Origin of the sequence: Celeribacter sp. (assembly GCF_048266405.1) — a bacterium.
GTDB lineage: Bacteria > Pseudomonadota > Alphaproteobacteria > Rhodobacterales > Rhodobacteraceae > Celeribacter.
The window spans coordinates 1-42443 of sequence record NZ_JBLWZO010000019.1 but is presented as its reverse complement, the minus strand read 5'-3'; the positions used below and the strand labels follow the sequence as shown (position 1 = coordinate 42443).

30 protein-coding genes and 4 pseudogenes are annotated in these 42443 nt (G+C 53.8%); 14 read left to right on the top strand and 20 right to left on the bottom strand.

Annotated features, from left to right (window positions below; translation table 11 throughout):
- A pseudogene (locus ACN0TS_RS17755) lies at positions 1-152 on the top strand (IS3 family transposase); the annotation flags it as partial.
- A 74-nt stretch (positions 153-226) separates the two neighbouring features.
- Here ACN0TS_RS17755 and ACN0TS_RS17750 read toward each other — a convergent pair.
- The 5 genes and pseudogenes from ACN0TS_RS17750 to ACN0TS_RS17730 form a co-directional block, all read right to left on the bottom strand.
- Positions 227-1006: a hypothetical protein gene (locus ACN0TS_RS17750; RefSeq protein WP_417260663.1), complete on the bottom strand. Its 780-nt coding sequence runs from the start codon at positions 1004-1006 to the stop codon at positions 227-229.
- An 8-nt stretch (positions 1007-1014) separates the two neighbouring features.
- The gene (gene dgt / locus ACN0TS_RS17745; protein WP_417260662.1) at positions 1015-2457 is read right to left on the bottom strand and encodes a dGTP triphosphohydrolase; all 1443 of its coding nucleotides are present in this window, start codon (positions 2455-2457) and stop codon (positions 1015-1017) included.
- Between the two features lie 38 nt (positions 2458-2495).
- Positions 2496-3707 carry a three-Cys-motif partner protein TcmP gene (locus tag ACN0TS_RS17740; protein ID WP_417260661.1) on the bottom strand — a complete coding sequence of 404 codons (1212 nt, stop codon included), beginning with the start codon at positions 3705-3707 and terminating at the stop codon, positions 2496-2498.
- Between the two features lie 21 nt (positions 3708-3728).
- Entirely contained in the window at positions 3729-4502 is a 774-nt protein-coding gene (locus ACN0TS_RS17735; RefSeq protein WP_417260660.1) for a DUF5131 family protein, read from the bottom strand.
- A 717-nt stretch (positions 4503-5219) separates the two neighbouring features.
- Positions 5220-6386, bottom strand: a pseudogene (locus tag ACN0TS_RS17730) (IS3 family transposase).
- 65 nt (positions 6387-6451) lie between these two features.
- Here ACN0TS_RS17730 and ACN0TS_RS17725 point away from each other — a divergent pair.
- Positions 6452-6740: pseudogene (locus ACN0TS_RS17725) on the top strand (ATP-binding protein); the annotation flags it as partial.
- 56 nt (positions 6741-6796) lie between these two features.
- Here ACN0TS_RS17725 and ACN0TS_RS17720 read toward each other — a convergent pair.
- Complete coding sequence (locus tag ACN0TS_RS17720; protein ID WP_417260659.1) at positions 6797-8923, bottom strand: ankyrin repeat domain-containing protein; 2127 nt, start codon at positions 8921-8923, stop codon at positions 6797-6799.
- 256 nt (positions 8924-9179) lie between these two features.
- Positions 9180-9335 (bottom strand): hypothetical protein, encoded by a 156-nt coding sequence (locus ACN0TS_RS17715; RefSeq protein ID WP_417260658.1) that lies wholly within the window; start codon positions 9333-9335, stop codon positions 9180-9182.
- Between the two features lie 206 nt (positions 9336-9541).
- Here ACN0TS_RS17715 and ACN0TS_RS17710 point away from each other — a divergent pair, with 206 nt between their 5' ends.
- From ACN0TS_RS17710 to ACN0TS_RS17660, 11 genes are all read left to right on the top strand, one after another.
- A complete protein-coding gene (locus ACN0TS_RS17710) occupies positions 9542-10417 on the top strand; it encodes a WYL domain-containing protein (protein WP_417260657.1) in 876 nt (291 codons plus the stop codon).
- Positions 10414-11034 (top strand): DUF1819 family protein, encoded by a 621-nt coding sequence (locus ACN0TS_RS17705; protein ID WP_417260656.1) that lies wholly within the window; start codon positions 10414-10416, stop codon positions 11032-11034. Before ACN0TS_RS17710 ends, ACN0TS_RS17705 begins: the two co-directional genes overlap by 4 nt.
- Before the next feature lie 8 nt (positions 11035-11042).
- A complete protein-coding gene (locus tag ACN0TS_RS17700; RefSeq protein WP_417260664.1) occupies positions 11043-11633 on the top strand; it encodes a DUF1788 domain-containing protein in 591 nt (196 codons plus the stop codon).
- A gap of 3 nt (positions 11634-11636) precedes the next feature.
- A complete protein-coding gene (gene brxC / locus ACN0TS_RS17695; protein ID WP_417260655.1) occupies positions 11637-15164 on the top strand; it encodes a BREX system P-loop protein BrxC in 3528 nt (1175 codons plus the stop codon).
- Positions 15164-18655 carry a BREX-1 system adenine-specific DNA-methyltransferase PglX gene (gene pglX / locus ACN0TS_RS17690; RefSeq protein ID WP_417260654.1) on the top strand — a complete coding sequence of 1164 codons (3492 nt, stop codon included), beginning with the start codon at positions 15164-15166 and terminating at the stop codon, positions 18653-18655. The genes brxC and pglX overlap by 1 nt, the downstream gene beginning before the upstream one ends.
- Positions 18655-21156 (top strand): BREX-1 system phosphatase PglZ type A, encoded by a 2502-nt coding sequence (pglZ, locus tag ACN0TS_RS17685; RefSeq protein ID WP_417260653.1) that lies wholly within the window; start codon positions 18655-18657, stop codon positions 21154-21156. The genes pglX and pglZ overlap by 1 nt, the downstream gene beginning before the upstream one ends.
- Before the next feature lie 9 nt (positions 21157-21165).
- Positions 21166-23241 (top strand): BREX system Lon protease-like protein BrxL, encoded by a 2076-nt coding sequence (gene brxL, locus ACN0TS_RS17680; protein ID WP_417260652.1) that lies wholly within the window; start codon positions 21166-21168, stop codon positions 23239-23241.
- Positions 23242-23476: 235 nt separating this feature from the next.
- Positions 23477-23965, top strand: coding sequence for a hypothetical protein (locus ACN0TS_RS17675; RefSeq protein WP_417260651.1), 489 nt, complete (start codon positions 23477-23479; stop codon positions 23963-23965).
- Between the two features lie 22 nt (positions 23966-23987).
- Positions 23988-24566, top strand: a complete 579-nt coding sequence (locus tag ACN0TS_RS17670) for an exonuclease domain-containing protein (protein WP_417260650.1) — start codon at positions 23988-23990, stop codon at positions 24564-24566.
- A gap of 340 nt (positions 24567-24906) precedes the next feature.
- Positions 24907-25854: a hypothetical protein gene (locus tag ACN0TS_RS17665; protein WP_417260649.1), complete on the top strand. Its 948-nt coding sequence runs from the start codon at positions 24907-24909 to the stop codon at positions 25852-25854.
- Positions 25847-29515: a DEAD/DEAH box helicase gene (locus ACN0TS_RS17660; protein WP_417260648.1), complete on the top strand. Its 3669-nt coding sequence runs from the start codon at positions 25847-25849 to the stop codon at positions 29513-29515. Before ACN0TS_RS17665 ends, ACN0TS_RS17660 begins: the two co-directional genes overlap by 8 nt.
- Before the next feature lie 970 nt (positions 29516-30485).
- Here the strand turns inward: ACN0TS_RS17660 and ACN0TS_RS17655 are convergent.
- The 12 genes from ACN0TS_RS17655 to ACN0TS_RS17600 all read right to left on the bottom strand — a co-directional run bounded on the left by ACN0TS_RS17655 (position 30486) and on the right by ACN0TS_RS17600 (position 40706).
- Positions 30486-31754 (bottom strand): TRAP transporter large permease, encoded by a 1269-nt coding sequence (locus ACN0TS_RS17655; RefSeq protein WP_417260647.1) that lies wholly within the window; start codon positions 31752-31754, stop codon positions 30486-30488.
- Between the two features lie 14 nt (positions 31755-31768).
- Positions 31769-32305 (bottom strand): TRAP transporter small permease, encoded by a 537-nt coding sequence (locus ACN0TS_RS17650; RefSeq protein ID WP_417260646.1) that lies wholly within the window; start codon positions 32303-32305, stop codon positions 31769-31771.
- A 78-nt stretch (positions 32306-32383) separates the two neighbouring features.
- Complete coding sequence (locus ACN0TS_RS17645; RefSeq protein ID WP_417260645.1) at positions 32384-33358, bottom strand: TRAP transporter substrate-binding protein; 975 nt, start codon at positions 33356-33358, stop codon at positions 32384-32386.
- A 66-nt stretch (positions 33359-33424) separates the two neighbouring features.
- On the bottom strand, positions 33425-33955 hold the full coding sequence (locus tag ACN0TS_RS17640; RefSeq protein ID WP_417260644.1) for a type II 3-dehydroquinate dehydratase: 531 nt from the start codon (positions 33953-33955) through the stop codon (positions 33425-33427).
- 17 nt (positions 33956-33972) lie between these two features.
- On the bottom strand, positions 33973-34719 hold the full coding sequence (locus ACN0TS_RS17635; RefSeq protein ID WP_417260643.1) for an SDR family NAD(P)-dependent oxidoreductase: 747 nt from the start codon (positions 34717-34719) through the stop codon (positions 33973-33975).
- 18 nt (positions 34720-34737) lie between these two features.
- Positions 34738-35487: an SDR family NAD(P)-dependent oxidoreductase gene (locus ACN0TS_RS17630; protein WP_417260642.1), complete on the bottom strand. Its 750-nt coding sequence runs from the start codon at positions 35485-35487 to the stop codon at positions 34738-34740.
- Positions 35484-36275 (bottom strand): alpha/beta fold hydrolase, encoded by a 792-nt coding sequence (locus tag ACN0TS_RS17625; protein WP_417260641.1) that lies wholly within the window; start codon positions 36273-36275, stop codon positions 35484-35486. Before ACN0TS_RS17625 ends, ACN0TS_RS17630 begins: the two co-directional genes overlap by 4 nt.
- Positions 36272-37456 (bottom strand): CaiB/BaiF CoA transferase family protein, encoded by a 1185-nt coding sequence (locus ACN0TS_RS17620; protein ID WP_417260640.1) that lies wholly within the window; start codon positions 37454-37456, stop codon positions 36272-36274. Before ACN0TS_RS17620 ends, ACN0TS_RS17625 begins: the two co-directional genes overlap by 4 nt.
- Entirely contained in the window at positions 37453-38247 is a 795-nt protein-coding gene (locus ACN0TS_RS17615) for an IclR family transcriptional regulator (RefSeq protein ID WP_417260639.1), read from the bottom strand. Before ACN0TS_RS17615 ends, ACN0TS_RS17620 begins: the two co-directional genes overlap by 4 nt.
- Entirely contained in the window at positions 38244-39389 is a 1146-nt protein-coding gene (locus ACN0TS_RS17610) for a thiolase family protein (protein ID WP_417260638.1), read from the bottom strand. Before ACN0TS_RS17610 ends, ACN0TS_RS17615 begins: the two co-directional genes overlap by 4 nt.
- The gene (locus ACN0TS_RS17605; RefSeq protein WP_417260637.1) at positions 39386-39829 is read right to left on the bottom strand and encodes a Zn-ribbon domain-containing OB-fold protein; all 444 of its coding nucleotides are present in this window, start codon (positions 39827-39829) and stop codon (positions 39386-39388) included. Before ACN0TS_RS17605 ends, ACN0TS_RS17610 begins: the two co-directional genes overlap by 4 nt.
- Entirely contained in the window at positions 39819-40706 is an 888-nt protein-coding gene (locus ACN0TS_RS17600; protein ID WP_417260636.1) for an alpha/beta fold hydrolase, read from the bottom strand. The genes ACN0TS_RS17605 and ACN0TS_RS17600 overlap by 11 nt, the downstream gene beginning before the upstream one ends.
- Positions 40707-41535: 829 nt before the next feature.
- Here ACN0TS_RS17600 and ACN0TS_RS17595 point away from each other — a divergent pair.
- On the top strand, positions 41536-41874 hold the full coding sequence (locus ACN0TS_RS17595; RefSeq protein ID WP_417260635.1) for a hypothetical protein: 339 nt from the start codon (positions 41536-41538) through the stop codon (positions 41872-41874).
- 395 nt (positions 41875-42269) lie between these two features.
- Here ACN0TS_RS17595 and ACN0TS_RS17590 read toward each other — a convergent pair.
- Positions 42270-42443: pseudogene (locus ACN0TS_RS17590) on the bottom strand (Ktr system potassium transporter B); the annotation flags it as partial.

Here is a 42443-nt window from a genome sequence, read left to right as displayed (position 1 = left end):
GGCGCAACATGCAAGATCTGGAAATGGCCACCCTCGGATGGGTCGACTGGTTCAATAATCGCCGCCTGCTTGGCCCTATTGGGAATATCCCACCAGCCGAGGCCGAAGAGAACTTCTATGCACAGCGAGACGTCTTCGATATGGTCGCGTGAAATGAAGCTATAGGTCTCCGGCAAACTTGGGGCAATTCATATCAGCATTCAGCAACACGCTTGCTGAATGTCAGCTAGCTGGCGAAGCTATCAAATAGAGATAATTGCCGCTTAGGCAGCCACTGAAATGCAATACTTTGGTCCCACTCCAAAGCTCTGGCTCTCATGTCTGACAGCAACGCTTCAGACAGCCGCTTGCGCGAGAAACTACTTGCTTCGTAAAACAAAATCTCCTCATTGGAGATATCTTCAAGCCCACTCACAACAAATGCAGAAAGCCTTGGCCCAGTCTGAATCTCATCAGACAAGCAAAGTGTTCGCAGCGTGCGGACTAGTGCGCCAACGGCGTTCGGGTTATCTTCCAGTACGAGTTCCAAATACTTCTGAGACAGATCAGAAAAATAATTCTGGCCGTGGTGAAGCGAACCAGATCGCCAGTCATATAGAATAGCGTCCCAATTGAAGAAGGTGGTTTCGAGAAGGGATAGCGGACTGAGCGCTTCGACAACACCCTCCGCAAAGGCCCAAGTTCGCGAGACCTCCCATACATCAAAGTTCCATCTTCCAAAACGAACACGGTGCCCGCCAAACTTGTTCTGCACTGCTTCGTACCGACCCAAGATGTCCATGAAGGCTTCAACATCATGCACCTGAACAACTGTATCTACATCGCTGGCGAAGCTCGGAGCGCCAAGAAGGGAGATGTCCCTGAGCGCTCCACCAAAGACAAAAATATCTGCGCAAACAGACACTTCGTCAATAAAGCAGCCAACAGCCCGCCGCTCAGCCATCGGCTCATCGAAGAAGCGGCGGATGCGCTTCTTGGCGGCTTTCTGGTCAAGTGCAGGTTTCATTTCTCTCCTCAACAGCGAAGTTCTCTAAGTTCCCGCTCAAAGCTTAGTGCGAAGCCGTCAGTCATACCAGAGATCATGTCTGCGAGCAATTGACAGCGGCGATAACCCAACGGCAAGTCCTCGTTTGGGCTTTCAAAAACTCGCCGATAATTCTCCGAGATTCGTCCGTAGGCGTACTTCTCAAAAGGAGTTCCAGGATGTCCTTTGGTCTCCTTCTGCGGGTCGCCACGGCTAACGATGGCAGGCCAAAGCATGTCCATGATTGAATGGATAACCTTGTGTCCTTCCAATTCCAACTCAAGAACACTTCGGTGCTTGTAGGCGTGCTCGAACGCAAAATCTTTGAGCTTTTTGCAAAGCAATGCTGCGCTCGACACGGCAATGAGATCATCTTTCAATGCGCCTTGCTCAATATCGGATTGCCTCTCTAGGAAAGCCTCTATGACCGCAGAAACCATGTTTCCGATGGCAAACACCCGGAACATCTGGGTTGAAAGATCATTCACTTCGTTCGGCGACAGTTTCGCATCTTTGTGCTTTTTGTGCTGTTCGTCCGCTCGCTCGCAGACATCTTTGATCACAGCGTCGGTTTCAGGTTCTCCGGCCGCCCCAGCTTCGAGATAGCTGATCAAGTCTCTGTAGGAAACCAGCCCTTTCTTTACCGCATCCTCCACATCCAAAACCGAATAGGCAATGTCATCGCTTGCTTCCATCAAAAATGTTAACGGATGCCGCAACCCCTCTTTCAGCCCAGTTTCTTTCCAGACGTCCAACACCACATCAAGTTCGGAATGAAAGCATCCGAACTTTTTAGTCGCAATGTTTGACTTGTCCTGTTTCTCCGATGTTCCAGGATACTTCATTAGAGCAGCCAGTGCGCCGCACGTAAGATTGAGCCCAAAGTTGTCGTTCATAATTTGGAGCTTGGTGAGTACGCGAAGCGCTTGGGCATTACCTTCGAACTTTTCAAAGTCCAGACGCATACGCTTCCTCACATCGGAAGAAATATCCAAATTCTCGCAATCAAGAAACTTAAATACCCTAGCCTCATTCTGCTTGAACCAATCTCCTATGGCATACTCACCTTGATGGCCGAATGGTGGGTTGCCGATATCATGCGCGAGCCCTACTGTTGCGAGCATTGAGGGCAGATCGCGTTGATACTCGACTGAGTTAAACTTCGTCCCCTCGCGATGAGCGAGTGCAACACCAATACTCCGTGCAATATTAGACACCTCGTGGGAATGAGTAAGGCGCGTTCTAACGCTGTCGTTTTTTTCCAAAGGGAATACTTGGGTTTTGTCGGCCAACCGCCGAACGGGAGCGCTAAAAAGAACCCGGTCGTAATCGCGCTCAATTTCCGTTCTATCACCGCCGGCATTCAGCGGCTGCCCGTTTTCCTTGTGCATGTCCTTGCGCCGGGTTGCGGACATTAGTTTTATCCAATCCATTACATTCTCCAAAATGTTCGGTTGCCACCCGCTTCGGATCAAAGAAAGTGGAATGACCTTTGTGGCGTCAGTCGTATTGTGTCTGTTCGTTTGATCATCTGAGGCTTCCGTCGTTTTCCACCCGTTGCGGTCAAAATCTCTATTTCCGGTGACTTGATTAGTGCGCTGTTGAGATCATCGGAGTGGGCGGGTGTTTGGTTGTATGTTTGATCGAAAAAATCCGCGACAGATAGAGAAGCCTCGGGAGTACAATCCTTAAGGAACTTAGGTATATCAGCCAAAAGTTCATCCCTTGCTCCTCGCCGCGAGTTCGCATCAAACAGGTACAGCGAAGCATCCTCGATAGAGTTGTACCTCAACATTTGAAGACCAGACCGACCCACATGCGCTTGCGAGTTTTTTTTTCGGTGCAAGATATCGTTATAAACTTGCCTGGCCCGGAAGGAATTTGCGAAATGTACCAGCCAGTACTCCCATCCACTTTGGTTGTTAATCGAGAATGGGCTGACGAAGTTTGCCAGCGTTTGGAACTCCTCAAATACGACTTTTTCGACTGCCGCAAGCCACTCCTTCTTGGTCTTGTGCAGGGAGATTTCTGAGATTTGCCCACCAAACAATCTCTTGTCTTGTCTTCTCGTAGGGCTAATGAATGCCAAGAAGGACTTGATAGAGAATGTTAGGAATACTTCGGAAGACCGCGTCAGCGAGAGAGCCGTTCGCAGATGCGCTTCCGATACATCAGCGTGACCATACTGATCGAAGTTGAAGATGGTGTTTCGAACCCTGGAAGCCACAACCATTTGAGCGATACTTGGAAGGTTGCCCCCGAAATCGCCTTCGAAATATTTCACGTAGAACGTTGCACCGCTGTGCTGGTCTTGGTGTTCCTGCAAGAACGCGTCAACACTACCTCGCAGGGCCTGTATGGCAACAGGGGAGAGATCATTGAAGTACATGAAAAACTCGAAGGAAATCGGCTTGAACCCGTCTATTTTCCTTCTGAGATTTACCTCGGCGCTCACTGATTTAAGCGTTTGCAGCACCATCAGAGGCGAACCAAGCGTACCACATTCGTATGCTCCGGCTCCGCAGAACCCATCCACAAAGGACAGTCGAAATCTCTCTTGCTGAGGCAAGCTACATCTAACACGAACATACTCGTGAATGTACTCTTTGATAATCGCGAGCTTGATCTTGGAGTGCGGACCGATTTTGGCACCGTTCTCCCAGTCGTACTGTCTCTTAACCATGCTGAATGCGCTCCGAATACCTTATGGAGACACCGAAACTGTTGGCATTTCTTCCCAAACTTTCCCCCGAAACAGCCTCCCGTTTGCTTTCTTAGAACGCCTCTTGTTGTCCTTTCCCCACGCTCCCCACTGCTTGAAGAAAAATGCAGTTCCATAACGCTCGCACAAAGAGTGAATTTCATCAATCCACTCTTCTTTGATGGGGCGCGCTTGCGATCCACTCTCGCCTCCAACAATAGCCCAATGGATGTTGCTTAGATCAACTTCTCCAATCGGCGCAATTAACGGCTCGAAGGAAATAAACCGGATTATTGCAGGAGTGACCGAAAGGGCGTCAATTCTCGCCGCCGTGTCAGCGTTTTCGACGCTAGTTCCGAGCCAAACATTTGGAAGCACCGTATTAAGATGGTTCTTCACAAACTCAAGCATGCGCTCAGGTCTTTTAGTCAGAATTTGATACTGATGATGTGGCGTTTCTTCCATTGTCCGCCAAACTCTTTCAACGAAATCGAACGGCACTCTCTCATGGAAAAGGTCGCTCATGGAGTTAACGAAGATTTTTCTAGGCTTACGCCATTTCAGCGGGGCCTCCAAAGACTTCTCATCCAGATTGATGGCACCTGTCCAAACAGTTCTCTTACCCGAACGCCGCGCAAGCCCTTGATACTTCTCCATCCCCATCGCTTCCAATCGAAGAGCCATATGCATCGCATAACAGTTCGTGCATCCGCTAGACGCCGCTGTACACCCTGCAACCGGGTTCCAAGTTGTGTCAGTCCATTCTATTTCCGACAAAACATTCTCCTTGGGTCCAAAACCATCTGCATCTCAAATAGATAGCTACTAGATCAGAAATCCTGCATCCTAGCTAAGAGGTGGTTTCTGATCGCGGAAGCATACATCCTGGAGACGACGACGGCGTTATGATCGCAAAAAGCAACCAAGCGGCACGTGCGCACAATCGTCGAATGCTGCCGAAGTTGCAAGTTTGTTCACATGTCGCCGAGCAAATGAAAAATCTACTCATTTTCCGACATAACGTGTTGGTCTAATGTTGGGAATTGAACCGTTGACGTGTCCGTCGTCAAATAAAATGTAACATCAGAGCGGTTTGAGTGTCTAACGTCAGCACCGATGGACACGTCGCGATAGCTTCAAGCCCTATCCAGGGCGAACCAGCCCCGCGTGCCGCAATACCCTTTTCTTGCAGGGACAGGGATCTTGGATGTCGCCCGAGAGGGTCAACCAAGATCCCCAGAAAGGAATTTGGAGCGAGTTTCATGAACACCTAATTACCTGTTTTTCAAGGTGTAGCAGATAACGGGCAGTGGAGAACCTAACCGGGCGCATTTCAAGCATGAATGAGCGCCTGCCGTTCTCATTCTTGCACAACAAAGCACCCGAACTGGACGGATCATGGGGCGGTGAGCGGACCTTTGCTGCGCCTGACGCTAATGACAGCTCCCGCAAGAACTGGTCTTGTCCCGCTTACGTTCCGGTCTCTGAACTCATTTATGCGGCCTTTCGTTCAAATGCCAAGGGGCTTTTACCACCCAGCGATGAGTGACGGCGTCGCGGATTGTAGAACCCATTGATATACTGGAAGACCGCACCTTCTGCCTGACGGCGTGAGTCCCATTTGTTGCGCCAGATCAGCTCAGCCTTGATGGATTTGAAGAACGTTTCAACCATGGAATTGTCGTAGCAGTTACCTTTGCCGCTCATTGAGACCTTGAAGCCGTGCAGCTTCAGGCGCCGCTGATACTCGTTTGAACAATATTGCGACCCGCGATCCGTATGGTGAATGCAGTCTTTCGGCGGTTGTCGCAAAGCAACGGCCATATCTAACGCCCGGATCGCTAGATCCTTCTTCATGCGGTTGCTGACAGCCCAACCGATGACACGGCGAGAATACAGATCAAGGATGACGGCGAGATACAGCCATCCTTCACTGGTCCATATGTAACTGATGTCACCTGCCCATTTTTGGTTGGGGCCAGTCGCTGAGAAATCTTGATCCAACAGATTGGGTGCGATGTTGAACGTGTGGTTACTGTCCGTCGTCGCCTTGTATTTCTGGGTTCTTATGATCTTGATGCCATTCTCACGCATCAAACGCCCTACGCGCCGGTGTCCGATCTTCAGCCCTAGCTCCTGCAATTCTTCAGTCATGCGGGGTCGCCCATAGCTTTCTAGGCTTAACCGATGTTGTTCGCGGATATGGGCCAGAAATACCATATCATCCCGCTGGCTCTGGCTCATCGGACGCACCCGCCAAGCACGGAACCCACGCGATGTGACCTGCATGATACGGCAGAGAAATTCCACGGACCAAACTTCTTTCCAGGCGTCCCCTCTCATCGCTGCAAGCAGCGATTGCCGGGCAATGGATGAACGCAAATCTCACCGGCTTTGGCCTGCAAAGAAGATTGCCGCCTTTTTTAGCACTTCCCTCTCCTCACGCAGTAGACGGACTTCTTTGCGAAGCCGCGTGTTCTCCTTTTCGACGTCTTCATGCGGTCCTGACATCAGATCGTCATGCTGATGTTGCTGAACCCATTTGTTCAGCGTCGAAAGCCCAACCCCTAAATCCGATGAAAGTTGAGGCCGCGTTAGGCCACTGGTCATCGCCATGCGCACCGCATCACGCCGAAACTCGTCTGTGTATCTCTTTGCCATTCTCTATCTCCTTCATAGCAAACATTGCTCGAAAGAGACCGGAACTAAACCGCGACAAGACCACATCAGGAGGCGCATTACTCTTCCATCTCCTGAGTAAGCTCTACGAGCGCACCAGTGTGATCATCACTACCAATCTCAGCTTCAGTGAATGGGCACAGGTCTTTGGCGATGCAAAAATGACAACTGCATTGCTCGACCGGCTCACCCACCGTTGCACTCGCCATTGGGCTTGAACCAATGGCGCTCAATGGCTCGTTCCTCGAAACTGGAAACGACAGCTACCGCTTCAAAGTCAGTTCCGAAACCGCCAAAAAAACGCGAAAGGAGACCACACAATTGACTGCCAAATAAACGCTGATACATAGACAAGGGTGGGTCAATTCTCGGAGGAAATACCGGGTCACGTCTCAGCGGAAATCAACAGTCTCCCGTAGCCATAAACGATCTGACGGCTCCACCCAACCGATAAATTCTGCGGATAAATGCGAATGGCCGAATTGGTGAAGACGCGACAAAGCGGTCCCACCTCGCGCATCCTGCGACCTAATATCAGCACCATGATCAACCAGTGTCTTTAGTAGCCATGAATTTCCGACTTCGGCCGCATACAGAAATGGAGTCAGCTTTTCACTGCCATTTACAGCGTTAATATCTGCTCCAGCGTCCAGCAGAAGCTGAACAATTTGACGGGTCGTCGGGTTATCCCCTTTCAAGAGATGTTCTGCGACCTTGGGCAGAATGGCCAACTCATCTGCTGTGTACTGCGAACGCAACTGTTCGTGGCTTTCTTCCTCCACAAAAGGCGAAGTTGTCTTGCGCAGGATTGCAGGGAAATTAACGCCCGATGTTCCAGTTTGCATTGCAGTTTGGACAAAGGCACCTGGGCTTGCAAAATGTCCTACCGCCTCGAAGAGAGCTGTTTGTTGTCGCTCTCCTCTAATTTCAACATCTGCACCTTGGGAAAGAAGCCCCTGCACAATACCAGCGAGCCCCTTTGATATCGCTTCAAATAGTACGGATTTCCCACTCTTCGTCCTGCGGTTGATCACCTCTTTGCTCGTCACTGGAAGCAGAGCCCAGAAGCATTTGTCATCGCCACCTTGCAGTGCCATCAAAAGCGGTGATCCACCGTTCTTATCCAAAATGTTCGGATCGGCACCAGCTTCCAACAGCTGAGTGACCTTGTCGACCTCTCCGAGATGCGCAAAAAGCGCAATTTGCGGGGTCGGCGTCGGGCCATACCCTTTGATGATCCGATTGGGGTTACTAGTGTCGACCTTCCGGGCTTTCCATTTTGCGATATCAATTAAGTAGTCATCCAAGGGACGGGATTTAGTAATTGAATCAGATTCAGGAAACGGATTTGGGAAGTCTTTTTCAACAGCAAGTGCCGCGTCCGATATACTGAGAGCCAGACCAAGCCCCTCACAAAACCCTTCCCACTTTACATAGATCCGTCGCTTCCCAAGCAACTGCGAAATGTTCAAAATGTAATGAAGACAACTTTTCAGCTGAACGGCGCTGCGAAACTGGAACCAGTTTGCTGCCTCATCAAAGGCATTCAAGGCGTCTTCGAGCTTACCCAGTTGAGCGAAATATCGCCCTCTGAAAAAGCCGAGACCTGCCAGACGAGGTTGCCCGCACAAAGAGCCTTCGAGGCTTTCAAAGAGCTTTTCGGCCGCTGCAGCTTCACCTTTCACTTTGGCACGACATGGATCCGTAAGTCGCGTGACTTCACTTACTGCGCTCCGTTGCGCTTCATTCAGATCGCAACTCTTTCTCAGGGCTAAATCATCCAACTGCGCTTCAATTTCCGACTGAATCGCATCGAAATCAAAAGGGATTTCATACCCGGGAATATGTTTCCGACAATCGACCAAACTGAGATTACAATACCGTTGATATAGCCTGCATACCATCAGCGCATGTGCGAACCTACGATCCCAGTACTTCATCAGCGCCAGGATTGTATTGATCTGAACATCGTGGTCGCCTTTGGACCACCGGCCAATCGACGCTTCCCAATTTTCAAGTCCTCTATGCAAACCGGGTTTGCTCTCGATTTCGACTGCGATCCGTCGAAGCCCAAAGTCTTTCACTCGGGAGTGCCACAAGAGATGAGTAGCTTGCTCAGGCTTGCCAAAAATCTCTCGTGGCGAAATACCCGTAGAGGGCAAAATGTTTTGAAAGAGGTCTTGGAAGCAACCGAATGCTACCCTGTCAAAAACTCCGCGCACGACCTCGGCAGGCAAAGCTCCGCAATCAAGGTGAAGACATAATTGGGTATATCCTTGTAACATCGGCAGGAAGTCGGTGGCTCCCCAAACTTGATTGCCATTCGCATCATGAAAATCGCGGAGATGTTTTTTCAGAAGCTCATTCGCAGCCTCGGCGGACAAAGGTTTGCCTTTGCGAAGGCGTTGGAGTTCTTTCTTGAGACCCGCTTCACATGCATCATCAACGTGCGACATTGTACGGATCAAAAATGCGACGATTTCTGAAGGTTGTGGGATAGGGGTAATATCGCAAACCATTATGCCTGAACCTGTTGCCTATGCAGCCGCGCCAATTCTGCTTTTATGTTCCGACTTGCCCGGTGATCGCTAGGTGTTCGCGAAAACACCAAGAGGCCACCGCCAGCAAGAAAGAGCTTGGCATGTTTCTTCCCATGCACATAACGCGCTCCTGAATTCACCTCGTTCGCAATAACAGCGTTTAGAGTTTTATCTTTTGAATAATGCATATTTTCCCCGATAGCGGGATGGTGGCACAGCCACCATCCCAAACCATTTATTTCTTGGTGGTGGAACTGTTAGCGCCCTTTGCCGCGGCCCTTTGCGCACGTGCGGTGAAGCTTCCCTTGGCCGTTTGGCCGCCTGACTTGACAGCACCTGCAGCCTGAATCCGGGCGGCTGCGGATTGGGTCATGTTTGTTGTTTTCGACATCCTGATTTCCTTTCGTTTAGAGGATGCCCTGAAGATGGGAGAAATGCCGGGCACTTTCAAAAGACAAGCTGGGGACATTATTTCGGAATTTTGAAATACCAGCAAAAACCTTTCTCATATTTGGACCCCACAAACGCCTTAACGCCGCCACCTTTTTGGGGTTCTTTTTTGTGGACCGTTCTGTTTTTTCGGACTACGATCTCCACATGAAATCCAATAGCCCAAATCAAATGACCCGATGGCAGCGCGACCGCCGCGCCTTCATCGAGCATCGCATCTATTGGCATGGCTCAATTGGCCTGGCGGATCTGATGGACGTCATGGAAATCAGTCGCGCACAGGCTTCTAAGGATCTGAATGGATATATTTCCGACCACCCGGACCATCTCCATTATGACAAGAGCGCTCGGACCTACGTCATGGGGTCGGCTTTTGAGGCACATTATCTGTCGATCGACCCAGCGGAATATCTTGCCGATCTCGCTGCAATCGCGAGGGGAGCCGCGGTGCCGAAATCGGATTGGGTCGTTGATCTTCCCGACATTCTCACCCCATCCATCCCAGCACGCGGCTTGAACCCGTCGACCGTACGAAATGTCCTGCAGGCCTGTACGCAGCACCGTCGGCTCGCAGTCAGCTATCAATCGATGTCATCGCCAAAACCCACCAAACGCGAAATTGCGCCACATGGCTTTGCGCATGATGGGTTTCGCTGGCATGCGAGGGCTTGGTGTGCGCGCGACGGTATTTTCAAAGACTTCGTATTGAGCCGCATCCTTTCCAGCACTGTTGGCGACATATCGAATGTCGACCCAAAGACAGATAAGGATTGGCTTGAAACCGTGACACTTAAAATTGTGGCACATCCCAGTTTATCAGAGAACCAGAAGCGCGTGATTGAATTGGATTATGGTATGACTGATGGCACGGCTGAAATAGCTGTTCGTAAGTCTATGTTATTTTACACGCTCAAACGTTTGGGCCTCGATACCGACCCAGATCTACGCCGCCCGCAAGATCAGCATATCATCCTGAAAAATGCACCCGAGATACAGCGTGCTCTTGAACGGAGAGCGCAATGAGAAACAAATCTATGCCCGATTACCGGATGTCCTTCACCACGGGTGGTCTCTTTCTGACCGAAAGCGTCGAAGTCGCCCGTCTTCATCGCGACGGTGAGGCATGGGAAGACACAGCGAAGCGTGCTTTGGACCAAGGCGCCACAACCTTGCCCAAAGCTGCATCGAACCGGCGATCATTGCGCGAAATTACCAACCGCTTGCGCATGCTGACCGAGGAGGAACGCCATTTTCTTTTGGAGTTCGCCGATCGCAACGATCAACAGGCCCTTCTATGGCTGGCAACCTGTCGTGCCTATCGGTTCGTCCGGGAATTCGCAGTAGAAGTCATTCGTGAACGTTATCTCTCGTACCAGATGGACTTGCCGCTGTCGTCATTCGATATCGCCTTGGACGCAAAGGCGGAATGGGATGAAGGCCTTGCTCGCCTCAGCACCTCCACTCGCAATAAACTTCGCCAGGTTCTCTTTCGCATAATGCGCGAGGCTGAAATCCTGTCTCAGGAAAATCGTATCCAAGCCACAATTTTATCCACTCGATTGCAAACACTCATCCAAAACAACAATACTGCCGAATTGGCGTATTTTCCCGGTATTTCGTTGATGGAGGGTAACACGTGAAAACCAAAATGGATCGTAAGGAGCGCGCCGAGCACCTCCATCGTGTGATTACGAGCGAGCGTTTTCTGACCAAGCAAGGGCTCGGGAATGAAGTGCCGTTCTTTATCTGCCCTTTCCCTGCCTCTGAAGGCCTAACGATGATCGACGACCGCAAGGACCTCGTGTCCCGCGTCAGCCATTCTGGCGTGCGGGTGCTCGACCTCAGTCTCTATGACATCTCTTTGGAAATCCTCGAGGAACGCGGCATCTTGGATCAAATCCTCGAAATCGAGGCAGATAGCGACAAGTCAGAAATCAAAGAACTCCTTCAAGGGGTGCTCGACCCCGCAACCCACATCGTGCCTCGGATTGGGGCAGCCATTGAGTCAGAGCCGCACGATGTGCTGTTCTTATCCGGCGTTGGCGAAGTTTATCCATTCATCCGATCCCACAACGTCCTGAATAACCTGCAAAGTACCGCGAAGGATGCGCCGACGGTCCTGTTCTTTCCAGGCAGCTACACCCACGCATTGGCGACGGGTGCGTCACTGGATCTTTTTGGCCAGTTGCACGACGACAAGTATTACCGCGCCTTCGATATTACCAATTACGAGGTCTGACCCATGTCACAGTTAATGAAAGAAATTTTTGAAAAACCGGTGGACCGCGCCATTGACGGCGTCATTAAGGCCGATGATGAGGCAAGTCTCCGCGTTGAATTGGACGAATACGTCATTACGGGCGAAATCGGCCAAAAGCTTGAGCACTTTTTGGAGGCCTATAATAACTATGACACCTCGAATGGGGTATGGATTTCTGGCTTCTTTGGGTCTGGTAAATCGCACCTTTTGAAAATGCTCGCCCTTTTGCTGGAGAACCGAGAGGTTGGCGGTGCGCCGGCTCGCGACATTTTCGCCGAGAAGCTGAAAGACGACCCAATGCTGAAGGGGGCATTGGACAAGGCTGTCTCCATTCCGTCTAAATCCATTCTGTTTAACATCGACCAGAAGGCCGACGTCATCTCGAAGACGGATGTGGATGCCCTCTTGTCCGTGTTCCAGAAGGTGTTTGACGAATCCTGCGGGTTTTACGGAAAACAGCCTCACATCGCGCAGTTCGAGCGTGATTTGCATGCGCGCGGGCAACTCGAGGCATTCAAATCCGCATTCCAAGACGCATCAGGCAAGCCCTGGGAGCATGGGCGCGAGCAAGCTCTTCTCGAAGCGCGCAACATTGCGACGGCATTCGCGTCAGCGACAGGAGGCGATCCGACAGATGCCAAGGATATCCTTACCCAATACCGCAAGGATACGCGCGTCTCGATTGAAGATTTTGCAAGCACGGTCAAGGCTTGGATCGATGAGCAACCCAAGGGGTTCCGACTGAATTTCTTTGTGGACGAAGTCGGCCAGTACATCGCCGACAACGTCAAGCTGATGACCAACCTTCAGACCATCGCTGAAAGCCTGAACACTCGCTGCAAGGGGCAGGCTTGGATCATCGTAACCTCCCAGCAGGACATGGAGGCTATCGTCGGAGACACCAAGGCCTTCCAGAGCCAGGACTTTTCGAAAATTATGGCTCGGTTCTCGATCCGGATGCCGCTCGACTCGCAGAACGTGGCAGAGGTGATCCAGAAACGGCTGCTCTCGAAGACTCCGGAAGCTCAGGTGACCCTCGGCAACTTGCACGACCGCGAAGAAAATAATCTCAAGACCCTGTTTGACTTCGCAGACGGGTCGATCAAGCTCAAGAATTATACCGACAGAGATCACTTCATCGACAGCTACCCGTTCCCACCCTATCAGTTCACCCTGTTCCAAATGGCCATTCGGTCGCTGTCCCAACACAATGCTTTCGAAGGCAAGCACAGCTCTGTCGGGGAACGCTCCATGCTTGGTGTGTTCCAGGAAGTATCCAAGAAGCTGATGGACGAACCTGTTGGCGGGCTTGCCACGTTCGATCTGATGTTCGAAGGCATCCGAACCGCTCTGAAATCAAACGTACAGCAGTCCATCCACCTCGCCGAACGCCAGATACAGGATCTGGACGACTTCGCCGTTCGCGTACTCAAGGCCCTATTCCTGGTGAAATACGTGAAGGGCTTCAAACCTTCGGTGCGCAACATCTCGATCCTGTTGCTGTCCGAGCTGGACGCAGACCAGGCCACGCAACGCCGCAAGATCGAAGAGGCACTTAGCCTGCTGGAGCGAAACACACTCATCCAGCGCAACGGTGAAGTCTACGAATTCCTCACCGACGAGGAAAAGGACGTAGAGGCCGAGATCAAGGCGCTGGACATTGACCCGTCCGAACTCTCCAAGGAACTCGAGACACTCGCCTTCGATACGATCCTTCGGCACCGGCGGCTAAAGCACGCTACCACGAACAACGAGTATGCCTTCACCCGAAAACTCGACGATCACGCGCTCGGGCGCGAACACGAGCTGGCCATCAACATCATCACGCCATTCGGTGAAGATGCCGACAGCCCGGATGCCGTGCGCATGAAGACGATGTCCCGCGAGGAGCTTGCTGTCGCTCTAAAGGCGGACACGAACTTCGTCCGTGACTTGATCCTCTTCAAGCAAACGGACAAGTTCATTCGTCAGGCGCGGACTGGATCACCGCAACCGGGGCGCGACCGCATCATTGCCGAGAAGGGAGAGCAGAATGCCCGCCGCGCCAAAGATCTGGAGATGCGCCTGCGCCGCCTCATGGGCGAGGCGCGCCTCTTCGTGCGGGGAGATGAGCTCGAGGTTGGAGGCGAGAATGCACAAGATCGCATTGCGAAAGCGTTCCAGACACTCGTCGACAAGGTCTACACAAACCTTCCCATGTTGCATGGCGTCACTTACTCCGAGGCGGAGATCAACAAATCCGTCCAGCCGGAAAACAACCTCTTTGGCGCATCTGGAGCAGGCCTCGGCGAAGCAGAACAGGATGTTCTGAGCTTCATCAACGGTCAGGCCCGAAATGGCGTGAAAGTCTCCGTTAAGTATCTGGTCGAGAAGTTCACAACCAAACCCTATGGCTGGCCCACGGTCGCGGTTCTCTGCCTCGCGGGGAGTCTCTCCGCCAAGGGCAAAATCGAGGCCCGCATCGACGGGACGCCGACCGAAGGGCTGGAGCTTGCAAAGGCCCTGAACAACTCACATGCCTTGCCGAATATTCTCCTTACCCCGCAGCAGGAATTCTCGCCCGCGGAGATCCGCAGGTCGAAGGAACTCTACCAAAATCTCTTCTCCAAGCCAGCCTCGGGCAGCGACGCCCGCAGTCTTGGCGCAGAGTGGACCGAGAGCCTGAACGAGTTGGAAGCCGAGGTTGATGACCTAACTCGCCAAACCCACGACTACCCCTTCCTTGCTGCACTGGAGCCATTCCGCGACCAGTTGCGCGGCATGAAAGCAAAGCCCGCCAGCTGGTTCATCACCGATGCGCCACGGCATGAGGATGACTTGCTGAATCCCAAAGAGGAAATCCTCGACATAGTGAAATCCTTCATGGGCGGCGCGCAGCGTAAGATTTATGACGAAGCGCGGAACACTCTGGCCGCACAGAAAGCCAATATCGACTACGTCGATCCGGAGGCAGGCCAAAAGATCGAGAACGCTTTGGCAGGCTCCTCCTGCTACAAGGGCACCGTCATCCAAGACCTCAAGACCTCGCTCTACGACCTGAAAGAAAAGGTCGAGCTGAAGGTTCTGGACGAGCGCAAGGCCGTCATCGCAGCGGTGGATGAGGTCGCCTCCAAGGTGACGCAGATGCACGAGTTCCAAGACCTCGACGCTGACAAGAAAGCCCGCATCACCGACAGGCTGGAACGCGAAAAGACAGGGCTCGACACGATTTCTCTGATCCCCGTGCTTCAGAACAAAGCCAACAATGTCCGCACCAGCCTGCTGGCCGAGGTTATCGCCGAGGTGGACCGCCTTGCGCGTCCGCGGCAAGAGCCGTTTCAACCCGCCCCCGGTGCGAACGAACCGCCAGCTCCCACTCCGCAGGCACCGACCTACGTCAATGCCTCGCAGATCAAGGTGCCCTTTACCAAGGCCTACCTGTCGGATGACGCCGACGTCACCGACTACCTCGAAGAAATGAAAAAGACCCTGCTGGCCGAGATCCACGCAGGCAAGAAAGTGATCGTCTGATGGACACCAACGCGCTCAAGAAATTCGCCGCCGCCGCCCGCAACCTGCTGATCGACCAGGTGACCGCCAAGCTTGACCTCGTGCTGGCCGAGGGCGCGCCCGCGCGGCGCGAGCATCCGCAGGCCGTGAAAGACCTCGAAACCGCCATCCGCCGCGACGGGCGGCAACAGGTCATCGAACAGGTCGCCTATACCTGGTTCAACCGCTTCACCGCCCTGCGCTTCATGGATGCCAACGGTTACACTCAGGTGCGCGTCGTCTCCCCCGCCGACGGCGCGACGCGGCCCGAGATCCTGTCCGAGGCGATGGCCGGCAACCTGCCCGACGGCGCCCCCGCGACCATCGCCGCGCTGCTCGATGGCCGCACGCCCTCCAACGATCCACAGGCCGAGGCCTACCGCCTTCTGCTCGTCCATGCCTGCAACCAGTGGCACGGGCCGATGCCCTTCCTGTTCGAACAGATCGACGACTATACCGAACTGCTGATGCCCGAGGATCTGCTGTCGCAGACCTCCATCCTCGCCGAACTGCGCGAAGTGATGACGGAGGACGCCTGCCAGGATGTCGAGATCATCGGCTGGCTCTACCAGTTCTACATCTCCGAGAAGAAGGATCAGGTCTTCGCGGGCCTCAAGAAGAACCAGAAGATCACGGCAGAGAACATCCCGGCCGCGACGCAGCTCTTCACCCCGCACTGGATCGTCCGCTATCTCGTGGAGAACTCGCTGGGGCGGCTCTGGCTGCTGAACAATCCGCACAGCGGGCTGGCGGCCAAGATGGACTATTACATCGCGCCGGAAGAGCCCGAGACGGACTTCCTGAAAATCACCAAGCCGGAAGAGATCCGCATCTGCGATCCCGCCGCAGGCTCGGGGCACATGCTGACCTATGCCTTTGACCTGCTCTACGCCATCTACGAGGAAGAGGGCTATGACCCGACAGAGATCCCCGCGCTGATCCTGACGCACAACTTGACCGGCGTGGAGATCGACGACCGCGCGGGCGCGCTGGCCGCCTTTGCGCTGGCGATGAAGGCAGCGGCGCGGCTGGGGCGGCGGAAGTTCCTGCGGATGGAAGCAAAGCCCGACATCTGCGTGTTACAGAACGTGGCCTTTACCGACGCCGAGATGCGGGACGTGGCCGCCGTGGTGGGCAAGGATATGTTCACCGATGAGCTGCGCGAGACGTGTGCGCAGTTCGAGCATGCCAAGAATTTCGGCTCGCTGATCGTGCCCAAACTACGCGATCCGGCAGAGACCCTGCGGGTGGTCGAGGCGCGGGATTTTGGCAACGACCTGCTGCTGAAAGAGGTGCAAGAGCGCGTCATCGCCGTGCTGCGCATGGCCGAGGCGCTGTCGCCGAAGTATCACGTTGTGGTGGCCAACCCGCCGTATATGCATAAGCGCAATATGGGCAAATTCTTACTCAACTGGCTCGAAAGGCACTACTCAAATAGCAAGACTGACTTATACACTTCATTTATTGAACGGATCGGGAATTTATGCCTTCCAAAGGGTAATTTTGGGATGATGTCTCCGAATACTTGGATGTTTCTTCCTGCTCATGAATACGTGAGAACCGAGTTCCTCAGTAAAGCTCAAATCACAACGCTTCTCGAATTGCCTTTGAATGGCTTTAAGGGGGCGACGGTGCAAATTTGCGCGTTTGCATGCCAAAATAGCCATGGCGAGACTTGCGGATGCTACCTGCGGCTAACTTCATTCAAAGGAGAGGATGATGATTTTGCGCGATATGTTCGCAAAGCCTGTAATGGCAAAGATCTCACATACTCATATTTTCGAAAGAATATTTCTTTTCAAGCAATTCCAGGAAGTCCAATTGCATATTGGGCGTCAGAGTTTGCGCTAAAATGTTTTGCAGAATCGAAATACGTCGCCGATGTCGCTGAACCGAGAACAGGTTTGCAAACTGGTGAAAACGACAAGTTTTTAAGGCTTTGGCACGAGGTGGTTGCTCAAAAAACTTTGATGCCCCAACACCAGCAACCACATGCGAAATGGTTCCCCTACAACAAAGGTGGAAGCTATCGAAAATGGCACGGGAACAAAGAATTCGTTATCAACTGGGAGCACGACGGCAGGGAAGTAAAAAACTTTACCGATGACGAAGGCAATCTGCGTTCGAGACCGCAGAACACTCAATACTATTTCCGTGAAGGTCTCACTTGGACAACAACAAGTTCATCTTATTTCGGAATTAGACATACTGACGCTGGTTTCATATTCGATGTTAAAGGCTCGTCCTGCTTTGCAGAAAATAGGACGCTGCTTCTTGCAATTCTGGGCATGCTTGCATCATTTGTCGGCACAAAGTTACTCGAATTTCTCAACCCGACGATAGAGTTCCAGAATGGGAATATCAAAAATGTTCCTCTTTGTTTTGCTCTGGACGAAGAGAATTTTCAAGCAATGACCGCAACACGCGTGTCGGCACTGATTGAACTTGCCCGTTCCGACTGGGACGCCTACGAAACCTCCTGGGATTTCACCACGCTCCCGCTGCTCCAACCCGATCACCGCGCCGAGACGCTAGAGGGCACCTACACCACCCTCCGCACTCTCTGGCAATCAATGACGGACGAGATGCAGGCCCTTGAAGAAGAGAACAACCGCATCTTCATCGACGCCTATGGTCTGCAAGACGAGCTGACCCCCGAGGTGCCGATTGAGGAGATCACCCTCACCTGCAATCCCGCCTATCGCTATGGCGTGAAGGGCAGCGAGGACGACCGCGAAACCCGCCTGCGCGCCGACACCATGGCCGAGTTCCTCTCCTACGCCGTGGGCTGCATGTTCGGCCGCTACAGCCTCGACGAACCGGGCCTGATCCTCGCCAATCAGAGCGAGACGCTGGAGGATTACCTTGCCCGCGTGCCCGAGCCCAGTTTTATGCCGGACGAAGACAACGTCATCCCCGTGCTCGACGCCGACTGGTTCCCCGACGACATCACCGAGCGCTTCCGCCTGTTCCTGCGCGTGAGTTTCGGCGAGGCACATTTCCGCGAGAACCTGAAGTTCATCGAGGACTCCTTGGGCAAGGACATCCGCAAGTATTTCACCCGCGATTTCTACGCCGACCACGTAAAGCGCTACAAGAAACGCCCGATCTACTGGATGTTCTCCAGCCCCAAGGGGACGTTCAACGCGCTGATCTACATGCACCGCTATCGCAGTGACACGGTGTCGGTCTTGCTGAACGACTACCTGCGCGAGTTCATCACCAAGCTGGAGGGCGAACGCGCGCGGCTGGACAAGCTGGCCGATGACCCGACCGCAACGCAGGGCCAGCGCACCAAGGCGCTGAAAGACGCGCAGAAGGTCGCCAAGCAGATCGACGAGCTGAACGAATGGGAACGCGACGTGATCTTCCCGCTGGCCCAGCAGAAGATCGAGATCGACCTGGATAACGGGGTGAAGCAGAACTACCCGAAATTCAGCGCGGCCCTGAAGAAGATCGCGGGGCTGAGCTGATGTCGGACCGCATTCAGGCCGGGCTGGCACGACTGTTCGAAGAGCACCGGATCGTCTTCTGGTACGACACCGCCCGCGACATGCGCGAGGCGTTCGAGGCGGTGGACCTGCCCGGTGTCGAGAAGGTCGAGATCGCCAACAACGAGTTCGGGTTGAAATACCGGATGCTGCGGCAGGAGCCGAAGCAGAAGTTCCTCGTGTTCAAGGACGGCCCCGAACCGGAGATGGCGGATAACTGGCTGCTGGACGTGCAGCTTGCCACGGCGGTGTTCAAGGCCGACCAGGCGGCGATCTGGCTGGCGGAACTGGGCCTACCCGGCAAGTACGAAGCTGCCGTGCGCGACCACATTGAATTCTACCGCTCCACCCGCCGGCTGGAGCGGTTGAAGGCGATGGAGGCCGAGCAGCCGTCGGATTCCGTCTCGGCCGTCCGGCGCAAGATGCTGGCCGTCTGCGTGGGTGCCGATGGCGCTTTGGACACGGTGATCGAGGCGCTGCTGGGTGAGCTTGCCGAGGGCCGCGACGATGCCCTGCGCCTGATGGAACGCGCCGGACTGATCGAGTTCTTCTGGAAACAGGTGGAAAACGCCTATGGCTATGTCTCGGATGAGCCAGACTTCGAGGATTTCGCCATCACACTGTTTCAGTCCTGCTATTTCCGGGCCCTGGGCGAGGACGGCAAGTTGAACAGCGAGGCCCTGTTGGTCTACCGCCGTTGGAAGAACAACCGTCTGCACGCCGATGCCTTCGAGACCTTAAGCCGCAAGTACCAGGACATTCTGCGCATCCCCGAAGATCTGGGGGATCGCGAGATCAAGGTGCTTCGCCCGATCGACCATTTCGAAGAGGTCGACCGCCAGATCATCCGGACCCTGGTGGCGGAGATGTCCAGCCAGACCGTGACGGCCGCCGAGGTGCTCAAGACGGTCCGTGAACGCCGCCAGAGCCACTGGTACCCGATCTACGCGGATGTCTACGAGGCCATCGGCTATGCCACCGAGTTTCAACAAGCGCTTGCGGAGGCGACCCTTGGCATGACCTCACCCGCCGAGGGAGTGAAGCGGTATGTGACGAGTTGGTTCAGGATCGACCAACTTTACCGCAAGTTCATCTACCACATGCAGAAAAGCGGTCAGGCATCGCTTCTAGGGGCGCTCTTCGAAAGCGTCGAGAACCGGTATACGACCAGTTTCCTGCTGGCCGTGAACGACGCCTGGCAAGATCAGGTCGCAAAGATGACCGACTGGGGCGTGCCAGGCTATGCACGACAGTCGAACTTCTACATGGACCAGGCCGCGGAGTTCCGTCGTCGCGATCAGAAGGTCGTCGTGATCATTTCGGACGCACTACGCTATGAGGTGGCCGAGGAATGCCTGCGCGAGATCCGCAAGCTGCCGCGCTATGATGCGGAGCTGACTCCCATGATTTCAAGCCTACCCAGCTACACGCAGCTCGGCATGGCCGCGCTCCTGCCGAACAAGGATCTGATGTTGTCCAACGATGCCGCGGTGTCGTCATTCGGCAACCCGACCAAAGGGACTGCGAACCGCGAAAAAATCCTCGCCCATGGCCGTTCTGGCGACCGAGCAAAGGCTATGAAGGCGGACGACTTCATGAACATGAAGGCGGACGAGGGCAAGGCGCTCTTCCGCGACCATGATATCCTTTATCTCTTTCATAACCGAATCGACATCGTGGGCGACAAACTGGCCACCGAAGATCGCGTGACCGAGGCAGCCGAGGACGCAATCGAGGATCTGACCAAACTCGTCCGCAAGCTGACAACCGCAAACTTCTCAAACATCTTGATCACGGCGGACCACGGCTTCTTATACCAACATCGCCCATTGGATGAGACCGAGTATTCGATCGCTGACCCAACCGGGTCCGAGATCCTCGTCAAGAACCGCCGGTTTGTGATCGGACGCGGGCTCAACGAAACACCTGGCATGAAGATGTTCACTACCGAGCAACTTGGCCTGACAGGTGATCTGGATGTGCTATTCCCGAATTCCATCAACCGTATGCGGGTCAAGGGTGCCGGCAGCCGTTTTGTCCACGGCGGAGCCACGTTGCAGGAAGTCGTCATCCCTGTACTGCGGGTAGGTAAGCGGCGCGAGGCGGATGTCAGCAAAGTCGAAGTCCAAATCATTACGCCGAGCCGCAGTCTTATTTCTTCGGGGCAAACATCCGTCGCTCTCTACCAGGCGCAGCCGGTTTCCGCAAAGCAGCAACAGCGCGATCTCTTGGCCGGGATATATGCGCAAGATGGCACATTAATCTCCGATGAACATCAGCTTACCTTCGACTTTGCGTCGCAGAACCCTCGCGAACGGGAGCTACCCATCACATTCCTCCTCTCGCGCGAGGCAGACCGCTTCAACAACCAAGACGTTTTCCTGAAGCTGCGCGAGCGCGTTGGAAAGACCAGTCATTTCGAGGATTACACAAGCCATCGCTTTCAACTGCGCCGTGGCATCTCAACTGATTTCGATTTTTAAGGAGAAGATATGAGTTCTCTCGATGACAAGATTAACGAACACTTCGCAGGCTATGTCGTCCGTAAGGATCTGGTGAAAGCGGTCAAAGGAAACGCGATCGTTCCGACCTATGTGCTCGAATACCTGCTGGGCCAATATTGCGCGACCGACGACGAAGCCTCGATCCAGAGCGGCATCGAAACGGTGAAGGAGATCCTACGCAAGCACTACGTTCACCGCAGTGAAGCCGGCCTGATCCAATCCACGATAAAGGAGAAGGGCCGCTACAAGGTCATCGACCAGATCAGTGTGACACTCAACGAAAAGACAGACTGCTACGAGGCCACATTCGAAAACCTGGGCATCAAAAAGGTCGCCGTCGACAGCGGAACGGTAAAGGCGCACCCGAAGCTCCTCGTTACCGGCGTATGGTGCATCGCTGACGTCCAATACGAATTCTCGGAAGATTCTCGGACGTCACCATGGATGCTGGAAACCATAAAGCCGATCCAGATCGCGAAGGTCGACTACGAAGGCTACAAAGAAGCGCGCAACCAATTCACGAAGGACGAATGGATCGACCTGCTCATGCAGTCAATTGGCTTCAATCCGGACGCTTTCGGGCGGCGCAGCAAACTGCTGCAACTGATGCGCCTGATCCCCTTTGTGGAGCGCAACTACAACATTATAGAGCTCGGCCCCAAGGGCACCGGAAAGTCGCACATCTATTCGGAGTTTTCGCCCCACGGGCAGTTGATCTCTGGTGGCGAGGTCACCATTCCGAAGCTTTTCGTTAACAATTCAAATGGGCGGATCGGCTTGGTTGGGTACTGGGACGTGGTCGCCTTTGACGAATTTGCCGGCCGCGAAAAGACAGCTAACAAAGCGCTCGTCGATATCATGAAGAACTACATGGCGAACAAGACATTCTCCCGCGGAGTAAACCCGATGGGCGCCGAGGCGAGTTTCGCCTTTGTCGGAAACACCGACCATAACGTTCCCTTCATGCTTAAGAACAGCGACCTGTTCGAGGCCTTACCTCCCCAGTTCCATGACAGTGCCTTCATCGACCGCCTGCACGCCTATCTGCCCGGCTGGGAGGTGGATGTAATCCGAGGCGAGATGTTCACCCAAGGCTATGGTTTCATCGTCGATTATTTGGCCGAGATACTTCGGCACCTGCGGCAAGAGGACTTCTCAAATCGGCCCGATCAGCATTTCAGCATCAGCGAGAAGATTTCCACCCGGGACCGCGATGCCGTCTACAAGACGATGTCGGGCCTGCTGAAGGTCATCTTCCCCGCCGGAGGAGAGAGTTCTGAAGATGTCGAGGAACTGCTGCAACTCGCCATGGAGAGCCGCAAGCGCGTAAAGGATCAGCTATTCCGGATCGACGCGACGTACCCCGAGGTCGATTTCTACTACACTGGAACCGATGGCGAAAAACGGCACGTGCAAACCGTGGAAGAACAGGAATTTCCTCAGTTCTATCACCTGAAGCCTGCCTCGGATCCGAAGCAGCAATCTACTGATGGAGACAACACGGACGAAGCAGTAATCGAGCCCATCCCAGAAGCAAATGTGCAGTCGATCGCCAGCACGCCTGCACAGCCTGCCCTTGAGGAAGGACACCATACCTTCGCCGAAAACCGAAAGGGCGTCAGTTTCGACAATCTTTTCGGCCCTTATACAGACGGATCCTCCCGTATTGTCGTGACCGACCCCTACATCCGCTATTTCTACCAGATCAGGAACATGATGGAATTCGTGGAAATGATCATTCGGCGCAAACAGCCCGAAGATCAGGTTTCCATCCATCTCGTGACCGGCCCACATGACGGGGACATCCAGAAGCAACGCGAGCTGCTCGATAGCATTACCGAGGCTTGCACCGGTTCAGGGGTCGATTTCACTTGGGCGTTCGATACATCCGACACTGCACACGCGCGGGATATCGTGACTGATACTGGGTGGAAAATCGTTCTGGATCGAGGCTTGGACATCTTCCAAGCGCCGCTCCGTCGCGAGGGCTTCAACCTTGGCGATCGGCTACAGGAACATCGCATGGTGAAGAGTTTCTACGTGACCTATGTGCGGCAAAGCTAATGGTAAGATCGCTCGACGATATTATAGGTGAATTTTCAATGTTTCAGCGCGCGTATGGCCAACGCTGGCTATCATTCCTACCGAGCCCAGAATTCAAATTAAGGTAACAATGTATAAAGCAAACAAAGACGAGGCAATCGAAGGCATATCCGTTGGAGCTGTTCCAACGAGTGATCACGGTGAGCCTGGAGATGATGAAGGTCGTTAACGTGCCACCAAAACTGGATTTGCCGACATGAAGATCAAAGCACTCGTATTGCTGGCCGCCCTAATTCCCACGGGGGTGGTGGCACAGCAAAACTTCAGCTGTAATTGGGGCGATCGTGGCGCCTGCCTTGGATACGGCGAAACGGTTTGCTCGAGTTCAGGTAAGTGCGTGAGTTCGGACGCCGTGTGCTTTGACAGTTACCAGTGCAATTATGAAGGTTTCACCTGCAAATCGAACCTCACCGAATGCGCGGATGAATATGACGGCCTTCTGAAACGGTTCAACGCGCTGGTGGAAGATTATAACTATCTCCTCGAAGATAACCGGCGAATTCGCGCGGCCTTTGAAACCTCGCTGGAGGAGCTTGAAGAAACGCAAGATGCCCTTTCGGATGCGCAGTCGAATTTGTTCTACGCGCGACAAGAACGCGACGAAGCACGGGATGCCTTGGCAGACATCGTGGCCTGTATCGATGTGCTCGGGCGCTTCGAGGATGCAAGCAATTGCCTGCCATAGCTATTCCAAAGGACGTTTCCTGATGCCAAGTATCTTTGGACGCCGCACCACCGAAAGCACGAGCTTCCCGTCCGGCCCCTTCCGTTTCGTAGCGCTTGATGTCGAAACCGCCAATCACGACCGAGCCAGCATCTGCCAGATCGGCGTGGCGTGCGTTCGCCCTGATAATTCCATCGAAACCTGGACGACCTACGTCGACCCATGCACATCGACATGGGCATTCACTGGGCTGCACGGCATTTGCCAGTCCACCGTAAGCGGCGCTCCCAGATTTGCAGACGTCCTCTCAATGATCGAAGCTCCGCTCTGTGGCCTCACCATCTACCAGCATTCAGGCTTCGACCGCAGCGCCTTCCGTGCAGCATGCGCGATGTTACAGCGCAACGAGCCTCCCTGGACCTGGCAGAACAGCGTAACCGTCGCCCGCCGCGCCTGGCCCGAGCTGAAAGGAAACGGCGGGCATGGGCTCGCATCCCTCAAGACCCATTTGCGTCTTTCTTTCGACCACCACGACGCAGGCGAAGACGCCCGCGCCGCTGCCGAGGTCGTTTTGCATGCAGAGAGGGCTAAGGGATTGGAGGTTTGTTTTCACGGTTTGTGACTGCGTCGCCCCTCCCCGGCGGCGCTCTTCTCCATTCGCTAGTACTTGGACAGTGGTAGAGAAGCACATGCTCATGCGAAATGGGCGGGGAGCCGACATTCGCTGCAGAATGAGCGAATGTCCGGTGTTGAGCCTAACCAACGTCCGTGTCTTGAAGGATAGGTATACGTTGCCGGTAGTCAACGCACCTTCCATTCAAATCCCGAGACCGTAACCTAAAGACCGACGATCCAATGGCGGGCGAAAAATGTAGACTGATAAGATAAGCCTCTTGGTTTCTGTAGAAAGGTGGGGATAAGGTATTGAAAACCGACGATAGGGACAGTGATTAATTCTGAGTATGTTGCATAACGAGCCACCGCCAAAAACTACTCTCGCCCGTATTTTGAAAACAACCACTGCGGGATCGGGAAGTTATGGCCACCTTCTTCTTGAGCAGAACGTCTCTCGTCTCTCGGATGACGATGTTTCGGAGCTGCGTCCCTATTTCGAGTCGGCGCATCTAGACGCGCGAGAGGTATTTCACGCTGCCGCGCGGATATCTCTTCATCCGGAAGATGACGGAAAGGGAGCTCATGCGACCTATCCAGGATGCCTCCCTCCAAAGACCGTGCGTGGCCTTTTTGGTGAGGTGATGTGCGGACTTATAGCAGAGTCGTACTGCCTTGTCGGCGGCAAGAAATGGAGTGTTCCCATTTTCTTGTTCCGGGAACATGCACCGGTCGGGCGTTATATTTTCGACCTCGTACGCGATCCCGAGCGGATCAAAGAGGTTCACGGACGCCCTGGCGACGATTTCATAGGCCTTGAGCTTGCGGAGGATGGGACTGTTTTGGCATTTATCGCCGGAGAGGCGAAATGGCGTGCTAATTTGACGGCATCGACGGTTGATGGGATCATGAAAGGTGATGGCGAGGGAAAGGGTACCGCTCGCGTTTGGAAAGACAATGGTGTCTGGAACGACATTAATACAGCCTTGCTGATCCCCCAAGGGATACAGCAAATCTGCGATCTCCTCAAACTCAAGGATGCTGACGGGTTTGCTCGCACAATACTTTCTCTAGATGAGGCACTTCTAGCAGACAGCGGTCCCCCACGTACCGACATGATATTGATCGCTTGCAATCGTGCGGCAACGCGTACGAACGGTACCGCGCTACTTCCGACTGTTGCGCCTCCAGCAGATTATAAGGCCGGGCGCCCCCTTCAGGTTGTCGAGGTCGTGCTTTCAGATGGCGAGGAAGTAATCGACCGTCTCTACGCGTCACTTTGGAAAACAGATGGCTGAATTAAATGAAGAACGTCGGGCGTTGGCCGAGCGTTTTCGCGTGGCACATGCAATCGAAAACGCGCTTACCGCCCAGCAGGCGCGCCTGTTCGTTCGGTCTATTCAGAATAGTTGGGCTGTGCAATCGCTCACCTGGTCACAGCGTCAGTCAAATGAATTGTTCAGCGATGCTCGACGACTGTTGCACGCAGCAGAGATCTTCGAGGATACAGATGGCCAAGATAGCGACGCGGCAGCATCTTGTTATAAACGCGCGGGTGAGTTGCTCGAATGGCTCTCGCGATCACGCGATGAGGTAACGCACGAAGTCCCAACAGAAATTCTTGCGGCCGGAGCCTATCAATTGGCTGGCCTCCCGGCGATGGCGACTGGAATCTTACGACGGTCTGAACTGAACGGCGCCGGTGGTATCATCAGTTCTTTTCTATCCTGTGATCTCGACAAAGTCCTGGAAGGCGCGGCGATCTTTTGGCGTGATAATTCCGAACTGACCGGACGAGAAGGGTCTTCTCGCCTTTTGGATGGGGTCGAAGTTATTATTTCGCCTACATCTGCGCCAGACCCAATGGAAGATGGACTCTCCGGTGAGTCAACTGCCAACCCAGTCGCATGGTATGTTATTGTGGAGACGGTCCGGACGCTCGGCCTGTTGGCGGAAGGATTGCGGCGTGGAGAACAAGATCGTACGGAGATCGCTCTCAAAAAACTAAAGTCGTTGGTCGAGGTCGCGACACGTTGGGCGAACGATGAGACTTGGGTGATGCTGCGGCTTGTATTTTCGACAGCAGAGCGCTTCACGAAAAATAGCCTGCATCGACGCGCGGCAGCACTCATTGGGGATACGCCAACGGCGTATAACCAGTTACGTCGATACGCGCGCGAGCAATTTGGACGAGGTCGCGGCGTGTTGTGGGCCTCGCAGATTAAGGGGCTCGAGCGACTAACAGTTGGAAACGCCTTTGCCCTCTGCACCCCGACGGGTTCGGGCAAGACGATGGTCGCCAATCTCGCGCTCGTCAAAGAGCTCCTGCTGACGCCGCCTGAACCAGGGGCGCCTGGACGGCTAGCACTCTATCTCGTGCCATCCCGCGCGTTGGCTGGTGAAGTTGAAGCCAAACTCAGCTCCGAGTTCCGAGGAGAGAACATCGTGATAACCGGGCTCTATGGAGGGACGGACTGGGGTATCACCGATAACTGGTTGACGACGGAAGCGCCCACGGTTCTCATTGCCACCGTTGAAAAGGCAGAAGCACTGATGCGATATGTTGGCAGACTGCTGGTTCATCGCCTGGCTTTGCTCGTTGTCGACGAGGCGCATCAGGTTGTAGTGGCGGGGACGCCTAAGACAATGCGCGATTTGGCGGCACACGGTGATCGGTCCATTCGGCTTGAAAGCTTGGTTTCTCGCATTCTTTTGCTCAAGCCGAACCTAGCGCGTATCGCGCTAACCGCGGTTGCTGGCGGCGCGGCGCTACCGGTATCGCGATGGATAGAGGATGATGACGGCGCTATTCCGGTAGGTCTCGGTTATCGAAGCAGTCGTCAGCTGGTTGGGGTGCTGGAATGCCGCCCCAAACAGTCCCCTTTCATTACTTTGGAACTGAATAACGGGCAGCCGCTCTATGTACGGGGGCGCGATGAACCCGTTTACCTCACGCTCGGCTTGCCGCCGATGCCCAACCCGCCAGCGGTTGTGAAAAATAGCCTACATCATTATGTGCAGATCCACGCTCTCTGGACTGCGGTGCATCTAGCCCCCAGCGGCCGACGCATACTGGTGTCGGTTACACAGGGTCCAGATCGCGTAATGCGGCGTTTTGCCGATGCATTTGATCTGCCAGGATGGTCAGAAATCACCCCCTTCATACCGCAAACTGAGGACGCGCGGCGACTGTTCGAAGAGGCGCGTGCGGTTTGTGTCGACTATTGTGGTGAGGGAGCGAGCGAGGTCCGCTTACTTGATCGTGGCATCGCCTCAAGCCATGGTCAGATGCCGCAGCGGCTACGGCGCTTGATGGTTGAACTGATCGACAAGCAGGTGTGTCCCATCACGGTCGCGACCGCGACATTGACCGAAGGTGTCAATCTACCATTCGATCTTATCATCCTGCCGAGTCTCGAGCGTATCGTCGAATTCGGAACCAATGGTGCGCCGTTAACTGACATCATTCCAGTCTCGGAGTTCCGCAACCTCGCTGGGCGCGCAGGAAGGCCCGGAGCGGCGGAGGCGATGGAAGGCCTTACTTTGGTCTGCGTGCCAATGGCGAACAGCGCGACGGCGCCTAGCAAGCAAGACGTGCAGTGCAGGCAACGTGACTCTTATGCCGCAAACCTCAACCAGATGCTGCAGCTACTGGCGCTCGAGGAGTCGGCCGATCTAGTGGTCTATGCACCGCTGCAGACATTGATGGCGTCAATCTGGACAAAGCTGCGGGATCACCTCGGGCTGCGTACTGTGGCTGATCTGCATGATTTCCTCGAGAATACCATGCCCGAGGGGATCGGGACTGATCTTGGCGTTGCTTCTCCAGGGCACCTCGACATGCTAGGTGACAGCCTTGACGAGCTCGATGGCGTAATCATCGCTGCCGTTGAAGAAATCGAGATGTTGGAAGGTTTGCCTGCGGCGTCGCTCGAGTCTGCCTTGAGCCGCGTATGGCAGCGGACTTTCACGCGATACTCAAGTGCTGTGGAGAGCTGGATGGAGGCAGCCTTCATCAAACGCGGCCACGCGTTGGTCGAGCGCTTGTATCCAGATCCGACTCAGCGGCGAACTCTCTACCAAATCGGGTTCACACCTTATGTCGGTCGCCAATTCCAGCAGATTTCGCCTCTGATCAATGCCCACCTCAAGGCCGCAGCCGACTATGGTCGGCGATCGCCGGAGGCGCGCTTTTCGCTCGTTTGGCAGATTGGGGAGTTGGTACGAACCGGCCGAGGTTTCGGTTTTATTTCACGCGGCGCAAATGAAGCTGCGCTGATCGAGAGTTGGCATGAGGTGGCCGGCTGGTGGTTGCAACGCGAAGGAGCTCCGCCGCCGTCGGCTGCGGATTTGCGACGGTGGCAGGGCTTTGTCGCGAATAATCTCGAGTTTCGTCTTGGTGTAGCTGTTGGTGCCGCTGTTGCGGAATCATGGAATGCGGGTGCGAGCGAACTTGAGGTTCCGACCTTAGACGCATGGCGTGAAACAAGCGGCCTACCTTGGATTGGATTTTGGTTCCGCGAAATGCTGCGTTGGGGAACGCTGGATCCATTTGTCGCCTTTGCGCTCGCACAGGGAATCGTTCGTACTAGGGCTGAAGGCATCGAACGGCGCGCGGACTACGAGGCGTGGCTTGTTCAGCGAGGCATTGAGATTGAAGATGAGGACCTTATTGACCCACAGTTATTTCTCGAATGGCATAGGTCTTTGCCGAAATCCGCTAGGGTTGCGACAACATTTGCTGCAGTGAAAGCAAATCTAACGGGTGTGGAAGGGAAAAGGAACCGGTACGCGGTGCGGCCAGTGTTTAGGCAGGATAGTGTGATCTGGCTCGATCCAGCAGGCTTCCAGGTCGCAACGAGTGCTTCTGTGCCTGGCGGGTCTGAAGCAAATGCGTCGAGACGAGACTATGAACTGGTGAATGATGCCTCCGGTGTTCGGGTGGTGCGAACTTATTAACTTTGGTCCCACTGGGGCAGTTGTGGCGATTGGGTCGCGCTAGTGCCCTTTGTGGACCATCGGTAATGCCAAGGGATTGCTCTCCGACCAATTTAGCCCGCTGATTGCCCTCGAAAGCAGCCGCCCTTGGCATTATCCCCCCTCGTCGATTTCATGAAATTGCGACATTGATCTTGATGGCGGAAATGCGCTGCGAAGCGGAAGTTGACTTGGAGGCCATCAAGCGACCGCTTTGGACCGTTACTTCTTCATTCCACGGTTAAAAATCTTCCAAAGCCCCCATATGATAAGGGCTACAATGATAAGTCCTGGCAATCCTATGTTATTCAGCAAGCTCGATTCCTCCTGTCGTTTTTGTCTGCAGCAAAACCTTACGAAAAAAATGGGCGAGGCGATAACTAAATTGCCCAATAGTGCCTATGAAGCGAATGACCGCTTTAGTGACGCTGTGCTGCTAGATGTTCAGAAGGCTAACGGCAGCTGTGGGCCGATCATGTCGATCGACACAACGGGCGGATTGCGGCCATTAGCTGCATGCGCACATATCCATCCTCAGGTCAGTGAAAGCGGTCATTCGAGGCATGGAAGCTTAACCAACCATGCTGCGTCAGCCATCAAGGTCAGCAATGCGCAGGGACCAGCCTTTGCAAAGTCGATCATACTTCCATACTTCGTTGGGATATAGGCAGGTGGTGTATTTGGAAACCCTAACCGAGAGTCCGTACATATCTACACTACGTAATTGGCGCTATCCGCTGACGGGGCAATCTTGTTTGGGATGTGCGCCGAAGGGGGCGCGTCTAAGCAGTTGTTGGCGCCAATTTCCGAGAGGTCTAAAGAGTGCCGGCCCAGATAATATCGAACGCGGCAAGAAGTGAGAGGCTCTCATCTTGCTCCTGCTGTGATCCCCAAAGAGACCGCAGCGATAGGTTCGTACGGTTCTGGGGAGCAGGTCAACAGAAATGCAACATCAAGTGAAAACCAACACAATTTGCGGAAATACCGTCAGGACGGCTATCACAAACAGAGCCATTAGGAAAAATGGCAAAACACCTTTGAATCCGTCTTCAAGCGTCGTTCCAGCCAGCACTGTCGCGATGTTTAGGCAAAGTCCAGCCGGCGGCGTGATCAACCCGATACACAAGTTCACGACCATAAGAACCGAGAAATGCGTCGGATCAATGCCAAGTGACACTGCAATTGGAAAGAACACGGGCATCAACATGACAATGGCAGCATTCGTTTCAATGAACATGCCGACGATCAGCAATATGATATTCACCAAGATCAGGAATATCAGCGGATCAGAAATATTGGCCAACATAAAGTCCGCCACCGAACGGGGAATACCAACATAAGCCATCACCCAGCTGAATGCTTTTGCCGCAGCTACGATCATCATGATCACCGCCGTCGTACGTGCCGCAGATTCAAGGCTTTTTAGGAATACCCGTAAATTGATCTTGCGGTAGACAAAGACACCGACGAACAATGCATAGACTGCTGCAACCACAGCGCATTCGGTGATGTTAAATACGCCGGTTCTAATGCCGCCAATGACAAAAACAGGGAGCAACAAAGCATAGATTGCGCCCTTGGTTGCGGCCCAAATGTCGGCCGCCGAGGAGCGGCCATGCATTGGATAACCGCGACGTTTACTGATCCAGCTGGTCATCACCAGCATTGTTGCCATGTAAAACAGTCCAGGCACCAAACCGGCCAAAAACAACGTGGTCACCGATTGATTTGTCAACGTCGCCACGACAATGAACGGAATGGACGGCGGAATGATCGGCGCCATGACGTTGGCCGCAGCAAGAACCCCAGCCGAGAAGTTCGCTGGATAGCCTGCTTTCTTCATAGCCGGGATCATAATCCTGCCAAGCGCGGAGGTGTCTGCAACGGCGGATCCCGAAATGCCTGCAAACATGGCCGAAGACAAAACCGCACTCATGGCAAGTCCACCGCGGAAGCGACCCATCAGTGAATTTGCTAGATCAAGTAATTTCTCTGTTATGCCACCAGACGTCATGAGACTGCCTGCGAGGACAAAGAACGGAATGGCAAGCAGTGAAAAGCTGTCGAGCCCTGTAAAGATATTCTGGGGTATCACCATCAACGGGATGTTTCCAATGGTCGTCAATGCCACGATCGACGCCGCAAGGATCGAAAATGCAATCGGTAATCCGATGAGCATCAACACGAACGCAGTGCCCAAAAGTATCGCAGTAATAAGCATAGCTCTATCCGATCCTATTCAAATCCGTCCGCCTTGGCGGTCCAATTGCTGTTGTTTTTTGAAAGTCGAGCGAGGATGAGCATCCCCATCATTAAACCACCGCCAATCCACAATGCGGCGTAGATATAGATTTTCGGGATATCCATCGCAGCAGACAATTGTACCGCATTGAGTTTTGCGAACGCGAAACCCGTCCAGGTGATGACCGAAAGTGTCACCAACATCGCAAGGTCGCGGACAATGAGCAGCCATTTCAGGACAGCTGGGCTGACCCTATCGATCAGGACTGTCACTGTGACATGCCCCCCAGTTTTGATTACAACTGCCGAACCAAACATCACCATATAGGTCATCATGATCCTTGCAACTTCTTCAGACCAAGAGGATGCATCGTTGAGTGCATATCGGGTGAAGACCTGCCAGACGATCACAGAACACATGATCAACAGCATCATTCCAATAAGGAAGTTGATTACCAATCCAATTGTATCGGATGTGCGATCAGCCCAGTTCTGTGAGATCTGAGACGTATGTGTAGGGGGCTGTTCCATAAAACCTGCTTCTCTAAACAAGGAAAAAAGGGAAAAGTATCCACCAGCAACAAAAGCCGCTGACGGAAGGTCTGTTGTTTAGTCAACAGCTTGGATCTTTGTTACCCAAGGGTGTAGCTCCGGGAATTCCCGCTGAGCATAGTCGCTCAAGGCATCACGAAACGCTGGCATGTCGACAGGAACAAATTCCATCCCTTTTTCGATCAGGTCGGTCCGCAACTCTTGTTCAGTTGTCACCATGCGCGTGCTGAAGTCCTGCATCACTTTTGCTGCTGCATTGGTCAAGATCGCCTGCGTTTCTTCTGGCAGGCCAGCAAAGTACGACCCGTTAAAAATCAACGTCATTGCGCCGATAACATGACCTGTTTCCATTACGTAATTTTGCACTTCGTAAAGGCTGGCATTGCGGATCACCTCCAGCGGGTTTTCCTGCCCGTCGATCAAGCCTTTTTCGAGGGATGTATAAACTTCAGAAAAGCCCATTGGGACGGGGCTTGCACCTAGGTTCTCCCACGTTTCGCGATACATCTTCAGAGGCGGAACCCGCAACCGAAGGCCTTCAAGCTCTTCGAGCGTCGCTGCGGACCGGTTGGCCGACAAATGGCGTGCGCCACGATAGGCGGCACCGAGAAGGTGAAAGCCCGTCTGTTTTTCAATTTCCGCGAACAGTTCTCCACCGACAGGGCCGAAATAGACGGCATTGAAATGATCCAGGTCACGGATCAGATATGGAAATGCCTCGATGCCCGCGATGGCCCCATAGCGGTCCAATGCGCCAACACTTTGAAGAACGATCTGGTTCGTTCCGATTTGCAGACCTTCGATAGACTGTGGCCAGTCGCCTGTTGTGCCACTGGGCGAGATGTTGACAGAAATCATCCCGTTCGATTGGGCCTCAACTTCGGCTTTGAAGGCCTCTGCGACCTGACCCCAATGATCTTCGGTGTTGTAGATATGGGCAAATTGTAGGGTCACGGGTTCGACCTCTGCGATCGCTTGGCTCCCCACGGCGATCAGTGCTGCTGTTGCGGCAACTTTTAGTCTCATAAACATGTTTTTCTCCTCCACATGTTGGGTTATTAGATTGTTTGGTGTTTAGTTATGGCTTCTACTCCGTCCTCAGCCTGTTTGTTCCGCCCCCAAAAAGTCGGGGTCGTCCAAGGACAAAACCAGCCCTGTAAGCGCCGAGGCGTAACTATATTGACGAAGGCCCATCGCCATACCCGTTGCGGTATGTGTAAAGCTGGAATTGATGCTCCCGCCACCAAGCCCGCGTGCGCCTCCCGCGCTGGCGGAAATGTTTGCAAAATGAACTTCGATGCTTGGCTTCCCCGTGTCCTCGAGTGCGTGACGCACACCTTCTCCAACAGTCGTCAGACCCGCCGGATTAATGATGTATCCATCTACTCGCGAAGCACTTTCATGAATGAATTCAAGAATTTCCCCTTGAAAGTTTGACGAAAAATTTTCAACTTCGACGCCAAGATCCGCGCCAAAGCCCTGCACCCATGCCTTCAGATCATCCAGCGAGCTGATGGGCCCGTAGACCTTTTGGGATCGGTTCCCCAAGCTAGACATATTCGGGCCGTCAATCACAGCGATCTTGTGCTTGCGATTCCCGTTTCGGGTAATGGTTACTTTATGTGACATAGGTTTGTTGTCCTTCTTCAATTGTAGCGCAGCCCTGCGTCCAGATTCAGAGTTTGGCCGGTCATGTAATCGCTGGCGTCTGAGGCCAAAAACATAACTGCGCCAATCATGTCTTCAGATGACCCTTTGCGCTTGAGCGCCTGAGCTGCGATGATGTCTGCCCATTGATCGTCACGGACGGTTTCGCGCGGAACCTCTGTCACGATGCCGTGCGGGCTAATGGCATTCACGTTGATGTTGTCGGGACCCAGTTCCGTTGCTAGGGCGCGGGTCATCCCGATCACTGCCCCTTTGGAGGCAATGTAGTGAGCGTAATTCGCACGCCCCGTGACGACGACAGAGGAAGAGATATTGATGATCTTGCCCTTGCCTTGTGCGCGCATCGGCGCGGCAACTGCTTGACAACACAAGAACACACCGCGTGCATTCACCCCCATGACGGTATCGAATTCTTCAGGGGTTATCTGCTCAAACGGTTTCATCTTGAGTGTTGAGAAAATCGCGGCGTTGTTGATCAACACATCTATGCTTCCGAAATGGTCCAAGACGGTTTGCGCCATTGCGTCCACTGAGGCCTTGTCAGATACATCCGTTGACACTGCAAATGCTGCATCGCCAATTTCGTCAGCAACCGATTGGGCTGCGGCTGCATTTAAATCAACGATCGCGACCCTAGCTCCAGCTTTTGCGAAGGCATGAGCATATTGTCGGCCAATGCCCTGACCCGCGCCAGTGATAACTATTGTTTTTCCGTTAAGTGACATCTATTTGGTTTCCTTTTTTTAAAGTAGGGCTGTCGTGCGCATGCTGCCCATGCCGCCGTCCAGAATAAGTGTTGTTCCTGTCACGGACCGATTGGCTGGATTTGCCAAGAACAAAACCGCATTTGAGATTTCATCGGGATTGACCATATGGCCAGTAGGTTGACGCGCTTCAAATGCGCGGCGTTTGGCTACTGGGTCAGGGGATCGATTGGCAAGTTCGGCCATAAACGGCGTATCTACGGTCGCGGGAGCGATGCAGTTGACGCGAATGCCATCGGAGAGCAAATCGGTCGCGACCGATAACATCATGGCCTGCACAGCGCCTTTACTTGCGGAATAAAGTGCGCGCTCGGGAATACCATTGATAGCAGTGCAAGAAGACATCGCAACGACGGAAGCCTGATCTGACTGACGCAACCATGGCAACGCCGCCCGCAATACACGCATTTGCCCCAAAACATTGATATCAAGTGTATTTTTCCATTCGGATTCGGTACCTGCTTCAATGCCCCCAACAAAGCTGACACCGGCATTGTTCACCAACAGATCGAGGCTACCGAAGGCAGTGACAAAACCGTCCAACACATCGGTGACTGCCGCTTGATCACGGATGTCAGCCAGCAGCGGCGTCACTTCTGGCGCAATACCATCTGCAGTCAGATCCAAGCCTCCGACATGATAGCCCGCTGCGGCAAGCGCAACAGAGACTGCCTGCCCAATCCCCGATGCCGCCCCTGTTACAACAGCCGTTGGAACTCGATCAGTCATGCCTCACTCCCAGATTTTAATTGATTTTCTACGTTCACCCAATGGGCCGACAAACATGTGGCAACCTGAACAGGGTGAGTCAGCACCCCCATATGGCCCGCACCAATTATGATGTGATGCGCAATGTCACCGGTATTTTGGCTCAGCGTCTCTGCGATGCGCGCACCAATGTCAGGCGGCGTCGAACGGTCATCTTCGAAAGAACAGATTTGGGTCGGTGGCACCGGTCCGGGCAGTGCGTCAAAACCCTCGAATTCGGCAAGCGCCTTCCATGCGGCGTCAAAACCTTTGGGGGTCATATTGTGTAAACAGCCATGCGCAGCCCGCTTGGCCTCCCGCGCGTCATCAGTGCTGAACCAACGGGACAATGTTTCCTTTGCAACGGCATCCATATTACCATCCGCTACTGCATATGCGCGGTCGCGGAATGTGGCTAACCCCGCGAATGGGGTCGCGACGAGCGAAAGAGACGCAATTTTCGATCTGCTCGCTCCGGTAGCCAAGTGGGCTGCTACTGCACCACCAAGGGAATGGCCGACCAGATGTATACATGGCGCAGCCATGGACATCAGCGCTTCGGTGGCCGAAGACACAAGTAATTCAAATGAAGTGGGGTTGATATCGGCCAAAGTTCCATGACCCAACTGATCAATGGCAAAGAACCCGCGATCAAGAGGCTCAGCTTTGGCAACCGCAGTCCAACTTGCAGCGGACAGCCCGAGCGAATGTAACGCCAATACAGGCAAACCTTGACCGTTTGGGGTTATCATATGCAATTTGGTGTTCACCGGCTCACCTTTTGAGTGGCGTCCAGCCACTCCGCAATCACCGTGTCGCGATCCCCGTTCAAGGTTGGGGGGTAGGAGGCTGCCATAGGTTGTTCGCCCATCAATTTAATAGGATTGCCGACGACGTGGATATGCCCCCCTTTATCATCTTCGAGACGCGATATCATGTCGCGACCATAGGCGCGCGCATCATCCAAAGCCTCGGGAACGGTTTTGATCAGTGCAACGGGGACGTCGGCCTCTTCGAGGATTGGTATCCAATCAATCGCGTCACGCGTGAGAAAGGCGGGTTCCAATATCGCCCATAACGCTTCACGGTTCTCAAGCCGCAAAGGGCCGTCGACAAAACGCGCGTCCGTTATCAAATCGGTGCGTTCAATGGCTCGGCACAACCCCTCCCACATACGGTGAGTGTTTGCTGTAATCACAAATTGTCGGCCATCACGCGCGACAAATGCGCGATATGTCGGGATGGAGTCGTGGCGCGCGCCCTGCGGACCTGGCGTCACGCCACCGATCAACGCATAGGCACTTTGATAGGAAAGCATGGCCAGCTGGCAATCCAACATCGACACATCAATCATCCGCCCCTTTCCAGTGCGCGCCCGAGCCGCGAGCGCCGCATTCAGGGCGATAGCCGCATAGAGCCCCGCGACAGCATCACCCGCAGGAATGCCCAGCCGAACGGACCGACGCCCTGGCTCACCAGTCAAGCTCATCACACCGGATTCCGCTTGCACGATCATATCGTAAGCAGGACGGTCTTTCCACGCCCCTGATTGGCCAAACCCGCTGATGGAGGCCCAGATCAGACTAGGTTTTTCGTCACACAGGGATTTGGGATCTAGGTTCAGTCTGCTCAGAACGCTGGGGCGATAATTGTCGACAACAACGTCCGCGCGCAGGATTAAACGTCGCACCAACTCCTGATCTTCAGGGGATTTCAAATCCGCAGCAATAGACCGTTTGTTGCGATTGTGAGCGAGGAAATACGCACTGTCATCGCCCACAAAATGCGGCGGGATATGGCGACTTGAATCACCAGTTGGAGGTTCGACTTTCACGACATCGGCTCCAAGGTCAGCCAGTACCTGTGTGCAAAAGGGCCCTGACAGGAACGTGGTCAAATCGACAATCCGAACGCCTTCCAGCATTGGACGAGGGGAGGTTTGATTTGTCATGTGTTCGCCCCCAAGGCGTGAGAAATTTTACGGGCGCTTGCCGCTAGATCACGACCGATCGCATCGACATCGGTTTCGGCCTGCCGGTCTTTTGGTGCTGTAAGGCACAGCGAGCCGATGATGCCAGTTCGATCAAACAATGGTGCTGCAATACCGCGCGAGCCCGGTAGTTTTTCGCCATAGCTAACGCAATATTCTGCACGCTTTATGTCGCGCAACTCGGCCATGAGCGTATCAAGGTCCGGCGGTGGCGCACCGTTGCCTGGGGCGTATGTCTCGCGCGCGAGAATGTCAGCCACGTTAGCCGCCGCCAGGTGCGCAAGAATAGCTTTTCCAGATGCCCCCCAAACCAGTGAAAGTGGTTTGTGCATTTCGATTTGATACAACAGTTTTTGCTGACCATCACGACGCGCGGCAAAGCTCAAATTTCCTTCGGTCGGAAGATATTGACCAAACAACACTGTTTCATTGTGGATCGCACAGAGTTCTTCGAGCTCGCGTTCAATGAAATCTATTTGGCTGGCACCGCCCACAACCCGCGAACTGACGCGGTAAAACTGCGTTCCGATGGTGTAGCTGCGCGACGGTAGAATGTCGGCCACAAAACCTTCATCCTTGAGTAGCCCCAACAGTCTATGCACTGTGGATGGAGCAAGCCCCATGCGATCAGAGATATATTTAATTGTGACGGGATTATCACTGTCAGCAATCAGGGTCAGCAGACGCATGGCGCGGCTGACTGTTCCTGTTGGCGTGCTGGGATCACCTTTGGTAGAGCTTGGCGTATTCATGCAACGCGCTCGAAAATATGCACGGTGCAGGCACCATGATCCATGCCAGAAATGCCGCCACCCGTTACATGGGTCATCGCAGTCTTTGCGCCTGCGATCTGACGCGCGCCAGCTTGTCCGGTTAATTGCCAAAAAGCCTCGACCACCTGGGCAACCCCTGAAGCACCCACTGGGTGTCCTTTGGCGAGCAAGCCACCACTTGGATTGACGACGGTCTTGCCTCCATATGTTGTGGCGCCACTGCGCAAAAGATTGGCTGCTTCGCCCTCAGGGCACAGGCCCAAGGCTTCGTAATAGACCAGCTCGGCGATTGTGAATGCGTCGTGCAACTCAACCATATCAAGACTATCCGGAGACATGGCGGCGGCTTCATAAGCCTCCGCAGCGGAATGATAGGTGATCTCAGGGCGCAGCATATTGCGAAAACCTGATGTCGCCTTTCCAGAATGCAGGACACTTGCTGAAATCTGGATACCTGCAACGCCAAGTGCCTTGCGTTTCTTTTCTGATACAAGAACGAGAGCCGCCGCACCGTCCCCTGTGGGACAACATTGGAATAAGGTCAAAGGCTCCGCGATCGGACGTGATGCCAACACCGCTTCTGCCGTCACTTCGGATTGGAATTGAGCGAACGGATTATTCGCCCCGTGCTTGCGAGCTTTGACGCTGACCTGCGCTAGAACTTCAGGGCTTTCGCCTCGCTCGTGCAAAAAACGCTGTGCGCGCATTGCGTATAGTGCCGGCATGACCATGCCGTTCTGCACTTCAGGATCTTCAGCAACGAGCGGAAGTGTCCCGCCACCAAATTGGGTTAGCTTGTCGACGCCAATAACCAACACCACATCGGATTGGCCGTTCTGAATTTGCGCCGCAGCGAGGTGTATTGCCGTCGCACCACCCGAACACGCATTATCGACATTTAGTTGTGGGATCGATCCGAGGCCGATTTCCTTGGTGATCCGTTGCGCGGTCAACATCCCACCGAACGCATGGCCACAGACTACGCTCTCAATGTCTTCAAGCTCCAGTCCGGAAGATAGGATTGCGTTCATTGCGGCGGGCGCACCCAACCCAGTATAGCTAGATTTTGGGTATTTCCCCATCGGGATCATGGAGGCTCCAATTACGACAGCTTTTGTCATTGCACACCTCCTTTCTGGATCGGCTTTACGAACCAACCCTCCGCATCGGAATCGGTTTGGACAGGCATATCACAGTGCAAGCGCGAGACATCATCGCACCGAACATGGCACATGACCCGCAACCCGTTATCGAAATCGACATATCCCAAAGTGTAGGGCGTGGGTCTACTCGACGAGACATGTATGGTTGAGAAACTGTAGAGTATTCCGTTCGGACCAAAGGTGATTGGTTCCATATCGCGTGCGCCTGTCACGGGGCAAAAGGCACGTTGCGGAAACACCATTTCGCCAGAACTGTGCGACCGGCTTGCGACCAGTAAAGTGCCAGCGTCTGTCTGCCGGAAATCTTCGCGCGCAGAGGTGTTCAGATCGGCAATGGGACAGTGCATTTCTTGGCAGCTTTGACCGCCAGTTGTGGACAGTCGAATCTCAGATGACATGGTTCTTATCCTTGTTGGACGCTAGAAATTTGGGAGGTGAAGTTGGTGTTGCTTTCTTGTCTGCGGAGGCAGTGAAATCGTGGATGCGGGCCGCGAATTTAATTGGATCTTCGACCGCGGGCGTGTGGCCGACTCCGTCGAATACATAGGTCTCGGCCTGAGGCATGTTGACGGCGATTTTTCCCATGTCCGTAGGAGATTTCGCACGATCCTGCGCGCCGGCAAGCAGCAGGGCTGGGCCAGAATAGCCGCGAAGCGTGGCACCATAGTCGGGATGCGCAAACATGGCCCGCACTGCTTGGGACATTTCCGATGAAGTTTGCCCAAATATTTCGATCCAGCTCAGCACTACGTCATTTGGGGCAGCGCATGTGTTTTCGCCGAACATTAGTTCAGCTAGCGTCTGCGCCGTCTCAACGTGCGGGCCCGTCGCAATGAAATCAGCAAGTTTGTCGAAGCGGCCTGGATTTGCTTCCCGCGCGCCAGTGCAGCAAGACAAGATGATTGACGCAATGCGCTTCGGCGCGCGCTTTAAAATCTCCATCGCGACATAGGCACCCATTGAACTTCCGACAAAATGCGCTCGGTCCAAGGCAGCAGTGTCCATAAATTCAAGGACATCTTTAGCAAGCTGCTCCACCGTAGCTTGTTTCCCATGCGTCGGCACGCCAGCATGGCCGCGATAGGTTGGTGCAAAAACGGTACGATCTACAGCCAGTTTTGCGGCTACCTCGGAAAACATCTCGCCCGAAAAGAAAAGCGAATGCAGGCAAACCACAGGGACCTTGGCGCTGGCCTGAACACTCCAAATGGTCACCGGCATGGCAATGCCATCGGAAAGATCAAAACGCATTTTGACTTTATTCGCCGTTCTCAAAATCTCTCTCCCTTCATCAAAATTCCACTTAATGGAATATGATGCCACTCAATGGAGGGTAGTTGTCGGCAGCGCGAACCGTCAACATAAAGTTCGCTCACTGAGCTTCTTTTCCGATGTGCGGAATTTATTTATCCGCGCAGACCGTGTGTTTGGCACACGCTTCGCGCCGCCAAGTTGCAACTTGCGTCAAGACAATGTATTGAAAATATTTAATTTATATCCAGGCGCATACAAGTATTACGTCCATTCCCTGCCGTGCAGTTTCTTAGAAACCTTCGGGGGCACCCTCATTGCTCGACAGTGCCCTTTGGATAGGAGTTCAAGTCAAAACGTGATGCTGTCTGCCTACCCTGCGTTGTCCGCCCCCCTTATAGACAGCCACTTGGTCCCAAGGTGAGTATACAGCCGCATTCAAAAAGCTTTTTGCGGCTCTAAGAAGGATCTAGTGCGAGTTGATCTCGGCAGAGGACCCGCTGCATTAGATTCGAAGCAGCTTAAGGAAAAGCTTCTTTGTAAGTGTTGCGAAGAACGTTTTAAAAAGAGCGAAGATTACTTCTATGAACTCATTGATATCGAGGACCGCTGCTGGATATCAAAGGCTTCAAAACTTACGAGTCAGGCCCTATCCAACCCAAGGCCGCCGTCAATAGATTTGACCGCTTCCGGAATCGATGTTCCAAAGCTTGCCTACTTCGTTCTCAGCGTATTTTGGAGATGCAACGTATCCTCGCGCAATGAATTGGCATCATATCGCAACTCGTTTGGGAAGGCATTCGCCGAGGAAGTTGAGCAATACCTCTTAGGGACAGGATGAATTGCCCCGAGTTTGCCGGAGACCATCAACTTAAGTAAGGATGATGGTTATGAAAATGAGTACGCGTTTGCACTGCTGTCCGGCCCTAACGCTCTGAAGCAACGGGTAGGCAGTGATCAAATTCACTCACACATGATCCACTTTTTGGGGATCACCTTTGAAGTTTTCAGAGGTGGGCGTGAAAACATGTTCCCTAAAGACAAGAGACTTCCCTGCTACGGTCGGGTTTACTTCCAAGAGGAGGTTTTCGAAAAAAGCGCCCTTCATCGTCAGTTTGGGCGAGAAATTCGCCGTATCGAAAAAATAGGTAAGCTAACTGAACTGTATCCAGATTCCAAAAGCGGACTTTAACGCATTCGCTGCAAACTGGTGCTTTGTCCGCGAAGTGTGAGTTCGGGGCACGTCAGATATTGCTACTGCAGCGAATATCTCCTTCGAGGGGCCGCACCGCAGCATCTGATAGCTTCAGCGGACGGCGGCTTTGGGCCGAACACTTCGAGAGGGAAGGCCACGGTTCCAGACTTTGCAAAGGTCACTTCCTGCGCTTAGCTGCCGTTCTGGACAAATTCATTGAATGACCGCTGTCAGCCCCAAGCGGACTCACAGCCTCCGACAGAAATTTGAGATAGCAGACCTTCGCGGCGCGAGTCACGAACTGGCAAGATGCGGACAAAGCCGCCGTTAGAAGCGACATCATAGGTCGTGGCTAAAGAAGAAAAACAACCGCTGTTGAGCTTTGCTGCATTTCACCCCAAGTAAATCTGCCCTGCGGGATATTTCACCTTTGGAACGCTGCGGGTGGCGAGGAAGAAACCGATTGCCAAAGGGCCGACGCGCCCGACGAACATGATCGTCATGATGATGCCGCGCCCGATGCCATCAAGCTCACCCGTGATCCCGCGCGACAGGCCCACTGTTCC

Excerpts from the sequence above, each read along its gene's own strand:
- pglX (WP_417260654.1), top strand. The coding sequence starts at position 15,164 with ATGGACACCAACGCGCTCAAGAAATTCGCCGCCGCCGCCCGCAACCTG.
- ACN0TS_RS17740 (WP_417260661.1), bottom strand. The coding sequence starts at position 3,707 with ATGGTTAAGAGACAGTACGACTGGGAGAACGGTGCCAAAATCGGTCCG.
- ACN0TS_RS17710 (WP_417260657.1), top strand. The coding sequence starts at position 9,542 with ATGAAATCCAATAGCCCAAATCAAATGACCCGATGGCAGCGCGACCGC.
- ACN0TS_RS17705 (WP_417260656.1), top strand. The coding sequence starts at position 10,414 with ATGAGAAACAAATCTATGCCCGATTACCGGATGTCCTTCACCACGGGT.
- ACN0TS_RS17635 (WP_417260643.1), bottom strand. The coding sequence starts at position 34,719 with ATGTCACTTAACGGAAAAACAATAGTTATCACTGGCGCGGGTCAGGGC.
- pglZ (WP_417260653.1), top strand. The coding sequence starts at position 18,655 with ATGTCGGACCGCATTCAGGCCGGGCTGGCACGACTGTTCGAAGAGCAC.
- ACN0TS_RS17645 (WP_417260645.1), bottom strand. The coding sequence starts at position 33,358 with ATGTTTATGAGACTAAAAGTTGCCGCAACAGCAGCACTGATCGCCGTG.
- ACN0TS_RS17615 (WP_417260639.1), bottom strand. The coding sequence starts at position 38,247 with ATGAATACGCCAAGCTCTACCAAAGGTGATCCCAGCACGCCAACAGGA.
- ACN0TS_RS17675 (WP_417260651.1), top strand. The coding sequence starts at position 23,477 with ATGAAGATCAAAGCACTCGTATTGCTGGCCGCCCTAATTCCCACGGGG.
- dgt (WP_417260662.1), bottom strand. The coding sequence starts at position 2,457 with ATGGATTGGATAAAACTAATGTCCGCAACCCGGCGCAAGGACATGCAC.
- ACN0TS_RS17660 (WP_417260648.1), top strand. The coding sequence starts at position 25,847 with ATGGCTGAATTAAATGAAGAACGTCGGGCGTTGGCCGAGCGTTTTCGC.
- ACN0TS_RS17655 (WP_417260647.1), bottom strand. The coding sequence starts at position 31,754 with ATGCTTATTACTGCGATACTTTTGGGCACTGCGTTCGTGTTGATGCTC.
- ACN0TS_RS17665 (WP_417260649.1), top strand. The coding sequence starts at position 24,907 with ATGTTGCATAACGAGCCACCGCCAAAAACTACTCTCGCCCGTATTTTG.
- ACN0TS_RS17750 (WP_417260663.1), bottom strand. The coding sequence starts at position 1,006 with ATGAAACCTGCACTTGACCAGAAAGCCGCCAAGAAGCGCATCCGCCGC.
- ACN0TS_RS17700 (WP_417260664.1), top strand. The coding sequence starts at position 11,043 with ATGGATCGTAAGGAGCGCGCCGAGCACCTCCATCGTGTGATTACGAGC.
- ACN0TS_RS17620 (WP_417260640.1), bottom strand. The coding sequence starts at position 37,456 with ATGACAAATCAAACCTCCCCTCGTCCAATGCTGGAAGGCGTTCGGATT.
- ACN0TS_RS17640 (WP_417260644.1), bottom strand. The coding sequence starts at position 33,955 with ATGTCACATAAAGTAACCATTACCCGAAACGGGAATCGCAAGCACAAG.
- brxC (WP_417260655.1), top strand. The coding sequence starts at position 11,637 with ATGTCACAGTTAATGAAAGAAATTTTTGAAAAACCGGTGGACCGCGCC.
- ACN0TS_RS17720 (WP_417260659.1), bottom strand. The coding sequence starts at position 8,923 with ATGGTTTGCGATATTACCCCTATCCCACAACCTTCAGAAATCGTCGCA.
- brxL (WP_417260652.1), top strand. The coding sequence starts at position 21,166 with ATGAGTTCTCTCGATGACAAGATTAACGAACACTTCGCAGGCTATGTC.
- ACN0TS_RS17610 (WP_417260638.1), bottom strand. The coding sequence starts at position 39,389 with ATGACAAAAGCTGTCGTAATTGGAGCCTCCATGATCCCGATGGGGAAA.
- ACN0TS_RS17715 (WP_417260658.1), bottom strand. The coding sequence starts at position 9,335 with ATGTCGAAAACAACAAACATGACCCAATCCGCAGCCGCCCGGATTCAG.
- ACN0TS_RS17670 (WP_417260650.1), top strand. The coding sequence starts at position 23,988 with ATGCCAAGTATCTTTGGACGCCGCACCACCGAAAGCACGAGCTTCCCG.
- ACN0TS_RS17630 (WP_417260642.1), bottom strand. The coding sequence starts at position 35,487 with ATGACTGATCGAGTTCCAACGGCTGTTGTAACAGGGGCGGCATCGGGG.
- ACN0TS_RS17605 (WP_417260637.1), bottom strand. The coding sequence starts at position 39,829 with ATGTCATCTGAGATTCGACTGTCCACAACTGGCGGTCAAAGCTGCCAA.
- ACN0TS_RS17650 (WP_417260646.1), bottom strand. The coding sequence starts at position 32,305 with ATGGAACAGCCCCCTACACATACGTCTCAGATCTCACAGAACTGGGCT.